The sequence below is a fragment of the Streptomyces sp. NPDC007856 genome (assembly GCF_042868225.1).
GTDB lineage: Bacteria > Actinomycetota > Actinomycetes > Streptomycetales > Streptomycetaceae > Streptomyces.
On record NZ_JBIAEC010000012.1, the window covers coordinates 223056 to 276957 of the forward strand.

Annotated in this window: 54 protein-coding genes and 5 pseudogenes (2 of these 59 only partly in view); 18 read left to right on the top strand and 41 right to left on the bottom strand. The window is 71.1% G+C overall.

What is annotated here, in order from left to right; translation table 11 throughout:
- The 7 genes from ACFYOH_RS27710 to ACFYOH_RS27740 form a co-directional block, all read right to left on the bottom strand.
- On the bottom strand, nucleotides 1-261 hold the 5' portion of the coding sequence (locus ACFYOH_RS27710) for a DoxX family membrane protein (protein ID WP_388630730.1). 1455 nt of this gene lie to the left of the window's left edge; the window shows 261 of its 1716 coding nt (coding positions 1-261); it begins with the start codon at nucleotides 259-261; its stop codon lies beyond the left edge, outside the window.
- 153 nt (nucleotides 262-414) lie between these two features.
- Nucleotides 415-1356 carry a 23S rRNA (guanosine(2251)-2'-O)-methyltransferase RlmB gene (rlmB, locus tag ACFYOH_RS27715; protein ID WP_388630733.1) on the bottom strand — a complete coding sequence of 314 codons (942 nt, stop codon included), beginning with the start codon at nucleotides 1354-1356 and terminating at the stop codon, nucleotides 415-417.
- Nucleotides 1357-1447: 91 nt separating this feature from the next.
- A complete protein-coding gene (gene cysS / locus ACFYOH_RS27720; RefSeq protein ID WP_388630736.1) occupies nucleotides 1448-2848 on the bottom strand; it encodes a cysteine--tRNA ligase in 1401 nt (466 codons plus the stop codon).
- A 45-nt stretch (nucleotides 2849-2893) separates the two neighbouring features.
- On the bottom strand, nucleotides 2894-3298 hold the full coding sequence (locus ACFYOH_RS27725; RefSeq protein ID WP_388630739.1) for a PPOX class F420-dependent oxidoreductase: 405 nt from the start codon (nucleotides 3296-3298) through the stop codon (nucleotides 2894-2896).
- 77 nt (nucleotides 3299-3375) lie between these two features.
- Nucleotides 3376-3894 (bottom strand): 2-C-methyl-D-erythritol 2,4-cyclodiphosphate synthase, encoded by a 519-nt coding sequence (gene ispF, locus ACFYOH_RS27730; protein ID WP_388630742.1) that lies wholly within the window; start codon nucleotides 3892-3894, stop codon nucleotides 3376-3378.
- A complete protein-coding gene (ispD, locus tag ACFYOH_RS27735; RefSeq protein ID WP_388630745.1) occupies nucleotides 3884-4636 on the bottom strand; it encodes a 2-C-methyl-D-erythritol 4-phosphate cytidylyltransferase in 753 nt (250 codons plus the stop codon). The genes ispF and ispD overlap by 11 nt, the downstream gene beginning before the upstream one ends.
- A gap of 325 nt (nucleotides 4637-4961) precedes the next feature.
- The gene (locus ACFYOH_RS27740) at nucleotides 4962-5444 is read right to left on the bottom strand and encodes a CarD family transcriptional regulator (RefSeq protein WP_003953493.1); all 483 of its coding nucleotides are present in this window, start codon (nucleotides 5442-5444) and stop codon (nucleotides 4962-4964) included.
- A gap of 627 nt (nucleotides 5445-6071) precedes the next feature.
- On the opposite strand from ACFYOH_RS27740, the gene ACFYOH_RS27745 reads away from it, so the two are divergent.
- A complete protein-coding gene (locus tag ACFYOH_RS27745; protein WP_388630748.1) occupies nucleotides 6072-6749 on the top strand; it encodes a DUF461 domain-containing protein in 678 nt (225 codons plus the stop codon).
- 110 nt (nucleotides 6750-6859) lie between these two features.
- Here the strand turns inward: ACFYOH_RS27745 and ACFYOH_RS27750 are convergent, their stop codons facing one another.
- Together ACFYOH_RS27750 and ACFYOH_RS27755 are read right to left on the bottom strand one after the other, a co-directional pair.
- A complete protein-coding gene (locus ACFYOH_RS27750) occupies nucleotides 6860-7540 on the bottom strand; it encodes a response regulator transcription factor (protein WP_362114769.1) in 681 nt (226 codons plus the stop codon).
- Nucleotides 7537-8796, bottom strand: coding sequence for a sensor histidine kinase (locus ACFYOH_RS27755; protein ID WP_388630751.1), 1260 nt, complete (start codon nucleotides 8794-8796; stop codon nucleotides 7537-7539). Before ACFYOH_RS27755 ends, ACFYOH_RS27750 begins: the two co-directional genes overlap by 4 nt.
- A 180-nt stretch (nucleotides 8797-8976) precedes the next feature.
- On the opposite strand from ACFYOH_RS27755, the gene phoU reads away from it, so the two are divergent.
- Complete coding sequence (gene phoU / locus ACFYOH_RS27760; protein ID WP_388630754.1) at nucleotides 8977-9666, top strand: phosphate signaling complex protein PhoU; 690 nt, start codon at nucleotides 8977-8979, stop codon at nucleotides 9664-9666.
- 1175 nt (nucleotides 9667-10841) lie between these two features.
- Here phoU and ACFYOH_RS27765 read toward each other — a convergent pair.
- The 4 genes from ACFYOH_RS27765 to ACFYOH_RS27780 form a co-directional block, all read right to left on the bottom strand.
- Entirely contained in the window at nucleotides 10842-11195 is a 354-nt protein-coding gene (locus ACFYOH_RS27765; protein ID WP_388630756.1) for a GAF domain-containing protein, read from the bottom strand.
- A complete protein-coding gene (locus ACFYOH_RS27770; protein WP_388630759.1) occupies nucleotides 11192-11941 on the bottom strand; it encodes a GAF domain-containing protein in 750 nt (249 codons plus the stop codon). The genes ACFYOH_RS27765 and ACFYOH_RS27770 overlap by 4 nt, the downstream gene beginning before the upstream one ends.
- The gene (locus tag ACFYOH_RS27775) at nucleotides 11941-12801 is read right to left on the bottom strand and encodes a GAF and ANTAR domain-containing protein (protein ID WP_388630762.1); all 861 of its coding nucleotides are present in this window, start codon (nucleotides 12799-12801) and stop codon (nucleotides 11941-11943) included. The genes ACFYOH_RS27770 and ACFYOH_RS27775 overlap by 1 nt, the downstream gene beginning before the upstream one ends.
- Before the next feature lie 354 nt (nucleotides 12802-13155).
- Nucleotides 13156-14685, bottom strand: a complete 1530-nt coding sequence (locus tag ACFYOH_RS27780; RefSeq protein WP_388630765.1) for a hypothetical protein — start codon at nucleotides 14683-14685, stop codon at nucleotides 13156-13158.
- Nucleotides 14686-15022: 337 nt separating this feature from the next.
- Here ACFYOH_RS27780 and ACFYOH_RS27785 point away from each other — a divergent pair, with 337 nt between their 5' ends.
- A complete protein-coding gene (locus tag ACFYOH_RS27785) occupies nucleotides 15023-15457 on the top strand; it encodes a hypothetical protein (protein WP_388630767.1) in 435 nt (144 codons plus the stop codon).
- On the opposite strand, the pseudogene ACFYOH_RS27790 reads toward ACFYOH_RS27785, so the two are convergent.
- The 3 genes and pseudogenes from ACFYOH_RS27790 to ACFYOH_RS27800 form a co-directional block, all read right to left on the bottom strand.
- Nucleotides 15432-15843, bottom strand: a pseudogene (locus ACFYOH_RS27790) (hypothetical protein). The gene ACFYOH_RS27785 and the pseudogene ACFYOH_RS27790 overlap by 26 nt on opposite strands.
- A 396-nt stretch (nucleotides 15844-16239) precedes the next feature.
- Nucleotides 16240-16779: pseudogene (locus ACFYOH_RS27795) on the bottom strand (transcriptional regulator); the annotation flags it as partial.
- 573 nt (nucleotides 16780-17352) lie between these two features.
- The gene (locus ACFYOH_RS27800) at nucleotides 17353-17643 is read right to left on the bottom strand and encodes a hypothetical protein (protein ID WP_388630770.1); all 291 of its coding nucleotides are present in this window, start codon (nucleotides 17641-17643) and stop codon (nucleotides 17353-17355) included.
- Between the two features lie 246 nt (nucleotides 17644-17889).
- Here ACFYOH_RS27800 and ACFYOH_RS27805 point away from each other — a divergent pair.
- Nucleotides 17890-19265: pseudogene (locus tag ACFYOH_RS27805) on the top strand (IS1380 family transposase).
- A 166-nt stretch (nucleotides 19266-19431) separates the two neighbouring features.
- Nucleotides 19432-20022: pseudogene (locus tag ACFYOH_RS27810) on the top strand (tyrosine-type recombinase/integrase); the annotation flags it as partial.
- A gap of 78 nt (nucleotides 20023-20100) precedes the next feature.
- On the opposite strand, the gene ACFYOH_RS27815 reads toward ACFYOH_RS27810, so the two are convergent.
- Nucleotides 20101-20862 carry a phosphoglyceromutase gene (locus ACFYOH_RS27815; protein ID WP_388630773.1) on the bottom strand — a complete coding sequence of 254 codons (762 nt, stop codon included), beginning with the start codon at nucleotides 20860-20862 and terminating at the stop codon, nucleotides 20101-20103.
- Between the two features lie 200 nt (nucleotides 20863-21062).
- On the opposite strand from ACFYOH_RS27815, the gene ACFYOH_RS27820 reads away from it, so the two are divergent.
- Nucleotides 21063-22319 (top strand): MDR family MFS transporter, encoded by a 1257-nt coding sequence (locus ACFYOH_RS27820; protein WP_388630776.1) that lies wholly within the window; start codon nucleotides 21063-21065, stop codon nucleotides 22317-22319.
- A gap of 89 nt (nucleotides 22320-22408) precedes the next feature.
- Here the strand turns inward: ACFYOH_RS27820 and ACFYOH_RS27825 are convergent, their stop codons facing one another.
- Nucleotides 22409-22618: a hypothetical protein gene (locus ACFYOH_RS27825; RefSeq protein WP_388630779.1), complete on the bottom strand. Its 210-nt coding sequence runs from the start codon at nucleotides 22616-22618 to the stop codon at nucleotides 22409-22411.
- A 504-nt stretch (nucleotides 22619-23122) separates the two neighbouring features.
- Between ACFYOH_RS27825 and ACFYOH_RS27830 the strand changes: the two genes are divergently transcribed.
- Complete coding sequence (locus ACFYOH_RS27830) at nucleotides 23123-23602, top strand: carboxymuconolactone decarboxylase family protein (RefSeq protein ID WP_388630782.1); 480 nt, start codon at nucleotides 23123-23125, stop codon at nucleotides 23600-23602.
- Nucleotides 23603-23611: 9 nt separating this feature from the next.
- Here ACFYOH_RS27830 and ACFYOH_RS27835 read toward each other — a convergent pair whose 3' ends face one another.
- Complete coding sequence (locus ACFYOH_RS27835) at nucleotides 23612-24088, bottom strand: DUF2000 family protein (RefSeq protein WP_388630785.1); 477 nt, start codon at nucleotides 24086-24088, stop codon at nucleotides 23612-23614.
- On the opposite strand from ACFYOH_RS27835, the gene ACFYOH_RS27840 reads away from it, so the two are divergent.
- Together ACFYOH_RS27840 and ACFYOH_RS27845 are read left to right on the top strand one after the other, a co-directional pair.
- Nucleotides 24087-24887 (top strand): AraC family transcriptional regulator, encoded by an 801-nt coding sequence (locus ACFYOH_RS27840; protein WP_388630788.1) that lies wholly within the window; start codon nucleotides 24087-24089, stop codon nucleotides 24885-24887. The two genes, ACFYOH_RS27835 and ACFYOH_RS27840, sit on opposite strands and share 2 nt — an antisense overlap.
- 18 nt (nucleotides 24888-24905) lie before the next feature.
- A complete protein-coding gene (locus tag ACFYOH_RS27845; RefSeq protein ID WP_388630791.1) occupies nucleotides 24906-25550 on the top strand; it encodes a methyltransferase domain-containing protein in 645 nt (214 codons plus the stop codon).
- 1 nt (nucleotide 25551) lies between these two features.
- Here ACFYOH_RS27845 and ACFYOH_RS27850 read toward each other — a convergent pair.
- The 3 genes and pseudogenes from ACFYOH_RS27850 to mshA all read right to left on the bottom strand — a co-directional run.
- Nucleotides 25552-25823, bottom strand: a pseudogene (locus ACFYOH_RS27850) (hypothetical protein); the annotation flags it as partial.
- A 132-nt stretch (nucleotides 25824-25955) separates the two neighbouring features.
- Entirely contained in the window at nucleotides 25956-26459 is a 504-nt protein-coding gene (locus tag ACFYOH_RS27855; protein ID WP_388630793.1) for a YbjN domain-containing protein, read from the bottom strand.
- Entirely contained in the window at nucleotides 26452-27789 is a 1338-nt protein-coding gene (gene mshA / locus ACFYOH_RS27860; RefSeq protein WP_388630795.1) for a D-inositol-3-phosphate glycosyltransferase, read from the bottom strand. The genes ACFYOH_RS27855 and mshA overlap by 8 nt, the downstream gene beginning before the upstream one ends.
- A 163-nt stretch (nucleotides 27790-27952) precedes the next feature.
- On the opposite strand from mshA, the gene ACFYOH_RS27865 reads away from it, so the two are divergent.
- From ACFYOH_RS27865 to ACFYOH_RS27875, 3 genes are all read left to right on the top strand, one after another.
- Nucleotides 27953-28801: a class I SAM-dependent methyltransferase gene (locus ACFYOH_RS27865; RefSeq protein ID WP_388630798.1), complete on the top strand. Its 849-nt coding sequence runs from the start codon at nucleotides 27953-27955 to the stop codon at nucleotides 28799-28801.
- Nucleotides 28802-28999: 198 nt separating this feature from the next.
- Nucleotides 29000-30067, top strand: a complete 1068-nt coding sequence (locus ACFYOH_RS27870; protein WP_388630801.1) for a C40 family peptidase — start codon at nucleotides 29000-29002, stop codon at nucleotides 30065-30067.
- Nucleotides 30068-30346: 279 nt separating this feature from the next.
- Nucleotides 30347-31648: a PP2C family protein-serine/threonine phosphatase gene (locus ACFYOH_RS27875; protein WP_388630803.1), complete on the top strand. Its 1302-nt coding sequence runs from the start codon at nucleotides 30347-30349 to the stop codon at nucleotides 31646-31648.
- A 103-nt stretch (nucleotides 31649-31751) separates the two neighbouring features.
- Here ACFYOH_RS27875 and ACFYOH_RS27880 read toward each other — a convergent pair whose 3' ends face one another.
- From ACFYOH_RS27880 to ACFYOH_RS27900, 5 genes are all read right to left on the bottom strand, one after another.
- Nucleotides 31752-32090 carry a DUF2516 family protein gene (locus tag ACFYOH_RS27880; protein ID WP_388630806.1) on the bottom strand — a complete coding sequence of 113 codons (339 nt, stop codon included), beginning with the start codon at nucleotides 32088-32090 and terminating at the stop codon, nucleotides 31752-31754.
- A gap of 120 nt (nucleotides 32091-32210) precedes the next feature.
- The gene (locus ACFYOH_RS27885; protein ID WP_388630809.1) at nucleotides 32211-32801 is read right to left on the bottom strand and encodes a hypothetical protein; all 591 of its coding nucleotides are present in this window, start codon (nucleotides 32799-32801) and stop codon (nucleotides 32211-32213) included.
- Between the two features lie 76 nt (nucleotides 32802-32877).
- The gene (locus ACFYOH_RS27890) at nucleotides 32878-33354 is read right to left on the bottom strand and encodes a helix-turn-helix domain-containing protein (protein WP_388630812.1); all 477 of its coding nucleotides are present in this window, start codon (nucleotides 33352-33354) and stop codon (nucleotides 32878-32880) included.
- 138 nt (nucleotides 33355-33492) lie between these two features.
- The gene (locus tag ACFYOH_RS27895) at nucleotides 33493-34359 is read right to left on the bottom strand and encodes an RNA polymerase sigma-70 factor (RefSeq protein ID WP_388630815.1); all 867 of its coding nucleotides are present in this window, start codon (nucleotides 34357-34359) and stop codon (nucleotides 33493-33495) included.
- Nucleotides 34356-34922 (bottom strand): carboxymuconolactone decarboxylase family protein, encoded by a 567-nt coding sequence (locus tag ACFYOH_RS27900; protein ID WP_388630818.1) that lies wholly within the window; start codon nucleotides 34920-34922, stop codon nucleotides 34356-34358. Before ACFYOH_RS27900 ends, ACFYOH_RS27895 begins: the two co-directional genes overlap by 4 nt.
- A gap of 150 nt (nucleotides 34923-35072) precedes the next feature.
- On the opposite strand from ACFYOH_RS27900, the gene ACFYOH_RS27905 reads away from it, so the two are divergent.
- Nucleotides 35073-37442, top strand: a complete 2370-nt coding sequence (locus ACFYOH_RS27905) for an ATP-binding cassette domain-containing protein (RefSeq protein WP_388630821.1) — start codon at nucleotides 35073-35075, stop codon at nucleotides 37440-37442.
- Nucleotides 37443-37455: 13 nt separating this feature from the next.
- On the opposite strand, the gene ACFYOH_RS27910 is transcribed toward ACFYOH_RS27905, so the two are convergent.
- The 7 genes from ACFYOH_RS27910 to ACFYOH_RS27940 all read right to left on the bottom strand — a co-directional run bounded on the left by ACFYOH_RS27910 (nucleotide 37456) and on the right by ACFYOH_RS27940 (nucleotide 46373).
- Nucleotides 37456-37938: a hypothetical protein gene (locus tag ACFYOH_RS27910; protein WP_388630824.1), complete on the bottom strand. Its 483-nt coding sequence runs from the start codon at nucleotides 37936-37938 to the stop codon at nucleotides 37456-37458.
- Nucleotides 37939-38212: 274 nt separating this feature from the next.
- The gene (locus ACFYOH_RS27915; protein ID WP_388630827.1) at nucleotides 38213-40243 is read right to left on the bottom strand and encodes a HelD family protein; all 2031 of its coding nucleotides are present in this window, start codon (nucleotides 40241-40243) and stop codon (nucleotides 38213-38215) included.
- 54 nt (nucleotides 40244-40297) lie between these two features.
- Nucleotides 40298-40909, bottom strand: coding sequence for a TetR family transcriptional regulator (locus ACFYOH_RS27920; protein WP_388630829.1), 612 nt, complete (start codon nucleotides 40907-40909; stop codon nucleotides 40298-40300).
- A 9-nt stretch (nucleotides 40910-40918) separates the two neighbouring features.
- Complete coding sequence (locus tag ACFYOH_RS27925) at nucleotides 40919-43210, bottom strand: phosphotransferase (protein WP_388630832.1); 2292 nt, start codon at nucleotides 43208-43210, stop codon at nucleotides 40919-40921.
- Between the two features lie 243 nt (nucleotides 43211-43453).
- Complete coding sequence (locus ACFYOH_RS27930; RefSeq protein WP_388630834.1) at nucleotides 43454-44365, bottom strand: GntR family transcriptional regulator; 912 nt, start codon at nucleotides 44363-44365, stop codon at nucleotides 43454-43456.
- Nucleotides 44366-44733: 368 nt separating this feature from the next.
- Nucleotides 44734-45390: an HAD family hydrolase gene (locus tag ACFYOH_RS27935; RefSeq protein ID WP_388631006.1), complete on the bottom strand. Its 657-nt coding sequence runs from the start codon at nucleotides 45388-45390 to the stop codon at nucleotides 44734-44736.
- 101 nt (nucleotides 45391-45491) lie between these two features.
- Entirely contained in the window at nucleotides 45492-46373 is an 882-nt protein-coding gene (locus tag ACFYOH_RS27940; RefSeq protein ID WP_388630837.1) for a FadR/GntR family transcriptional regulator, read from the bottom strand.
- A 133-nt stretch (nucleotides 46374-46506) separates the two neighbouring features.
- Here ACFYOH_RS27940 and ACFYOH_RS27945 point away from each other — a divergent pair, with 133 nt between their 5' ends.
- Nucleotides 46507-46674: a hypothetical protein gene (locus ACFYOH_RS27945; protein ID WP_388630840.1), complete on the top strand. Its 168-nt coding sequence runs from the start codon at nucleotides 46507-46509 to the stop codon at nucleotides 46672-46674.
- Between the two features lie 13 nt (nucleotides 46675-46687).
- Here ACFYOH_RS27945 and ACFYOH_RS27950 read toward each other — a convergent pair whose 3' ends face one another.
- The 3 genes from ACFYOH_RS27950 to ACFYOH_RS27960 form a co-directional block, all read right to left on the bottom strand.
- The gene (locus ACFYOH_RS27950) at nucleotides 46688-47599 is read right to left on the bottom strand and encodes a GntR family transcriptional regulator (RefSeq protein ID WP_388630843.1); all 912 of its coding nucleotides are present in this window, start codon (nucleotides 47597-47599) and stop codon (nucleotides 46688-46690) included.
- Between the two features lie 318 nt (nucleotides 47600-47917).
- Nucleotides 47918-49156, bottom strand: coding sequence for a GNAT family N-acetyltransferase (locus tag ACFYOH_RS27955; protein WP_388630846.1), 1239 nt, complete (start codon nucleotides 49154-49156; stop codon nucleotides 47918-47920).
- Nucleotides 49157-49241: 85 nt separating this feature from the next.
- Nucleotides 49242-49883 carry an aerial mycelium formation protein gene (locus ACFYOH_RS27960; protein ID WP_388630849.1) on the bottom strand — a complete coding sequence of 214 codons (642 nt, stop codon included), beginning with the start codon at nucleotides 49881-49883 and terminating at the stop codon, nucleotides 49242-49244.
- 159 nt (nucleotides 49884-50042) lie between these two features.
- Between ACFYOH_RS27960 and dtd the strand changes: the two genes are divergently transcribed.
- Together dtd and ACFYOH_RS27970 are read left to right on the top strand one after the other, a co-directional pair.
- Nucleotides 50043-50468, top strand: coding sequence for a D-aminoacyl-tRNA deacylase (gene dtd / locus ACFYOH_RS27965; protein WP_351805233.1), 426 nt, complete (start codon nucleotides 50043-50045; stop codon nucleotides 50466-50468).
- Nucleotides 50469-50539: 71 nt separating this feature from the next.
- Nucleotides 50540-50731 (top strand): hypothetical protein, encoded by a 192-nt coding sequence (locus ACFYOH_RS27970; protein WP_388630852.1) that lies wholly within the window; start codon nucleotides 50540-50542, stop codon nucleotides 50729-50731.
- A gap of 25 nt (nucleotides 50732-50756) precedes the next feature.
- Here ACFYOH_RS27970 and ACFYOH_RS27975 read toward each other — a convergent pair whose 3' ends face one another.
- From ACFYOH_RS27975 to ACFYOH_RS27985, 3 genes are read right to left on the bottom strand one after another with little or no spacing between them, the layout of a single operon-like run.
- Nucleotides 50757-51722 carry a YgfZ/GcvT domain-containing protein gene (locus ACFYOH_RS27975; RefSeq protein ID WP_388630854.1) on the bottom strand — a complete coding sequence of 322 codons (966 nt, stop codon included), beginning with the start codon at nucleotides 51720-51722 and terminating at the stop codon, nucleotides 50757-50759.
- 9 nt (nucleotides 51723-51731) lie between these two features.
- Nucleotides 51732-52169, bottom strand: a complete 438-nt coding sequence (locus ACFYOH_RS27980; RefSeq protein WP_388630857.1) for a Fur family transcriptional regulator — start codon at nucleotides 52167-52169, stop codon at nucleotides 51732-51734.
- A 49-nt stretch (nucleotides 52170-52218) separates the two neighbouring features.
- Nucleotides 52219-52794, bottom strand: coding sequence for an FABP family protein (locus ACFYOH_RS27985; protein WP_388630859.1), 576 nt, complete (start codon nucleotides 52792-52794; stop codon nucleotides 52219-52221).
- Between the two features lie 320 nt (nucleotides 52795-53114).
- Between ACFYOH_RS27985 and ACFYOH_RS27990 the strand changes: the two genes are divergently transcribed.
- Together ACFYOH_RS27990 and ACFYOH_RS27995 are read left to right on the top strand one after the other, a co-directional pair.
- Nucleotides 53115-53243, top strand: coding sequence for a hypothetical protein (locus ACFYOH_RS27990; protein WP_388630862.1), 129 nt, complete (start codon nucleotides 53115-53117; stop codon nucleotides 53241-53243).
- Nucleotides 53244-53349: 106 nt separating this feature from the next.
- Nucleotides 53350-53712: a DsrE family protein gene (locus ACFYOH_RS27995; protein WP_388630865.1), complete on the top strand. Its 363-nt coding sequence runs from the start codon at nucleotides 53350-53352 to the stop codon at nucleotides 53710-53712.
- Between the two features lie 4 nt (nucleotides 53713-53716).
- Here the strand turns inward: ACFYOH_RS27995 and ACFYOH_RS28000 are convergent, their stop codons facing one another.
- On the bottom strand, nucleotides 53717-53902 hold the 3' portion of the coding sequence (locus ACFYOH_RS28000; RefSeq protein WP_388630868.1) for a DUF3099 domain-containing protein. 78 nt of this gene lie beyond the right edge of the window; the window shows 186 of its 264 coding nt (coding positions 79-264); its start codon lies beyond the right edge, outside the window; its stop codon occupies nucleotides 53717-53719.

Below are 53902 nucleotides of genomic sequence, written 5' to 3' on the forward strand. Positions count from 1 at the left end.
GCCCGCCCGGCCCGCGGTGCCCATGACGGGCATCCAGGCGGTGTCCTGGGCGACGCTCGGATGCCGGGCGATCCGCGCGGATTTGCTGCGCTTCGCCGATCCGCCCAGCTGCACGCGGAAGCTGGCGTGATTGACGATGACCTGCGCCGGATCGCTCGGCACCTTCACCATGCTCAGCGCGGGAGCGTCGTCGAGCCCGGACTGGAATCCCGACGAGCGTCCCCCCGTGGGAGTGCGGGGTGTTCTGGTGTCCACACTCATCTAACCGAGTGACGTGGAGTTAGGACACTGCTTTGACCGGGCGGATGTGTCCGGACCCCGTCAAAGCAGCATCGAAGGCCACATGGACCCCAGAATTACCCCGCAAGGGTGAAATTCCGGACGGGTGTTCAGCCCCGTCGGTGTGCCGTCCCGTCAGCTGCGCCTGCGCGCCGCCTCATACAGCACGATGCCCGCCGCCACACCGGCGTTCAGCGACTCCGCGCCGCCCGGCATCGGGATGCGGACCCGGAAGTCGCAGGTCTCGCCGACCAGGCGGGACAGGCCCTTGCCCTCACTGCCGACGACGATGACGACCGGGCCGTCCAGGGCCGCCAGATCGCCGAGTTCGACCTCGCCGTCCGCCGCCAGGCCCACGACCGTGATGCCGGCCTTCTTGTACGCCTCCAGGGCCCGGGTGAGGTTGGTGGCGCGGGCGACCGGGGTACGGGCGGCCGTGCCGGCGGAGGTCTTCCAGGCGCCGGCGGTCATGCCGGCCGAGCGGCGCTCGGGCACGACCACGCCGTGGCCGCCGAAGGCGGAGACGGAGCGCACGACCGCGCCGAGGTTGCGCGGGTCGGTGACGCCGTCCAGGGCGACGATCAGCGGATCCTCGCCCTCGTCGTAGGCGGCTTCGGTGAGGTCCTCGGGGTGCGCGTACTCGTACGGCGGGACCTGCAGGACCAGGCCCTGGTGGTTGAGGCCGTTCGTCATCCGGTCCAGCTCGGGGCGCGGGGCCTCCATCAGGTTGATGCCGCCGCGCTCGGCGGCGAGCTGGAGGGCCTCGCGGACGCGCTCGTCGTTGTCGATGAACTGCTGGACGTAGAGGGTGGAGGCGGGCACGCCCTCGCGCAGCGCCTCGACCACCGGGTTACGGCCCACGACCAGCTCGGAGGCCGACTTGCCGCCGCCCCGGCGCTGCGGCGTGCGGCCCTGGGCACGGCGGGCCTTGGTCGCGGCGGCGCGCTGCTTGGCGTGGCCCTTGCGCATCTCGGCGGGCGGGGTCGGACCCTTGCCCTCCAGGCCCCGGCGCCGCTTGCCGCCGCTGCCGACCTGCGCGCCCTTCTTGCCGGACATGCGGCGGTTGTTCGCGGCCATGACCTACCTGTTCTCTGCGGAAAAGTGTGCGTACGTCTATGCAGTGTGCCGCCCGGGGGGCCGGGCGGCACAATCGATCAAGGGTCGGGGCCTACCGGGACCCGAGGGTCCAGCGCGGGCCCTGGGGGCTGTCCTCGATGACCAGGCCCGACTGGTTCAGCTGGTCGCGGATGGCGTCGGCGGTGGCCCAGTCCTTGCGGGCACGGGCGGACTCGCGCTGGTCGAGGACCAGGCGGACAAGGCTGTCCACCACGCCGTGCAGGTCTTCGCCCCGGTCGGACTCCCCCGCCCACCGCTCGTCGAGCGGGTCGAGGCCGAGGACGCCGAGCATGGCCCGTACCTCGGCGAGGCGGGCGACGGCGGCGTCCTTGTCATCGGCGGCCAGCGCGCTGTTGCCCTGCCGGACCGTGGTGTGCACGACGGCGAGGGCCTGCGGCACGCCCAGGTCGTCGTCCATCGCCTCGGCGAAGGCGGGCGGGACCTCGGCGGCCGGCTCCACGCTCTTCCCGGCGAGCTCGGTCACACGCTGCACGAAACCCTCGATCCGCGCGAACGCCGACTCGGCCTCGCGCAGCGACTCCTCGCTGTACTCGATCATCGAGCGGTAGTGCGGGGTGCCCAGGTAATAGCGGAGCACGACGGGCCGCCACTGCCTGACCATCTCGCTCACCAGCACGCTGTTGCCGAGCGACTTGGACATCTTGTCGCCGGCCATCGTGACCCAGGCGTTGTGCACCCAGTACTGCGCGAAGTCGTCGCCGTATGCCCTGGCCTGGGCGATCTCGTTCTCATGGTGCGGGAAGATCAGGTCGAGGCCGCCGCCGTGGATGTCGAAGGCGGTACCCAGGTACTTGTGCGCCATGGCCGAGCACTCCAGGTGCCAGCCGGGGCGGCCCTCACCCCACGGGGTCGGCCAGGTCGGCTCACCCGGCTTCGCCGCCTTCCACATGGCGAAGTCACGCGCATCCCGCTTGCCGGTCTCCCCCTCGCCGGACGGCTGGAGCAAGTTGTCCAGCTCCTGCCGGGACAGCTCCAGGTACTGCGGGAAGGACCGCACGTCGAAGTACACGTTGCCGTCGGCGGCATAGGCGTGCCCGCGGTCGATGAGGCGCTGCATCATCTCGACCATCTCGGTGATGTGGCCGGTGGCGCGCGGCTCGTAGGTCGGCGGCAGGCAGCCCAGCGCGGTGTAGCCCTCGTCGAAGGCCCGCTCGTTCTCGTACCCGATCGACCACCAGGGCCGGCCCTGCTCACGAGCCTTCGCGATGATCTTGTCGTCGATGTCCGTGACGTTCCTGACGAAGGTCACCTCATAGCCGCGGTAGGTGAACCAACGGCGCATGATGTCGAAGTTGAGGCCCGACCGGATGTGCCCGATGTGCGGTGCCGCCTGCACAGTGGCGCCACACAGGTAGATCGAGACACAGCCCGGCTTGAGCGGGATGAAGTCACGGATCTGCCGGGCGCTGGTGTCGTACAGGCGAATAGTCACCACTCCAGGGTAGTGGGCGCGGGGTGGTGCCCAGTGCCGCATGCCTCAGAACATGCCCACGACCTTCTCCGGCGTGATCCTCACGATCACACGGTCGGCGTCGTCGGCGGAGGCCGGGTTGAACTCCGCGTACTTCTTGCCGGTGTACTTCATGGACAGTTCGTCGATCAGGTCCTTGGCGCCCTGCGTGGTGAGCTCCGCGGTGCCCCGGATCTCGCCGTAGGCGTACGGCATCTCGGGGTCCTGGACGACGACGCTCACCCGGGGGTCGCGGTCGAGGTTCTTCTTCTTGCGGCGGTCGACGGTGGTGGAGAACAGGATCTGGTCACCGTCCCGCTTCACCCACACCGGGGACATCTGGGGGCGGCCGTCCGGCTGGATCGTGCCGACGACGACGAACACGGGACCGTCGAGCAGGGACTTGAGCCGGTCGGGCAGGGTGGCGGGCATGGGTACCTCCCAGGTCAGCGGTGACTCTCCGGGTACCCTCGCACGCTCTGCGCACACGCGCATCACGAGCAACAACTTCAGCCTGTACGGACCACCAGTGCCGTGGCGATCGCCATCAGCCCCTCCTCGCGGCCCGGGAAACCGAGGCCGTCCGTCGTGGCTCCGGAGACGGAGACGGGCGCGCCGGCCGCCTCGGAGAGGATCTTCTGGGCCTCGTCCCGGCGCTTGCCGATCTTCGGGCGGGGGCCGACCACCTGGACGGCGATGTTCCCCACGGCGAAACCGGCCTCGCGGACGATCCGGGCGGCCTCCGTCAGGAGGGTCACGCCCGAGGCGCCGGACCACTCGGGGCGGCCGGTGCCGAAGTGCTGTCCCAGGTCACCGAGGCCGGCGGCGGAGAAGAGGGCGTTGCAGGCGGCATGGGCGACGACGTCCGCGTCCGAGTGCCCGGCGAGGCCCGCCCCCTCGCCCTCCCACTTCAGGCCCGCGCACCACAGCTCGCGGCCCTCCTCGAAGGCGTGGATGTCGGTGCCGATGCCGACCTGCGGCAAGACGCCACCGGGCGGCAGCCGGAAATCCGGTGCTTCAGAAGCCATCGTTCAGCCTCCTGCGGGCCAGGACCGCCTCGGCGAGGACCAGATCGAGGGGCCGGGTGACCTTGAAGGCCTCCTCGTGCCCGGGGACGGCGACGACCGTCAGGCCCAGCTGCTCGACCATGCTCGCGTCGTCGGTGACGTTGTCGGTGACCGTCTCGTGGGCGTGGATCAGGGTCGCCCGGTCGAAGCCCTGGGGCGTTTGGACGGCGCGCAGGCGGGCGCGCTCCGGCGTGGCGACGACGGGCTCCGGCTCGCCGGCCTCGGTGGCGGGCTCGACCTCCTTGACGGTGTCGGCCAGCGGGAGCGCGGGGACGACGGCGGGGGCGCCCGCGCGTACCGCCTCGATGACGCCGTCGACCGTGTCGACCGGGACGAGCGGGCGGGCCGCGTCGTGGACGAGGACGATGCCGTACTCGGGGGGAAGCGCGTCGAGGCCGAGCCTGACCGATTCCTGGCGGGTGTCGCCGCCGGGGACGACCAGGAAGTCGGTGCGGTCGGGCAGGGCGTGCGCGTCGAGCAGGGACTTGACCTCGGCGGCGCCGTCCGGCGGGGCCACGACGATCACCAGAGAGACGTGGCGGGAGGCGGCGAGCGCGCGGACCGCGTGGATGAGCATGGGCGTGCCGTTCAGCGCGCGGAGCGCCTTGGGGGCGCCCGGGCCGAGGCGTACGCCCCGGCCGGCGGCGGGAATCACGGCGGCGACGGGGGTCTGCGCGGGCGAAGGGCGCGATTCGTCAGACATCGGTTCCTGTCAAGGTTTGTGTGCTCGACCTAGGTGGGTATGGCCTGGAGGAGTGCCGGGCGCGACGCCTTGACCGGACCCTTTCCGTGACCCTGGTCGAGCCATCTGCCCGGGCCCGGCACATCAAGTATCGGGGGCATTCCCTGAGGTGTACGGCGGGCGTTTCGACGCCCCGTTTCCGGCTGCCGAAGCCGCGCTGAAGGTTCGCGGCATTTTCCGGGGACGAACATGCCGCAGCGCCCGGCGACATGGTCAGTGTCATCGGGCACCGCGGCATTTCACTGTGCTGAGCGTGGCGGAAGCGAAGGTTCGCCGCCGTGGCGCGTCAGGAGGCGAGTACCTCGTCGAGCAGGGCCTCGGCCTTGTCCTCGTTCGTGTTCTCCGCGAGAGCCAGCTCGCTCACCAGGATCTGGCGGGCCTTGGCGAGCATGCGCTTCTCACCGGCGGAGAGCCCTCGCTCGCGCTCACGACGCCACAGGTCACGCACGACTTCCGCGACCTTGATGACATCGCCGGAGGCGAGCTTCTCCAGGTTTGCCTTGTAACGACGCGACCAGTTCGTGGGCTCCTCGGCGTACGGCGCGCGCAGCACCTCGAAGACCCGGTCCAGCCCGTCCTGACCGACCACATCACGCACGCCCACGAACTCAGCATTGTCCGCTGGCACACGTACCGTCAGGTCACCCTGGGCGACCTTCAGCACCAAGTAGGTCTTGTCCACGCCTTTGATCTGGCGAGTTTCGATGGCCTCGATCAGCGCGGCCCCGTGATGGGGATAGACCACGGTGTCGCCAACCTTGAACGTCATGTGACAGGTACCCCTTCCGTGGCTATCCAGGGTAACACGGATACGGCGTCTTCTGAATGGCGTTTTCGCAGGTCAGGGCATATCTCGGGGCTTGACAACTGCGACAGGAACGTGCTGCGAGGGGCCTCGCGGAGCGGGAATTCGCAGGTCGGAGGGGCTCTTCGGGCGAGGTGAAACGCGTACGTTACACACTTCGGGAGCCGTCTCCAAGTGGATGAACGTCCCGGTTTGTCCGCTTCCAAGCGTACGACTTCCGCTACTCCGTTCGGTGCCCGTGGGCCGATCCGGGCCGATTCCGGAATTGATCAACGGCTGTCCGGGCGGTGCCGCGTGATCAATATCGAGACAGTCGTCGAAGGGGTGGCCGAGGGCGAGCACGCATTCCTTCACGGAAATTTTGCGAGCGGTTATGTGAATGGCGGACGAGCGCCCGGCAAAGTGACGGGAGAGTCGCCTGTGACCACAGTGACGAGGGTTCGCGGTACCCCCAGCCGGAGGCAAGCACACTGCTTGGGGAGGGTCGGGTGCGGCGGCTCCGGAACGGCTCGGTAACCTAAGGCCGCTGACAGACACTTAGGGTGGCTTTATAAGGGGAGCCGCCCGCGCGTTCAAGGAGTTGCCGCCGCCGTGAGCAGCAGCCTTCGACGCGGCGCCCTCGCCGCCTCCGCCATCGCCTTCTCGATCGCCTCGCTCGCCGCGTGTGGTGCCGGCAACGACTCCCAGACCCTCGGGATCAAGCCGGACAACGCGGCCACCACGGTCGGCAACATCAAGGTCCAGAACGCGACGGTCATCACCCAGCCCGACCTGAAGTCGACGGGCCCGGCCGTGGTCTCCGCGACCCTGTTCAACCAGGGCAGCACGGACGAGACCCTGCAGTCGATCGCCGTCGCGGGCAGCACCGAGACCGTGAAGCTGACCCCGGCCAAGGGCGGCAGCCTGACCGTCCCGGCGCACGGCTCCCTGATCCTCGGCGGCCCGGGCAACGCCTCCGCCGAGCTGCCCAGCGGCCGCGCCGCGGTCCAGGACGGCAACGCCCAGACGATCACCTTCACCTTCAGCACGACCGGTGCCGTGAGCCTGCGCGCCTTCGTGGTGCCGGCCGCCGGCTACTTCGACAAGTGGGGTCCGAGCCAGATCCCGTCCGCCTCGGCGACGGTCTCCGGGGCGCCGGGCGCCACGGCCTCCGGCAGCGCGAAGCCGGGCAAGCACGGCAAGGGCAAGGCCACCGCGTCGGCGACCGCGAGCGGCGGCGCGACCACGGCCCCGAGCGACTCCGCCTCGCAGTCGGCCACCGGCCAGTGAGCAACCACTGAGCAGCCGTACGCACGAGGGCGGCACCCCACAGCGGGGTGCCGCCCTTCGTCGTGGAGCCGGTGCGGCCGACGTACCCGGCACACGGCTCGTACCGCGGTTTACGGCTCGAACTTGTAGCCCAGGCCCCGGACCGTCACCAGGTAACGCGGCGCACCCGGGTCCGGTTCGATCTTGGCGCGCAGGCGCTTGACGTGGACGTCGAGCGTCTTGGTGTCGCCCACGTAGTCGGCGCCCCAGACGCGGTCGATGAGCTGCATGCGGGTGAGCACACGGCCTGCGTTGCGCAGGAGCATCTCCAGCAGGTCGAACTCCTTCAGCGGGAGGTCGACCTTGGAGCCGGCGACCGTCACCACGTGGCGGTCGACGTCCATGCGGACCGGGCCCGCCTCCAGCGCGGCCGGGGCGACCTCCTCCGGCTCGCCGCGGCGGCGCAGGACGGCACGGATGCGGGCGACCAGCTCGCGCGAGGAGAAGGGCTTGGTGACGTAGTCGTCGGCTCCTATTTCCAGGCCGACGACCTTGTCGATCTCGCTGTCCTTGGCCGTCACCATGATCACGGGGACGTTGGAGCGGCCGCGCAGCTGGCGGCACACCTCCGTGCCGGGCAGCCCCGGCAGCATCAGGTCGAGGAGGACGAGGTCGGCGCCGTTGCGCTCGAACTCGTCGAGTCCGTCGGGGCCGGTGGCCGCGATGGCGACCTCGAAGCCCTCCTTGCGGAGCATGTACGACAGGGCGTCGGAGAAGGACTCCTCGTCCTCGACGACGAGCACTCGGGTCACGGAAGGACCTCCGGGGCGGGAAGCGGTTCGTACGGGGATGAGTCGGGGGCGCCGCCGTCCTCGTCTTCTTCGTCGAGGTCGGGGTGCTGTTGTGCACGGTCGCGGGCCGCACCCGCCTCCGGCAGCCTGAGGGTGAATGTGGAGCCCTGGCCTTCGGCGCTCCACACCGTGACCTCCCCGCCGTGCGAGGCGACCACGTGCTTGACGATCGCGAGACCCAGACCGGTGCCTCCGGTGGCCCGCGAGCGGGCCGGGTCGACGCGGTAGAAGCGCTCGAAGATGCGCTCCTTGTCCTTGTCCGAGATGCCGATGCCCTGGTCCGTCACGGCGAGCTCGATCATGTCGCCGCCGGGTGCGCTGACCCGGCGGGCGGCTATGCCGACGCGGGTGCGGGCCGGGGAGTAGTTCACGGCGTTCTCGACGAGGTTGCCCAGGGCGGCGGCCAGCTGGCCGCGGTTGCCCCAGACGTGCAGGTCGGCGGTGCCTCCCGCGGCCATGGTGATCTGCTTGGTGCCGGCCTGGTGGCGGCAGCGGTCGATCGCCTCGGCGACCAGCTCGTCCACGCGGACGGGCTCGGCGTCCTCCAGCGGGTCGTCGTTCTGCACCCGGGAGAGGTCGATCAGCTCCTGGACCAGGTTGGTCAGGCGGGTCGCCTCGATCTGCATACGGCCCGCGAAGCGCTGTACGGCCTCGGGGTCGTCCGAGGCGTCCATGACCGCCTCGGACAGGAGGGAGAGGGCGCCGACGGGCGTCTTCAGCTCATGGCTCACATTGGCCACGAAGTCGCGCCGTACGGCCTCGATCCTCCGGGCCTCGGTCAGGTCCTCGACCAGCAGCAGGACCAGTCGGGAGCCGAGCGGGGCCACGCGCGCGGAGACGGCGAGGGCCTCGCCGCGTCCGGTGCCGCGCCGGGGCAGGTCCAGCTCGACCTGCCGTATCTCGCCGTCGCGTCTCGTGTCCCTGGTCATCTGGAGCATGGGTTCCACGGCGAGCTTGCCGCCGCGGACCAGCCCGAGGGCGTAGGCGGCGGAGCTTGCCTTGACCACGGCGTCGGCCTCGTCGAGGACGACGGCCGAGGAGCGGAGCACGGACAGCACGGTGTCCACGCCGGGCGGGAGTACGGGATCGGTGTGCAAAGAAGTCCTGGTCGGTCGCTTCTGGTCGCGTTCGCTCCAGCGGAACGCCAGCATGGCGATGACGCCGGTGAGCACTCCGGCGATCGCTGCCGCTGCGGCGACCGCCGCGTTCACGTCCATGCATCCAGGTTAAGCAGGCCCTACGACATGACTACAGCCGTCGAGGTGCGACCTCGGACACTCGTCGCCCAGAGTTCACCTTGGGGCCAGGATTGGTTCATTTGGGGTGGCGGAAACGGACGCGTGCGGGTCAGAACGTGGGAGCGTGGGGACCAAGCACACCTATGAGAGGGAACCCTGATGCGGGACGCGTACCACGAGGAACTTGACTCGATCGGCGACGGTCTGGTGGAGATGGCCCGGCTGGTCGGGTCGGCGATCGGGCGCGCCACGACCGCCATCCTCGACTCCGACCTGAAGCTGGCCGAGAGCGTGATCGAGGCCGACCAGAAGGTCGACGAGCTCCAGCACGACCTGGAGGCCCGGGCCATAGCCCTGCTCGCCCGGCAGCAGCCGGTGGCCACCGACCTGCGGATCGTCGTCACCTCGCTGCGCATGTCCGCCGACCTGGAGCGGTCCGGCGACCTCGCGCAGCACGTGGCGAAGCTGGCCCGGCTGCGCTTCCCCGAGCGCGCGGTGCCGCAGGACCTGCACGCCACGATCCTGGAGATGGGCCAGCTCGCGCAGCGCCTGATGGCGAAGGCGGCCGAGGTGATCATCACCAAGGACGTCGACCTGGCGCTGCAACTGGAGCATGACGACGACGAGATGGACCTGCTGCACCGCACCCTGTTCCAGCACCTGATCGACGAGCGCTGGAAGCACGGCATCGAGACGGCGGTGGACGTCACCCTCCTCGGCCGTTACTACGAGCGCTACGCCGACCACGCCGTGGCCGTCGCCAAGCGCGTCGTCTACCTGGTCACGGGCGAACACGCGGACGAACTCCAGCCGGACATCCAGCCGGTCACGGGGGTCGAGGGCGCGTAGCCCCTCCGGGGGTTCGGCCGGCGTTGGGCGAGCTCTGCTGGGCTACGGCCCGGGGCGGGGGCTCGCGGGGGTTCTGTGGGTCGGGGGCTCGCGGGGCCGCAGCCGGGCCGGGGAGCGTCGCCGAGCCTCGACTTCCGGGGCTGCCCCGGCACTGGTGCCGGGCGGGATCGGGGCGCTCGACGCCCTTCGGCCCCGGGCGGACAGAGCCTGGAAGGGCTTGCGACCCGAGGCTGCGGCCTGGGGCGGGGAGCGTCACGGAGCCTCGACTTCCGGGGCTGCCCCGGCACTGGTGCCGAGCGGGATCGGGGCGCTCGACGCCCTTCGGCCCCGGGCGGACGGGGCCTCGGAGGTCTTCCGGCCCGAGGCTGCGGCCTGGAGCGGGGAGATTCGCGGGGCTACGGCTGCCGAGGGCTGCTCCAACACCGACGCCGGGCGGGACCGGGCGCTCGCCGACGCTCGTGGAGTGGAACCGGGTCCTCCGGCGACACCTGCCGGGCGGGGCCGGGTCCCTCGACGGCGCCCACCGGGAGCGGAGAGCTTCGCGGGACTGCAGCCCAGGGCCGGGAGATTCGCGGGGCTACGGCTGCCGAGGCTGCTCCGACGCCGACGCCGGGCGGGATCGAGCACTCGCCGACGCTCGCCGGGTGGGGGCCGGATCGCTCGCCGTCGCTCAACGGGTGGGGACCGGACCGCTCGCCGACGCTCGCCGGGTGGGGACCCGGTCCCTCGCCCGACGCTCAGCGGGTGGGGACCGGACCGCTCGCCGGTACCCGGCCGGTGAGGATCGGATCACTCTGCCGGCGCCAGCCGGGTGCGGGCCAGGGTGTTCGGTGCTGCTTGGTGAAGGGGGTTGGAGCGCTGGGGCGCCTCTGTGCGCCGTTGATGCGCCTGGAGGAGCGGGCATGGAATAGGCGAGGGCATCCCTGCCCCAGCTTCTAGGAGGGACCCATGGCCGAATCCCCCAGCACCACGCCCGACCCCACGCAGGAGCGCGAGACCGACCAGCCCGCCGAGACCAGGAACCTTGCGCTGATCGGCGCGTGCGGTTGCGGCTCGGGTTGCGGTTGCGGGTGCCAGTCCGGCGGCCCCTGCCAGTGCGGCTGAGGGCGGTACGACGTCGTAGGGCCGGTGTGCGCCCGATTCGCACCGGCCCTTCCCATGAGCCTTACTGAGCCTTAATCAGTCTCATCGCCCTGCGCCCGCCGGTCCAGATCCTCCAGCGCGGCCCGGAGCGTGGTCGTCCGGTACCAGTCCAGCCACGCCCCCGCCTCCCGGGCGACCCGGTCCAGCGCACCGAGTTCGGCCCCGGTGTACGCGTGCCCGGGCTGATCGTGGTGGGTGGAGAACATGCCCTGCGGCCGCCCGGCCAGGCCCGGGATAGGGGTGCACTGCAGCGAACAGCTGTGGGCGGCTAGCAGCACGGCCCGGGAGGTCTCGTCGAAGTCCGGCGCGGTGGCGACGTCCTCGACGACGACCCGTTCGCGTTTGCGCGCGGCGTGCCCGCACGCGGTGGTGGTGTCGTCGATCACCCTGTCCCGGCGGCGAGGACGGCGTCCGGGGACAGGGCCCGCCGGACCAGGGCGTGCGCGGTGTCCACCAGGCGGCGGCGGTGGCCGTCGGCGTAGCCGCGCAGGGCCGCGCGAGCCTCGGCCAGGGAGAGTTCACCGGTCTCGGCGAGCATCCCGGTGGCCATGTCGACGGCGGCCTTGGCGGCGAGGGCGGCCTGGACGCGGTTGCTGACGTCGGTCGGCCGCAGCCGCTCCGGGCGCCAGTTGACCAGCGCGACGGCCGTGACGTCGGCGAGCGCCTGGGCCAGCTCCAGGTCCAGCGCGGGCAGCCCGCCCGGCCGGCGCAGCAGGAGGTTGACGGCGCCGACGGTCTGCCGGTGCACGCGCAGGGGCAGTGCGTGCAGGGAGTGGTACCCGCGCCGTACGGCGAAGGCGGCGACCTGCGGCCAGCGGTCGTCGCTGTGCTCCAGGTCCGGGACGTCGATACGGCGGTCCTCGCGGAAGCTCTCCAGACAAGGGCCCTCGTCGGCCTGGAGCTGGAAGAACTCCAGCGCGCCCGCGTCTTCCTCGGTGACCGCCAGGGTGCGCAGATCACCGCGGCCGGAGACGACCATGATGCCGACCGCGTCCGCTCCGGTGATGTCGACTCCGGTGATGTCGACGCAGTTGCGTGCCAGGCGCTCGACCAGCACCACCGGGTCGATGTCGTCGGCCAGGGAGTCGGCCAGCCCGACGAGCGCCTCGGCGAGCTGCCGTTCACGGCCCATCACCGTTCACCGTCCCTTCCGTCGTCCCCGCCGTCACGCCCGTCCTCGCCGGCGTAGTGCCTGCGGTCACCGCCGTCGTCCGGCTCCTTGCGGAAGCGGAGCCGGCGGGCCAGGACCTCGCGGGCCAGCTGGCTGACCGTACGGCCCTCGACGTACGCGCGGGCCCGCAGCCGGTCCAGGGCCTGCTCGGGGTCCAGGTCCAGCTGCACCATCACCATGCCGACCGCCTGGTAGACCTCGGTGTGGTCGGCCTCGGAGGCCGCCACCCAGGACGCTGCCTCGTCCTCCGTGTCTTCCTCGGTGCTGTCGTGCCCGGCCGCCTGGAGGCTCATCAGCGCGTAGGTGACGGCGTCGCGGACCCACAGCGCGGTCCGCATGTCCTGTCCGGTGAGCCCGCCGGCGCTGTCGCTGTACAGGTCGAGGGTGCCGATCGCGGCGCCGCTGACACCGAGTGGCAGCGAGAAGACGGCGCGGACACCGAGGGCCATGGCCTCGTGCGCGAAGATCGGCCAGCGGCGGGCGTCGGGGCCGCCGGCAAGGTCGGCGGCGACGACGGGGGCGCCCTGTTCGAGCGCGGTCTGGCAGGGCCCGTCCCCCACGGTGTACTGCAGCTCGGCGAGCCGCGCGGCAACCCGGTCGCTGGCGCACCAGGTGACGCGTACGCCCTTGCCGCCGGAGATCGACACCGAGGAACCGCTGACGGGCAGCAGCCGTACGCACGCCTGGCACAGCGCGCCCGGTACCGCCTGCGGGTGGTCGGCGCCCCTCGCTGCGGCGGCCAACGTCTCACTGACCCGCAGCCGTGCCTGTCCCTCCGGCGGCACCCAGCCGGTCGGCTCTCCAGGCTGCCCGGGCGGCATGGTCATCACCCCCGTCGCGCGGCGCACCGTCAGCAGACATGATCCACCAGTATTCCGTCCGACACCCCCGGACCGACCACTCCCCGCCCGAGTTCCCAGCCTGAGGAAACTAACGTGGCGTTTCGCCGTCCGGGCGGCCGTGCCCGAGTGGACCGAGAACGGCACCCGGGCCCCGGCGGCCCGCCCGGGATCCCTCGGGCGGACCGCCAGTGTCTCGACGGCGGGTGCGGTGGCCGTCTCCACGGCGGTCCGGCGGCCGTCCGAACGGCGGCTCCGGCGGCCGTCCGAACGGCGGCTCCGGTGGCCGTCCGAACGGCGGCTCCGGTGGCCGTCCGAACGGCGGCTCCGGTGGCCTCAGCTCACGGCGTACGCGTTGTACACCGTCGTCGTCGAGCTGTCGCCGTGGGTGTCGGTGACCGTCGAGCGCAGGCCGACGCGGCCGGAGGCCGGGTTGTGGACGGCGATGGTCCACTTGCCGCCGGACAGCTTCGCGGCGGTGGCGTGCCAGGTGGCGCCGTCGTCGTTGGTGTACCAGGCCTTGACCGACTGCACGCTGTCCGACAGCTGCTGCACCGTGCTGTCGTCCGTGCCGTTGCGCTGCATGCCCAGCACGACGGTCGTGGTCGACCCGGGGGCCGCCTGGTTCCTGGAGTTCAGCGCATCGGGCCAGAACCGGGTGATGTAGTCCCGGATCTGCTGGTTCTTGCTGGGGTCCGCGTAGAAGTGCAGGCTGAGGCCGACGGTGGTCGACAGCGAACCCGACGGCAGGTTGCGCCGGCCGGTTTCGGTGAGCGTGTACCAGCCGGCACCAGGGATCTTCGGGTGCGCGTCGATCTCGCCCGACGGGGTGAAGTTGTGCGAGTAGAGCGTCTTGCCCGCGTGGGTCAGCTTCACCGAGCCGCTGGCCAGCGTCCCGCCCTCGGGCAGGGTCGGGTCGGCGAACAGGTTGATGGACCCGAAGTACAGCTGGTGGTACCAGGTGTTCGGCAGCCGCCCGCTGGGTCCCCAGACGGCGTGGCCGAGGGTCAGTGCGGTCGTCTTGCCGGCCGCGTAGCCGTGGAACCCGTCGAAGATGAGGTCGTTGGCCTGCTGGCCCACCTGCCATTGGCCGGCCGGGAGGTGGGCGGTGAAGGAGTTGGGCAGGTCACGCTGGAACTGGAGCGAGTTCGGGCCCCACGAGCAGGAGTCGCCGCTCGACGACGAGTAGTTGAACGAGAAGAACGCCGTTCCGCTGTCGGGGCCCGAACGGGCGGACACCTTGAGGGCGGTCAGCGCGGACTGCTTCAGCGTCGCGGAGACCCCGGACGGCACGCCGCCCGCGTGCCTGGCGGACGCCACCCAGAAGTCCCCGCCGGTCGCCGACCGCGGCTGGTACGTGGTGCCGTAGGCCAGCTCGTACGCCTTGCTGCTCGACGGGAGCACATACAGGTCACCCGCGTCCGCGGACGCGCCCATGGTGGCGGGTCCGTTGTCGGAGGTGCAGACGTACGCGCTGACCGTGTGGTCGTATCCGCTGCCCGGGTTCGGGCTGAGCGAGACGTTGACCGCGCGGCCCTGCCGGGCGTCGAACGTGGTCTTGGTGGACCCGGAGACCGTCACACTGTGACCGCCGACGGTGGCGCGCTCGTCACCGGCGTCCGCGATGGACGTGGCGAGCTCGTAGCTGCCGTTGGGCAGCGACGTCGCCTTGTTGCTGTCGATGTAACGGAAGTCGTTCGTCTTGGTGTTGTAGACCGCCACCTGGGCGTGAACCGGCTTGCCGCTCCGGTCCAACGTCGTGACGGTGAGTGTCCCATTGCCTGCGGCCGACGCCATTGAGGTGCCGGCCAGGAGAAGCGGGACGAGCACGGTGACGACACTCGCCGCTGCTGCGGTTCGCCGCATCAAACCCCCCTAGGTTCGCGACAAAAGCGAGCCACGGTAGCGCACGGGGGCCACGCCTCCACCACCGGCCCCGCACAGAGCCCTGCACGGGGATCCGCGCCCACCTGAGCTGATAATCGTCCGAAACGGGAGGGGCACGGGGATGGCGGGCAAGTACTACACATTGATCTGCGACGACGTACCGAACGACGTGCTACTCGTCGACCCGGGCGCCAGTCCACTCGGCGTGGCGGCGGCTCGCCTCGTGCACCGGGGCCGCACACGGGTGCTGGTTGTCGCCGCCGTCCGCTGTCGTTGATGTCACTCGTGGATGTCAGAACGGTGCAACCAGAGTGCGTTGGGCGCCAAGGTCAGCTACGGGACACAGCCCGACGCCATCGCGGCGCTTCTGGGTCTTTTCGGCGATGCCGCCATGACTCTGTCGTACGACGAGGACCGGGCGTTTGCTGCGCTGAGTTTGAGTCGCTTCGGCTCTATGGGATCAACTCGGCTGTACTGGCGTGGTGCTGAAGTCCTTCAGAGCTCTCCCGCGTTCGACGGTGGGGAGCTGCGGAAGCTGCTGCGTGAGCTGGCCGGCCCGGATGAACTGGCAGTTGTGTTCTGGGGCAACCTCGGTGTGCCCTCGATCGCCCTGGAGGCCGGTCTTGCGGCAGTGCATGCCGACGCGGTAGTGGCATGTTGCCTTGAGTGCTGGGTCTACCTCGTCGACAGTGCGGTGTTGATCGAGTTCCAGGACGGTGAGGGGTTCACCGTTGGGCGAGTGCCATGTTGACGTCACGTACTGGATTCGTCAGCCGTCGGTAGGGCTTGGAGGCGTATACACACGGCGGGGCCTGGCGGTACGCACAGGAAGAGCACCGGTCGGATCGTCCACGTGATCCGTGTACTGGCGTGGGTCACCGACACCGTGCATGGCTGTGCCCGCAGCGGGGCTCGTCGTGTCTCGATGCGACCCTCGTACAGCCACTCCCACGCCTCGTCCGAAGCGTGCGCGTCCAGAGCTGGCGAGACCGTGCGGAGTATGACTGCTACCCACCGGTCCGCCTGGGGTGCCGAGTAGGCGTCAAACGATGCCAGCAGTGCCGGTTGCCACTGCTCGGTCAGATCCTCGGTCCAGCACTCGCACCAGTAGCCGCATCGTGCTGCCTTCGTCGGCATGGGTGGCCGTCCAGCCGAAGCGGTCCTTCGCATCGTCGAGATGCCGGCGGGCGGGGTGTTGCTCTCCGGGCCATGAGTCACCGGGCGGCCGCCTCTCCGGCCCGGCAGCTCGGGCACTCGCACGGTGGGAAGGCAGACGTGAACGGTGGCGACCCTTTGATGGGCAGGACACTCACCGTGCCGCACTTCTGGGTTACGGTGCCGTCTCGGTTCACCCGGTACACCCTGATCGTCATCTTGGCGGCTGTCGGATCGCCTGGGGAGGGGCATGCGGGGCATGTAGCGTTCGTCATGTCGACGCTCCTTCGCAGCGTTGGCCGGCCCCGGGGTCGTTCGCGCGGCCGCTGGGGCGCACCTCGCCTCGTCGCCTTCACACTGTGAGCGCTGAGAGCGCGTCTACAGGCCCACCCACGCCGCCATGCGGTTGAGCGTCTCCGGCGTGCGACGGGACAGGTGCACCAGGCCGGTGATCGTCTCCCGGGCGGCGGGGTGGTAGCGGGTCTGCTCGGGGGCCAGGCGGCGGGCTTCGACGAGCGACTTCAGTGCGGCGTCGGTGTGCCCGGTCTCCATCTGGGTGCGGGCCTGGTCGACCAGGAAGTGGGCGCGGCGGGACGTGGGCAGCTGAGAAGGCAGTTTGATGTTCCGGGCCTGCTTCAGAGCGTCGTCGTACCGGCACATCTCGACAGCGGCGGACATTTTGTGCAGAGCGACATTGGTCGGTCCGAAGCTGAGCCAGTGCACATCGGAGGCGTCCCCGATGCGCTGTGCGATCCGGTGAGCCTCGCCGATGTGCTCTTCGACGGCTGACTTCTCCTCGGCGCGTGCGGCGATGACGGAGCCGTCGAGGTGCAGCTGTCCGGCGACGGCGAGCGCTTCTCGTGACTGATCGACCTGCGCGATCACGTCGTGTCCAGCAGCGACGAGGCGTTGACCGATCTCGAGGCCGATGGCCACGCAGCACCAAGCCCCCTACTCACGGAAGAAACCGCGGGCAGGGGGCTTACTCGTGGGCGATTACTTCTTCTTGCCCTGGGTTTCGACCGCCCCGGTTTTGGGGCTGGTCGGCGGGGTGGTCATCTCAACTGACCTGCGGTCGGGCGGTCGTTGATGGTCGTTGTCTGTCGTTGGTGGCTGACCTCGGAGGTTCCAGACAGATCCCCGACTCCAGGGTCCCTCATGGCCTCTAGCACTAGAGGCCGGACCCTCTACCGCTAGAGGTCTCGCTAGCGGCCTGCACCGTCTCTGACCAGGACGCTAGCCTCGGGCTTTCACGAGGTGGGCCGCCCGAGGCATGATCACAGACGCGAGAAGTGCTCCTGACCTGCAACGATAGGACTTACTGAGGGTCCTGTTGGCTGCGAGGAGAGAAGCACTTTCCAGATGAAGAAGCGTATCGGGTCCCACCCGCGTGTCGGCATCGAGGGCGGCGGCACTTCGGTGGTCTCCCAGGCCGGGGCCGTGCTGCTGGTGGAGGCCAGCGTCGGGCGGTTCACGGCGAGCAGGCGGGGCCTACCCCACGTACACGCTGTATCCGTAGTAGTCGGGGGCGCTCGTGCCGGGCGTCAGAGTCTGAATCACGAACCCCGTGCAATTGTTGGTGCTGAAGATGTACGCGATGCTAGTGCTGTGATTCTGCACCTGAGTCGGAAGGCTCCCCACCAGGTAGCAGCCGCTGGGGTTGTTGTACGTCGTGCTGCCGATGATCAGCTGTCCTTGCGCTGCCGACGCGGACTGTGTGACGCCGAGCGCAAGCACGGCACCGACACCGACCGCCCCAAGGGTCCGGGCAATGGATGGCATGTCATTCTCCCCTGCTCAAGCGGAAGCCGCCACTCGACTCCCAGCGCCTATCACTTTATGCATGCAGATGACTCCATACAGTCACGCTGGCGAGGGGAGTGACGCCCTCCGCTCTTTCGGCCTAACCTCGCGCTTTCACGCGGCAGGGCGTCCAGTAGTTGATCAGAAACGCGGAGAGTGCTCCTGACCTGCAACGATGGGACTTGTCTAGGGTCCAGGTCGTCGCGTGAAAGAAGCACTCTCCAGGTGAAGAAGCGTATCGGGTCCTACCCGCATGTCCGTACCGAAGGCGGTGGTCGCGGGGTGGTCTCGCAGGCCGGCGGTGTGCTGCTGGTTGAGACGGTTCGCAAGACCGGCCTGGATCAGGCGATATCTGCGGCGTTGGCGCCGTGGCGCAAGCCGCGGGCGGTGCATGATCCGGGCAAGATCCTGCTGGATGTGGCGCTCGCCGTGGCGCTGGGAGGGGACTGCCTGGCCGATGTGGGCATGTTGCGGGCCGAGCCGGCCGTGTTCGGTCCGGTGGCCTCCGACCCCACGGTCTCCCGGCTGATCAGCACGCTGGCGTCGGGCGGACAGCGGGTCCTGACCGCGTTGCGTTCCACCCGTGCTGAAGTGCGCCAACACGTATGGCGGTTGGCCGGCCAGGCGGCGCCGGACGCGGGCGGTCAGGTGATCGTGGATATCGACGGGGTCCTCGTCCTGGCGCACTCCGAGAAGCAGGGCGCCGCCGCGACCTGGAAGAAGACATTCGGACACCACCCGCTGATTGGGTTCGTCGACCATGGCCGGGGCGGAACGGGCGAGCCGGTCCTGGGCCTGCTGCGGCCCGGCAATGCGGGCTCCAACACCGCAGCCGACCACATCGAGGCCACCAAGCTGGCCCTGGCCCAGCTGCCGAAACGGCTACGACGGGGCGGCAGACGCTGATCCGTACCGACTCCGGCGGTGGCACCCACGAGTTCGTCGCCTGGCTGGCCCAGCGGGGAAGGTGGCTGTCGTACTCGGTCGGCATGACCATCACCGATGCCATCCACCAGGCCGTCCTGAAGGTCCCGGCCGCGGCATGGACACCCGCCGTGGAAGCCGACGGCGAGATCCGCGACGGCGCCTGGGTCGCCGAACTCGCCGGTGACTGCCTGTCGGGCCGGCCGAAGGGACTACGGCTGATCGTGCGCAAGGAACGGCCGCACGCCGGTGCCCAGTTGCGCTTCACCGACGCCGACGGCATGCGCCTTACCTGCTTCGCCACCAACACGGCCGGCGAGACGATCGCCACCCTCGAACTGCGCCACCGCCAGCGGGCCCGCGCCGAGGACCGCATCCGCGCCGCCCGCGCCACCGGCCTGCGCAACCTCCCCCTCCACGAGGCCGCGCAGAACCAGATCTGGCTGGAGATCGTCCAGACCGCCCTCGACCTGCTGGCCTGGATGCCCCTGCTCGCCCTGACCAGCAAGGCCCGCCTGTGGGAGCCCCACCGCCTGCGGCTTCGACTGTTCTCCACCGCCGCCCAGCTCATCACCACCGGCCGCCGCCGCATCCTCCGCCTGGCCAAGCACTGGCCCTGGACAGACGTGATCACTGAAGCGCTGGAACGACTCCACGCCCTCCCGGACCTCGGCTGACCAGCGTCTTCCCGCCCCTGCGAGCAGCACCACCCCGACCGGAGCAGTGGAACCCGGCGCCCACCCGACGCGACAACCGGGCCATCAGCCTGCTCACACTCCGAAAACCCCGACCAACACCCACCACGAAGGGTCCGTCAGCAAGCTGACGGACCCTCATGCAAGATCGAGGCTAAGGCAAGGCGAAATCCTCGGGCTGTCTGTCGATGACATCGACTTCGAGACCGGCACCCTGCACGTGGTGCAGCAACTCAAGCTGAGCCTGAGCAAAGCCGTGTTCGCTCCCCCGAAGGGCGGCAAGCTCCGTGACGTACCGCTGCCCGAACCGGTGGCCGACGCGCTCAAAGAGCACATCAAGCGGTTCCCGCCCGTGGAGATCAAACTCCCGTGGATGCGAGCGAACGGCCAGCCGGTTGCCCGGCGGCTCATCTTCACGGGGCCAACGGCGGGCACGTCTGGCGTACGTCGCTAAATGAAGACCGCTGGAAGCCCTCGCTCGCCAAGGCGGGCGTCATCCCGAAGGCCAAGAGCCGCGAGCACGCCGCTGCCCGCGAGCACGGCATGCACGCCCTGAGGCACTTCTACGCGTCCGTGCTCCTGGATGCCGGGGAGAGCATCAAAGCCCTAGCGGAGTACCGCGGGGCACTCGGACCCAGGCCTGACGGTCAAGGTGTACGCGCACCTCATGCCGAGCAGTCAGGAACGGGCCCGGAAGGCTCTCGGCAGGGCGCTCCGGCCCCAAGATCCCAAGGGGTGAGGTTCCAGAGAGGTTCCGAAGCGTGAAAACGCCCCTGATCTGCGCTTCCCGCGCAGGTCAGGGGCATGATCACCAAACCTACTTCTTCTTGCCCTGGTTCTTGACCGCCTCGATCGCCGCCGCGGCCGCCTCGGGGTCGAGGTACCTGCCGCCGGGGGTGAGTGGCTTGAAGTCGGAGTCGAGTTCGTAGACGAGGGGGATGCCCGTCGGGATGTTCAGGCCCGCGATGTCGGCGTCGGAGATGCCGTCCAGGTGCTTGACCAGGGCGCGCAGCGAGTTGCCGTGGGCCGCGACCAGGACCGTGCGGCCGGTCAGGAGGTCGGGGACGATGTCGTCGAACCAGTACGGAAGCATCCGGTGGACGACGTCCTTCAGGCACTCCGTCTTCGGGCGCAGCTCCGGCGGGAGCGTGGCGTAGCGCGGGTCGTCGAACTGGGAGAACTCCGAGTCGTCCGCGAGCGGCGGCGGCGGGGTGTCGTAGGAGCGGCGCCAGAGCATGAACTGTTCCTCGCCGAACTCGGCCAGCGTGGCCGCCTTGTCCTTGCCCTGCAGGGCGCCGTAGTGGCGCTCGTTCAAGCGCCAGCTGCGGTGGACCGGGATCCAGTGGCGGTCCGCGGCCTCGAGGGCCAGCTGGGCCGTGCGGATCGCGCGCTTCTGGAGGGACGTGTGGACCACGTCGGGCAGGAGGTCGGCGTCCTTCAGGAGCTCGCCACCGCGGACTGCCTCCTTCTCGCCCTTCTCGTTCAGGTTGACGTCCACCCAGCCGGTGAACAGGTTCTTCGCGTTCCACTCGCTCTCGCCGTGGCGGAGGAGGATCAGCTTGTACGGTGCGTCGGCCATGGGACAGAGCGTAATCCACCGCTTCGCGCACATGCCCGGCCCGGTCAGTGGGTGGACTGTTGACGGCATCCGTTAATCGAGTGGCTCACGACAGAGCCCTTATGTAAGTTGTGCCTACCGCTTAAGCCGCTTACCGCTGCGCCCAGTACCGCTTGCCGCGCCCCCACCGGGGCGTCCTTCGATCCGTGGGGGGTCTTGTCATGTCCGCCGCCCGTTTCCGGCGTGCCGCCCGGGAGTCCGTCTCCGGGCTCCCTCGTGAGTTCTGGTGGCTGTGGACCAGCACCCTCGTCAACCGGCTCGGCGCGTTCGTGGCCACCTTCATGGCCCTCTACCTCACCCTCGACCGCGGCTACTCCGCCTCCTACGCCGGTCTCGTCGCCTCTCTGCACGGGCTGGGCGGGGTCGTCTCCTCACTGGGGGGCGGGGTCATGGCCGACCGGCTCGGCAGGCGGCCGACGCTGCTCATCGCCCAGTCGGCCACGGCCGTCTCCGTCGCGGTGCTCGGCTTCATGACGGGTCCCGTCGCCATCGCCGGCGTCGCCTTCCTCGTCGGCATGGCCTCCAACGCCTCCCGGCCCGCCGTACAGGCGATGATGGCCGACATCGTCCGGCCCGAGGACCGGGTGCGGGCCTTCTCCCTCAACTACTGGGCGATCAACCTCGGGTTCGCCGTCTCCTCCATGGCCGCCGGGTTCATCGCCGAGTTCAGCTATCTCGCGGGCTTCCTCATCGAGGCGGGGATGACCCTGGCCTGCGCGCTCGTCGTCTTCCTCAAGGTGCCCGAGTCCCGGCCGACGGCACAGGTGAAGGAGAAGGACGGCGCCGTCAGCCTCGGGACCGTGCTGCGGGACGGGCGGTACATGGCCGTCGTAGGGCTGTCCTTCCTGGTCGCCCTCATCTTCCAGCAAGGGTCGGTGGGGCTGCCGGTGGCCATGGGGCGGGCCGGGTTCTCGCCCGCCGACTACGGCGTCGCCATCGCCGTCAACGGCATCCTGATCGTCGCCCTGCAGATCCCGGTCACCCGGTTCATCGAGCACCGCGATCCGCGCACCCTGCTGATCGTCTCGTCGCTGCTCGCCGGTTACGGCTTCGGGCTCACCGCGTTCGCCGGCTCGGTCGGCGTCTTCATGGTCACCGTGTGCGTCTGGACCCTCGCGGAGATCGTCAACGCGCCGACCCAGACCGGACTCGTGGTCCGGCTGTCCCCGGTGCACGGGCGCGGCCGCTACCAGGGCGTGTACACGCTGTCCTGGTCGGTCGCCGCGCTGGTCGCCCCGCTGATGTCCGGCGCGGTCATCGACCGGCTGGGCGCGGAGTGGCTGTGGGGCATGTGCGCGGCGGTGGGGACGGTCGCCGGGCTGGGGTACGGGGTGCTCATGCGGGGACTGCCGAAGGAGAGCCCGGCGGTGGCGGCCCCGAGGACGGACGACGCCGAGCCGGAGGTCAGCGCCGCCTGAGGGACGGAACGTCCCGCGCACGACCGGGCCCCTTGCCGGGAAGTTCTCCGGCAGGGGGCCCGGTGCGGCGATGGGAGCGATCGGCGATCTCAGATGGTGAGGTTGACGCCGATCTGGTGGGGCTGGGAGAGGGCGCCCAGCACCTCGCCCTGGACGGCGCCGAGCTGGGACAGCGCGGCGGCGCTGTTCAGGGTCGTGGAGTCGGCGGTGAAGCTGGCCTCGGGGGCCAGGCCACCGGAGACGGTGTCGAGGTCGGCGTCGGAGATCTCGACGGTCTGGATCTGGTGAGCGGCGTTCATGATGAAACTGCCCTTCGCATGGATGGTCCACATGGTCCAAGGGGGAAGCGGCCCGCTGGGGACTGGCATCGGGCCGCGACCGCAGGCGTACGCCGTCCCTTTCAGGACACCTGGCGCAATCCGGCGGTGCGAGCGATCAAACCACGGAGCGTGCCGGGCAGCCAGTCAACCGGCGCCCGCACCGGGTCAGTTGAGCACCCTGGATGACGCATCCGTGCGGGCGCGGTCACGTGTTGGGGCCAGTTCCTCCACATGTCGCGCCGCACAGGCGGGCCACAGCTCTTGCCACGGCCGCGCCGAGCGGGACAACTCCACACCAACGGAACCCACTCGGCCCGCGGATGCGTACGCACTGTGCAGATTCCGTTCACGGATGAATGCGCGCCCCGGACGAGCCCATCCCCGGACCGGTCGGTGACGCAGGTCACACTCGACCCCGTCACATCTCCCCGGAGGGATCCGTCATGGAGGTGTAGCCGACGAAAGACCACACGGGAGGACATCATGGACGCTCGCCTGAACCTCTTCACCAACGCTGTCACCGCCAAGCTCTTCAAGTACGTCAACTCGGCGGGGAAGGTGGTCACGGACTCCACCCTGCCGGCCGCCACGCAGGAACTGGTGAAGATCCGGGCCAGCCAGATCAACGGCTGCGGGATGTGCCTCGACATGCACACCAAGGACGCGACGGCCGCCGGCGAGACGGCGCAGCGGCTGAACCTGGTCGCGACCTGGCGGGAGGCCAAGGTGTTCAGCGAGGCCGAGCGGGCCGCGCTGGAGCTGACGGAGCAGGGCACCCGTATCGCCGACGCGGCCGGCGGCGTCCCGGACGAGGTCTGGGCGAACGCCGCCAAGCACTACGACGAGGACCAGCTCGCCGCGCTCGTCGCGCTGATCGCCCTGATCAACGCCTACAACCGCGTCAACGTCATCGTCCAGCAGCCCGCCGGCGACTACCAGCCCGGCATGTTCGACCGACCGTGACCAGGAGCCTCACGGGTGCATCCGTGCTCCCTTGAGGACCTTGTCCACGCCGCTCCGGGGGCCGTACACCGCCAGCCCCACCAGGTCCAGCTCCGCCGTCGGCACGGCGCGGACCGCCGCCCGGTTGTCGCGGTCGTTGCCCGTGGCGAACAGGTCCGAGGTGAAGACGGCACGGGGCAGGGCACGGCTCAGCGCCCTGCCGTGGGCCGACTTCAGGGTCTCCTTCGAGCCCTCGAAGACCAGCACCGGCTGACGGAACATGGGCAGGTACGCCACCCCGTCCGCGTCCTCGTACGGCTCGCCGATCACCTCGGGGACCGTCGCGCCCAGGCCGCTGACCAGGAACGCGGTGACGTTGAGCCGCTGCCAGGGCTCCAGGTCCTCGCGCAGCAGCACGGCGATCTTCGTGTCGAAACGGATGGGTTCAGTGCTCATGGAATGAGACTGCCGACCGCCTTGCGGTGCGGTCTTGTACGTTCTTTGCATGGCCGCCCGCCAGGAAGTCAGCGCGTGGCGCCCCAGCGTCCCGGGCGTCACCGAGGTCTTCCACGCCCACTTCACCGAGTACGCCTATCCGATGCACGTCCACGACGCCTGGACGCTGCTCATCGTGGACGACGGCGCCGTACGGTACGACCTGGACCGGCACGAGCACGGCACCCCGCACGACACCGTCACGCTGCTCCCGCCGCACGTGCCGCACAACGGCTCCCCGGCCACCCCGGACGGCTTCCGCAAGCGGGTCGTCTACCTCGACAGCAGCCGGCTCGGCGAGGATCTCATCGGGCGTGCCGTCGACACGCCCGATCTGCGGGATCCGGTGCTGCGGCGGCGCGTCGGCCAGTTGCACTCCGCTCTCGCCCGGCCCGGCGACGAGCTGGAGGCCGAGAGCCGGCTGACCTTCGTCGGCGAGCGGCTGCGCGCGCATCTACGGCCGTCGGCGGCGCCGGCGCCCCCGCGCCCCGACCCCGCGCTCGCCCGCCGCCTGCGCGAACTCCTCGACGAGCACGTGGTGGACGGCCTCACCCTCGACCAGGCGGCGCGCCTCGTGCACGCCCATCCCGCCCACCTGGTACGGGCGTTCAGCACCGCCTACGGCATCGCACCGCACCAGTACCTCAACTCCCGCCGCATCGACCGCGCCCGCCGCCTCCTCCTCGACGGCCGCTCGCCGGGCGAGGTGGCCTCGGCGACCGGGTTCTTCGACCAGTCCCATCTGACGTGGCACTTCCGGAAGTTGGTGGGAGTGACGCCGGGACGGTTTTCCCGGACGGCCCGGGGGTGATCGCCGTACGCTCCGCGTATGGACTGGCATGCGTGGCACGACACGTACGACAGGGCGGACTCCCCCTTCGTCCAGCGGCTGGCGACCGTCCAGGACCGTATCCGTGACGTCCTCGACCACGCGCCCGCGGGCCCGCTCACCGCGCTGAGCGTCTGCGCCGGGCAGGGACGCGACCTGATCGGCGCGCTCACCGGGCACCCGCGGGGGCACGACGTGCGGGCGCGGCTGGTGGAGCTGGACGAGCGGAACGCCGCGGCGGCCCGGCGCGCGGCCGAGGCCGCCGGGCTCCCGGGGGTCGAGGTCGTCGTGGGCGATGCCGCGTCGACCGACCACTACCTGGACGTGGCGCCCGCCGACCTCGTGCTGTTCTGCGGTGTCCTCGGCAACATCACGGACGCCGACGTGGAACGCACCCTCGACCATGCCACGCGCCTGTGCCGGACGGGCGGCACGGTGGTGTGGACCCGCAACCGCAGGGCTCCCGACCTCGTCCCGCGGGTGTGCGGCTGGCTGGAGGAGCGCGGGTTCGAGCGGCTGTGGGTGTCCGAACCCCGTCTCGTCCAGGCCGTCGGCGCCCATCGGTTCACCGGCGTGCCCCGCCAACTGCCCCGAGGCGAGCGCATGTTCACGTTCGTCGGCTACGACGCCCTGCGCCGCGCCTGAGTCACAGGTCCCGTTGCGCCTCGTACAGGTTGCGGGGCCGGACCGCGTCCGTCGTGGGGTACAACCCCAGGCGCGCGTGCAGATCACCGGTCGATCTGGTCGAACTCGGTGACCTCGTCGACGCCGACCGTCGCGGAGTAGGTCTCCGCCGTGCCGGCCGTTGCTGTTCACCGTGATGTCCGTGCGGACGTTGGCGAAAGGGCAGGCCCCGGTGGCTGTCGAAGGTGGCCCCATCCGCATCCGGCCGCGCGACCAGACGTTGCAGGAGGAGAGCCGGCGTCCCGATTGCGGTCGCGCCGAGCGCCACGGCCGTGGCACCGGCCGGCACGGTCCGTCGCGTGAGGTGCGTGCTGCTCATGTCCACCCGCCCTTCACATTCACCTATATGAAGGGGTCGTACGGAAGTCAGTCCGCCGGGCGTTCGATCAGATGCCTGAACGCGTCCAGGTTGCGCGTGGACTCGCCCCGGGACACCCGCCAGGCGTACTCCTTGCGGATGGAGGAGGCGAAGCCCAGCTCCAGCAGGGTGTTGAAGGCGCCGTCGGCCGCTTCCAGGATCTGGCCGAGGAGGCGGTCGATCTCGTCGGGGGTGACGGAGGCGAGGGGCAGGCGCGCGGTGACGTAGATGTCGCCGAGGCGGTCGACGGCGTAACTCACGCCGTACAGCTTGAGATTGCGCTCCAGGAGCCAGCGGTGGACGCCCGCCTCGTTCTCGTCCGGGTGGCGGACGACGAAGGCGTTCAGGGAGAGGGAGTGGCGGCCCACGAGGAAGGAGACCGTCGTGGAGAGCTTGCGGGTGCCGGGGAGCTTGACCACGTAGTTCCCGGGCTCGGGGCTCTCCCACTCCAGTTCGGCGTCCTTCAGGACGCCTTCCAGGACCTGCCCGGCCGCCTTCTGACCATCACCCATGGCTGGAGCGTACGCGACGGCGGTGGGACTGGGTCGCGGCCGTGTAGACGTCCGCGGTCTCGGCGGCCGCGCGGTCCCAGCCGAAGCACTCGGCGTGCCGGGCGGCGGCCGCGCCCATGCTCGCCGGGAGGGACGGCTCGTCGACGAAACGGCCCAGCACGCGCGCGTAGTCGGCGGGATGGTGGCCGCTCACGAGGAAGCCGGTCTCGCCGTCGCGCACGGCCACCGGCAGTCCGCCGACCGAGGCCGCGAGCACCGGTGTGCCGGCCGCCTGGGCCTCGATGGCGACCAGCCCGAAGGACTCGCTGTAGGACGGCATGACCAGCACGGACGCGGCCCGGAACCAGTCCGCGAGCTGTTCCTGCCCGACCGGCGGACGGAAGCGCACCACATCGGCGATACCGAGCCGGGCGGCGAGTTTCTGCAGCCCCTCCGGCTTGGCGAGCCCGCTGCCGCTCGGGCCGCCGACGACCGGGACGAGGATCCGGGAGCGGAGCTCCGGGCGCTCGTCCAGCAGCACCGCCACCGCGCGCAGCAGGACGTCCGGGGCCTTCAGGGGCTGTATGCGGCCGGCGAAGAGCGGGATCAGGGCGTCCTGCGGGAGACCGAGCCGGGCCCGGGCGGCGGCGCGACCGTCGGCGGGGCGGAAGCGGTCGAGGTTGACGCCCGGGTGGACGACGGCGACCTTCGCGGGATCGGCGGCGTAGTGCCGTACCAGCTCGTCGGCCTCCTCGGCCGTGTTGGCGATGAGCCGGTCGGCGGCGGCCACGATCTGGGTCTCGCCGATCACGCGGGCGGCGGGCTCGGGCGTGTCGCCGTCCGCCAGGTTGGCGTTCTTGACCTTGGCCATGGTGTGCATGGCGTGCACCAGGGGCACGCCCCAGCGCTGGGCGGCGAGCCAGCCGACGTGGCCGGAGAGCCAGTAGTGGGAGTGGACGAGGTCGTAGTGGCCGGGGCGGTGACCGGCCCAGGCCTGCATCACGCCGTGCGTGAAGGCGCACAGCTGGGCCGGGAGGTCCTCCTTGGCGAGGCCCTCGTAGGGGCCGGCGTCGACGTGCCGGACGAGGACGCCGGGCGCCAGCTCGACCGTGGGCGCGAGGCCGCCCGCCGTGGCCCGGGTGAAGATCTCGACCTCGATGCCCTGGGCGGCGAGCCGCTGGGCCAGCTCCACGATGTAGACGTTCATGCCGCCGGCGTCGCCGGTGCCGGGCTGGTGGAGCGGGGAGGTGTGCACGGAGAGCATGGCGACGCGGCGGGGTCTGCGGTGCAGTCGTAGCCGTGACGCGGCCGACGGGGAGCGTCGCCCGAGCCTGCTGACGTACTGGCTCACCTGGCGGTCCTCTCCTTGCTGCGGGCATGCCGGACGGAGGACCGACCTCGCCCTCCAAGGAGGTGCAACGTCCGCCGGGTGCCGTGCCATTTCCCCGCCCAGCGGCTTTACTCAATCATTGCCATCGGGGTTGGGCGTCACCGGCCCGCTTACCCTCGTATGCATGACAGCCCGCGCAGCGACCCTCCCCAACTCTCGGCTTCGTTCGAGCGGGGGGACCCCCGTCGTGGGAACGGTGACGCGCGGGACCACCAATCCCAACCGGCTCCGCCGCATGGACCGCTGGATAGCCGCCACGCACGGGTCCGATCTGCGCCGCGCCGCAGAGCCCCTGGCCATCGACCTCGGCTACGGCGCCGCCCCCTGGACCGCCGTGGAACTGCTCGGCCGGCTGCGCACCGCAGCGCCCCGCACGCGGGTGATCGGCGTCGAGATCGAACCGGAACGGGTCGCGGCCGCGCGGCCGTACGAGCGCGAGGGGCTGACCTTCCGGCACGGCGGCTTCGAGGTGCCCGTGCCCGGGCGGCCGATGCTCATCCGGGCCGCCAATGTGCTGCGCCAGTACGACGAGGCCGAGGTCGCCGCCGTCTGGGAGCGGCTGTGCGCGCGGCTCGCCCCGGCCGGCGGCCGCTCGCGCGGCGGACTGCTGGTCGAGGGCACGTGCGACGAGATCGGGCGGCGGCACGTCTGGGTGGCGCTCGGCCCGGAGGGGCCGCGGACCGTCACCTTCGCCACCCGGCTGGCCTCGCTGGAGCGGCCCTCCGACCTCGCCGAGCGGCTGCCGAAGGCGCTGATCCACCGGAACGTACCCGGCGAGCCGGTACACGCCTTCCTGCGCGACTTCGACCGCGCCTGGGCCGCCGCCGCTCCCTACGCCTCCTACGGCGCCCGGCAGCGCTGGCTGCGCGCGGTGCGGGACCTGACGGCCGACTGGCCGGTGACGGACGGCCCGGTGCGCTGGCGGCAGGGTGAAGTGACGGTGGCGTGGGGGGCGTTGGCACCCCGGAGCTGACATCACCCGTACGGGGGCGGCGACACGGAACGATCCTCGTGCGCCGTACGTCACACCGGCGGGGAGATGGTCATGGTGGGGCGGGTGCGGGGAACAGTTCACTCTGTCGCCGACCTCTGTCGTTCTGTGTCGCAACGTGACACCATCCCCCCGGCATCGTAAGTTACTGACGGTAAATCAGCTTGGGGAGATTATGTGATGGGCTGGGGCAAGCGCAGCATCCTCTCGGCCGCCGTGACCGTGGTCTGTGCGGTGACCGTGCTGGCGGCGCCCGGCACGGCCTTCGCCGCGCCGGCGCCCACTCCGAGCACGTCCCCGACTCCCCCGCCGAGCAAGGATCTGGAGAAGGTCCGCGAGAAGCTCGACCAGCTCTATCACGACGCGGCCGTGGCCACCGACGCCTACAACGCGGCCGAGGAGAAGGCGAAGCAGCAGTCCGCCCAGATCGTCGCGCTGGCCAAGAAGATCGACGAAGGACAGCGGAGGCTCGCGCAGCTCAAGGACCAGGCGGGCGCCGCCGCCCGCGCCCAGTACCGCACCGGCGGCATCCCGCCCACCGCCCAGTTCCTGCTCAGCGACGACCCCGGGCAGGTCCTGGACGGGGCCGGGCTGGTGCTCCAGGGCCAGCGGGCGACGAAGTCGCTGATGACCGAACTGACGACCACGCAGAAGCAGTTGCAGGAGTACGCCGACGACGCGTCCGCGCAGTGGCGGAAGCTGGACGGCGAACGCAAGGCCAAGGCCACCGCCAAGAAGAAGATCCAGCAGCAGATCGACGCCGCCGAGAAGCTGGAGTCGGCCCTGGAGAAGAAGGACCGCGAGCGGCTCGCCCAACTGGAGGACCAGGCCGCGCTGAAGGCGCAGACGCAGTGGCTGGACACCGGCATCCTCAAGAAGATCCACGGCATGGCGTCCGCGCAGGGCGAGAAGGCCGTCGCGTTCGCCGCCGCCCAGCTCGGCAAGCCGTATGTGTGGGGCGCCGAGGGCCCGAAGTCCTACGACTGCTCCGGCCTGACCTCCCAGGCCTGGGCGGCGGCCGGCCACCCCATCCCGCGCACCTCGCAGGAGCAGTGGCAGCAGCTCAAGCGCGTCGGCATCCAGGACATGCGCCCCGGCGACCTCATCATCTACTTCGACGACGCCAGTCACGTCGCCATCTACGTCGGCGACGGCGCGGTCATCCAGGCCCCGCGCCCCGGGCGGACGGTGACGGTCGCGGGCGCCGGCTCGATGCCGATCCTCGGAGTCGTACGACCGGACGCGTGAGCCAGGTCATCTCCGGCCAGGCGCCCGTGATGTGCGTCATGTGACCCACTCCACCACCAATCTCCGCTCAAACCCCGGACGGACGTGAGCTTCGTCATCCCCCGTGCCGAGGCGCCCTGTCCAACTGTCGTACGGAAAGCGGCATATGACAGCGTCCTGCGCGCGAGCGACGCGGCTCACACCATTCCATCGAGGCGGGAGCACCCGCTATGGTCCCCGTCGGTGGCATCGAGACCCTCGGCGCCACCATGCCCTCGGGGGGAGGGAAGGAACCAAGAGATGCCCGTACCCGTACCGCGGCAGAGAGCGATCCCGGCCGTGGAGAGTGGTCAGGCGCAGGCTGCCACCGCAGGCGGCGGCCCCCTCAAGGAAGAGGCCCACCGCGACGCCGTGGCCACGAGCGGCACCGGCGCCACTCTCACCCTGCTGCTGATCGAGGACGATCCGGCCGGTTCGCCGATCGTGCCCGACCTGCTGGACTCGGCCGGCAAGCCGATCCGCGTCCGCACCGCCCGGAACCTCACCGAGGCCGAGCGGCTGCTCACCGACGACGTCCACTGCATCCTGCTGGACCTCGCGCTGCCCGCGCCCGGCCGCAGCGACGCCGACGACGAGCTGGCCGTGCTCAAGCACGTGCTCCGGCTCGCGCCCCGGCATGCCGTGCTCGCGCTGACCGCCTCCGGCGACGCCGAGCGCGGCGCCGAGGCCGTGCGCGTGGGCGCGCAGGACTACCTCTTCCGGGACGAGCTGGACGGCCGGCTGCTCAGCCGCGCCATTCGCTACGCGGTGGAGCGGAAACGTTCCGACTCGGCCGAGCGACGGCTGGCCGAGGGCCGGCTGCGCGCGCAGGAGAACCGGCGCCTGGAGCGCGGGCTGCTGCCCACGCCCCTGCTGGACGGCTCCGCGCTGCGCTTCGCCGCCCGCTACCGCCCCGGCCGCTCCCGCGCGCTGCTCGGCGGTGACTTCTACGACGCCGTCCGCACCCCCGACGGCACCGTGCACGCCATGATCGGCGACGTCTGCGGTCACGGCCCGGACGAGGCCGCGCTCGGCGTGGAGCTGCGCATCGCCTGGCGGGCGCTGACGCTGGCGGGCCTGTGCGGCGACGAGCTGCTCGGCACCCTCCAGCAGGTGCTGGAGCACGAGCGGGCCGACGAGGAGATCTTCGCGACCCTGTGCACGGTGGACATCGCGCCCGACGGCCGCCGCGCGGGTCTGTGCCTGGCCGGTCATCCGGCCCCGCTGCTGGCCCGCCCCGGCCGGCAGGCCCGGCTGCTGCCGTACGACAACAACGGCCCCGCCCTCGGCCTGCTGCCCGGCGCCCGCTGGCCGCGGATGCAGGTGGAGCTGGGTTCCGAGTGGAGCCTGATGCTCTACACCGACGGCCTGATCGAGGGCCGGGTCGGCGAGGACGGCGAGCGGCTGGGCCAGGACGGCATGGTGTCGATGATCCGCCGCCAGCTCTCCGAGGGTTTGCGGGGGGAAGAGCTGCTGCGGGCGGCGGTCAGTGAGGTGCGGGAGCTCAATGGTGGGGAGCTGACCGACGATGTGGCTGTGGTGCTGCTGGATCGGGCGCCGTAGGGGTCTCGCCTAGGAGGTTGCGCGCCATCGCCGGGTGCGGGTGCGTTGTGGCTGGTCGCGCAGTTCCCCGCGCCCTCGGGTTGGTATCCGCGCCCGGAATCGGCTAGCGGCCGCCGTTCCAAGGGCCGTAAGGACCGTCGCTGCTGCTTCCGCGTCCGCGGCGGCGGAAGCCCTTGCCGCCCGAGACCTGCTGGAGCGCGGGCCGTACGTCCACGAAGAAGACGATCGAGGCGACCAGGCCCGCGAGCTGCAGGAACAGCATGGGCACGAAGAGGTTCACGGCGACCGCGATGCCGAGGATGATCAGCCAGAAGCCCTTGTTCTGCTTGTCCGCGGCGCGGTACGCGTCATCGCGGAAGATCGCCGCCATCACGAACGCCACGATGGCGAGCGCCAGCATGGCGGTGAAGATCAGCCACATCACTCCGCCGACTGCCGTCATCAGCACAATGCCCACCACCCGAGTCGAGTCGTCCGTACAGCCACCGTACCCGTACAACGGGCCGGACACCCCCAAGGTGCCCGGCCCGCTGTCATCTCGGTGTGATCCCGCCGCTGCCGGTCACTTGGCCGGCGGCGTCGTCTTCTTCGCGGTGGTGGTCTTGCGGGGCGCCGGCGCCTTCTTCGCCACCGGCTTGCTGTCCGCGGCGGGCTCGGCCACGACCGGCTTCGGCTCGCCCTGAGCCTCGGCCGGCTCCGGCCTGCCCTCGACGGCGATCGCGAAGTCCTCGATCTCCTCGGCGGCCTCGCCGCGCCAGCTCTTCACGGCCTGCTCGCCGTGCTCGGCGACCTTCTCGTAGGTCTCGCGGGCCTTGACGGCGTACTCGGCGGCGACGCCAACGCCGCGCAGGGCGAGGTCCTGAGCCTGCTCGCCGAGCTTCTTCAGGTCGACGTCGAGGGTGCCGAGGAAGTCGTTGACCTTGGTCTGGAGGGTCTCCTGCGCCTCCTTGGCCCGGGCGGCGGCCTTCTCCTGCACGGCCTTCGGGTCGGTGTTGCGCACGGCCTCGATGCGGGCCGGGGCCTCCGCGCGCAGCTGCTCGACCAGGGCGGGCACCTTCTTGGCCTGCTGGAAGGCGAGGTCGGCGGTGCCGGCGGCGAAGTAGAGCGGAGTCGGGTCGCTGAGGGTCTTGCGCAGGTCGTCGGTGATGGCCATGGTGATCAGGTCCTCCCGGATTCGCGTTCGGCTGAGGTTGGTGTGGTCCGCGGTGGTAGCCGGCGCCCTGGTCCGGTTACCCGGCCGTCCGCCGCGGGCCTGCATCGGCATCGTGTCCGCCGGCACTGCCGGTGCCGGGCACGGTGGTGCCGGCGGTGTCCGCTTCCTGAGCGCTGTCCTCGTCGCCGGCGGACTCGCCGATCCCGAATCCGTTCTCTTTCCGGAAGGACTCGTAGATCTGGAGCAGCACCTGCTTCTGCCGCTCGTTGAGCGAGGGATCGGCGAGGATGACCGCCCTGGTCTCCACTTCATCCCGGTCCCGCTCGGCGTCGAGGATTCCGGCGCGGACGTACAGCGTCTCGGCGGAGATGCGCAGGGCCTTGGCGACCTGCTGGAGCACCTCCGCGCTGGGCTTGCGCAGCCCGCGCTCGATCTGGCTCAGGTACGGATTGGACACCCCGGCGGCATCGGCGAGTTGCCGCAGCGACAGCTGTGCGTTCCGCCGCTGTTCGCGCAGGTACTCACCGAGATTGCCGACGTTCAGCGATGCCATGCCTCCACCTTGCCCCACCATCGCTAACAATTGCAAGCACCCGCTTGCAATTGTGTGTCGGGGGCGGGGACCCGTTGGAAACCGATGAAGAGTCCGTTCTCACCGTTGAGCCCCGCGGTGTGATCGCGACCAAGGGCTCTACCGGGCGAGTTCGGCCGGCTCGTGCAGGTGGGTCAGCTTGTGCGGGTTGCGCACCACGTGGATCCGGGTGATCCGGCCGTCCTCCACCGTGAGGCTCACCGCACTCGGCTCACCGTCGAAGTCGACACGGCCGGCCGGGGCGCCGTTGAGCCACACGGCCGTCGTCTCCAGCGAGTCCACCCGCCGGTGTGCGCGGGCGAGGACGTCCGCGACCACGGCGGTCCCGTGGAACGGCGTCATGGCCGCGGCCACCACCCCGCCCCCGTCGGTGACCATGACCACGTCCGGGGCCATGATCTCCAGCAGCTCCCCGAGCTGCCCGGTGCGCAGCGCGGCAAGGAAGCGGTCCACCACGGCCTGCTGCTCGGCGCGGCTCACCCGCACCCGGGGCCGCCGGGCCGCCACGTGCTCACGGGCGCGCCGCGCGATCTGCCGTACCGCGGCCGCCGTCTTCCCGACGGCCTCGGCGATCTCGTCGTAGGGCAGCTCGAAGACCTCGCGGAGCACGAACACCGCCCGCTCGGCCGGCCCGAGGGTTTCCAGGACCGTCAGCATCGCGATCGACACGCTCTCCGCGAGTTCGACGTCCTCGGCGACATCGGGGCTGGTCAGCAGCGGTTCCGGCAGCCACTCGCCGACGTACTCCTCGCGGCTGCGGGACAGGGTGCGCAGCCGGTTGAGCGCCTGCCGGGTGACGATCCGGACCAGGTAGGCCCGCAGGTCGCGCACGCCGGCCTGCTCGACGCCGGCCCACCGCAGCCAGGACTCCTGCAGCACGTCCTCCGCGTCGGCCGCCGAGCCGAGCATCTCGTAGGCGACCGTGAAGAGCAGGCTGCGGTGGGTGACGAAGGGATCCTCGGTCATGAGGCCGGCTGCTCCGGACGCGCGGCCAGCGGGATCTCGCAGGCGTCCGAGAAGCCCTGGGACTTGACCCCGAGAGCCGTGTTGTTCCTGGTCGCGAAGTTGGCGAAGGCGATCGCCGCGGTGATCTCGACCAGCGCCGCCGCCCCGAGCCGGTCCAGCAGGCGCGCGGACAGCTCGTCGGTGACGGTCGGCGGCGTGGCCGACATCGCCTCGGCGTACTCCAGCACGTCCCGCTCCAGCGGGGTGAAGACGTCGGACTCCCGCCAGCGCGGCACCTGGCTGGCCTTGGCCAGGTCCAGGTTCTTGTTCTGCACCTGGAAGTAGTTGACGTCGAGGCACCAGCTGCAGCCGACCAGTGCGGCGACGGCCATGTGCGCGTACGACTTCAGGTTCTCGTCGGCCACGTCCCACGCGTTCACCCGGGCCCCCATCTCCTGGGCCGCCTGGGCGACCTCGGGGTTGTGCCAGGTGGCCTGGAGGGGTTCGGGCACGGTGCCGAACTGTTCGAGCAGGGCTTCGGCCATCTCGCGGCCGAGCTCGGCCTTCGGGACGCGGAGCGTCATGGTGTCCTCCTCATACGACTCATGTGCTGACCGGTTCGCCATGAAGACACCGCCGGGCTCCCGGGCGTGACACCCGGCTCGTCGGGTCGTCGGGATTGTGGTCAGGATTCGAGAAGCGCCGGGCGCTCCCGCCCCGCTACCGTGACCGCCATGGACGACGCCACCGCACCGCACACAGCCGACAGCCACGACCTGATCCGTGTGCACGGCGCCCGGGAGAACAACCTCAAGGACGTCAGCGTGGAGCTGCCCAAGCGCCGGCTGACCGTGTTCACCGGTGTGTCCGGCTCCGGCAAGAGCTCGCTGGTGTTCGACACGATCGCCGCGGAGTCGCAGCGGCTGATCAACGAGACGTACAGCGCGTTCGTGCAGGGCTTCATGCCGACGCTCGCGCGCCCCGAGGTCGACGTCCTCGACGGGCTCACCACCGCGATCATCGTCGACCAGCAGCGGATGGGCGCCGACCCCCGCTCCACCGTCGGCACCGCCACCGACGCCAACGCGATGCTGCGCATCCTGTTCAGCCGGCTCGGCAAGCCGCACATCGGCTCGCCCAAGGCGTACTCCTTCAACGTCGCCTCCATCAGCGGTGCCGGTGCGGTCACCGTGGAGCGCGGCGGACAGCAGGTGAAGGAGCGGCGCAGCTTCAGCATCACCGGCGGCATGTGCCCGCGCTGCGAGGGCCGGGGCACGGTCACCGACCTCGACCTCACCCAGCTCTACGACGACTCCCTGTCCCTCAACGAGGGCGCGCTCAGCATCCCCGGCTACAAGACGGGCGGCTGGAACTACCGCCTCTACACCGAGTCCGGCCTGTACGACCCGGACAAGCCGATCCGCAAGTTCACCAAGCGGGAGCTGCACGACTTCCTCCACCGCGAGCCGACCCGGATGAAGATCGCGGGCATCAACATGACCTACGAGGGTCTGATCCCGCGGATCCAGAAGTCGATGCTCGCCAAGGACAAAGAGGGCATGCAGCCGCACATCCGGGCGTTTGTGGACCGTGCGGTCACCTTCACCGTCTGCCCCGACTGCGAGGGCACCCGGCTCACCGCGGCGGCCCGGTCCTCGAAGATCGACGGCGTCAGCATCGCCGACGCGTGCGCGATGCAGATCAGCGACCTGGCGGAGTGGGTGCGCGGGCTCGCCGAGCCGTCGGTGGCACCCCTGCTGGCCTCCCTGCGGCACTCCCTCGACTCGTTCGTGGAGATCGGCCTCGGCTATCTCTCGCTGGACCGGCCGGCGGGCACGCTGTCCGGCGGCGAGGCCCAGCGCGTGAAGATGATCCGCCACCTCGGCTCCTCCCTCACCGACGTGACGTACGTCTTCGACGAGCCGACCATCGGCCTGCACCCGCACGACATCCAGCGGATGAACGAGCTGCTGCTGCGCCTGCGCGACAAGGGCAACACCGTGCTGGTCGTGGAGCACAAGCCGGAGGCGATCGCGATCGCCGACCATGTCGTCGACCTCGGTCCCGGCGCCGGTACGGCGGGCGGCACCGTCTGCTTCGAGGGCACGCTGGAGGGGCTGCGGGCCAGCGGCACGCTCACCGGCCGGCATCTGGACGACCGGGCGGCGGTCAAGGACACGGTGCGCAAGCCGACGGGCGCGCTGGAGATCAGGGGCGCGACGACGCACAACCTGCGGAACGTGGACGTCGACATCCCGCTGGGCGTGCTCTGCGTCGTCACGGGTGTGGCCGGCTCCGGCAAGAGCTCGCTGGTGCACGGTTCGATGCCGTCGGGCGCGGACGTCGTGTCGATCGACCAGACCCCGATCCGCGGCTCGCGGCGCAGCAACCCGGCGACGTACACCGGGCTGCTGGAGCCGATCCGCAAGGCGTTCGCCAAGGCCAACGGCGTGAAGCCGGCGCTGTTCAGCGCCAACTCCGAGGGCGCCTGCCCCACCTGCAACGGCGCCGGTGTCGTCTACACCGACCTGGCGATGATGGCGGGGGTCGCCACGACGTGCGAGGAGTGCGAGGGCAAACGGTTCCAGGCCTCGGTCCTGGAGTACGCCTTCGGCGGGCGGGACATCGCGGAGGTGCTGGCGATGTCGGTGACCGAGGCGGAGGAGTTCTTCGCCGCGGGCGAGGCGCACATCCCGGCGGCCCACAAGATCCTCGACCGCATGTCCGACGTCGGCCTCGGCTACCTCACCCTCGGCCAGCCGCTCACCACCCTCTCCGGCGGCGAGCGCCAGCGCCTGAAGCTGGCCACACACATGGCCGACAAGGGCGGGATCTACGTCCTCGACGAGCCGACGACGGGCCTCCACCTGGCCGACGTGGAACAGCTCCTCGCCCTCCTGGACCGCCTGGTCGACTCCGGCAAGTCGGTGATCGTGGTCGAACACCACCAGGCGGTCATGGCCCACGCCGACTGGATCATCGACCTCGGCCCCGGCGCGGGCCACGACGGCGGCCGCGTCGTCTTCGAGGGCACCCCGGCGGACCTGGTCGCCGCGCGCTCGACGCTGACGGGGGAGCACCTGGCCGAGTACGTGGGGGCGTGAAAGGCCCCAGGTGTCAGTTGCCGGCCTCCCGCAGCCAGTCCTCCAGGATCCCGAAGTCGCTCTCCGTCAGGCCGTGCCGGTGGTCGACCCGGTGGAGGAGGGCGAGGCCGGGATGGTTGGCGGCGGTCCAGGCGCGGTCGGCCTCCGTGATCTCGTCGTCCACCCAGACGAACGGCCGGCCCGACGCCCAGGCGACCAGCGGCCGGGTCTTCCAGTGCAGCGGCTCCGGCGGCCCGACCGTCTCGGGCCACTGCACGACGGGCAGCGGGGGCAGGCCCAGCCAGGGCGCGAGGCAGGCGTTGGCGTCGTCCATCCAGGTCGTGGCCCACACCAGCTCGCAGCCCAGCCCGACCAGCCGGGGTCCGAGCGCCGGATCGACACGGGCCAGTAGCGGATGGCCGTCGGCGGGCACCCACGGGCCGTCGTACACCGGGTAGCCGCGGTCCGCCGCCCCGAACGGGATGAGCGGACCGTCGACGTCGAGGAAGAGCAACATGACCCTCAGGATCAGCCCCCGAAGCCCTGCACCGCCAGAATCTCGCCGCTGCGGAAGCGGTGGGCCTGGGCCCTGTCGTCGAACTCCCTCCCCCAGCCTTCGGCCGGGCGGTGCCCCCAGCCCCCGCGACGCCATGCACGGTCCCCCCATAGGGGCACCCCCACTCGCCGCACCGGGCCCGGGCCCAAGTACATCCAGTACGAGGGCCAGGGCCGGCACTCCCCCAGCCTTCAGCCGGGGGACCCCCAGACCGGCGGGAGTTCGACGACAGGGCCTAGAACGGCAGTGGGCGGGTGTGGACCACGTCCAGGCGGGAGACCGCACGGGTCAGGACCACGTACAGCCGGTGCGCGCCGCGCTCCTCCGCCTCCGCCACCGCCGCCGGTTCCACGGCCACGACATGGTCGTACTCCAGGCCCTTCGCCAGGGTCGCCGGCACGAGTGTCACGCGGGCGCCCAGCGCGTCCGGGCCGGCCGGGTCCAGGTCCGCCGCGGTGAGGGCCGACCGTACGGCGTCCAGGTCCGCGTCGGCCGCCACGACGCCCACCGAGCCCTCGTGGGCCAGCGCCTCGCGCACCGCGGTCACGGTCGTGCCCGGCACGTCGTCGGTCGGGCGCAGCCTCAACTCGCCGTCCGCGCGCAGGGAGTGGGCCGGGGGCACCGACACGTCCAGGCGGGGCAGCAGGCGGTTGGCCAGCTCCACGACGGCCGCCGGCACCCGGAAGCCGGTGGTCAGCGGGACCACGGCCGCATCCGGCCGGCCGAGGTGGCGCAGCTGGACGGACCAGTCGCGGGCGGCCCACGGGGTGGTGCCCTGGGCGAGGTCGCCGAGGACGGTCAGCGAGCCGAAGGCGGCGCGGCGGGCGATGGCCCGGCACTCCATGGGCGAGAGGTCCTGCGCCTCGTCGACGACGAGGTGGCCGTAGCCCTCCGGATGCTCGATCAGCCCGGACAGTTCGTCCAGCAGGACCAGGTCGGCGGCCGACCAGCGGGCCGACCTGTACGAGCGGGGCGGGCGGGGCCACCGGAGCGCCGTCTGCTCGTCCGGGTCCAGGAGGCCGTCGGCCGACCGTGACAACACCGCTGGATCGGTGAGGAGTTGGGCCAGCACCTCCTCGGGGCGGACCTTCGGCCAGACCAGGTCGAGGTGCTCGGTGAGCGGCCGGGCCCGTTCCATGCGGCGCACCCAGGAGGCCGGCAGCACCCCGGCGCGCCGTTCGGCCCGCTCGCGCAGCAGCCGTACCACCCGGGCGCGCACCCGCTCGCGGCCGATGGCGTACGGCGGCTCCTCGGTGCGCACCGCCTCGACGATGGCGGCCAGTTCCGCTGCGCGCACCCGCCACCAGCCGGAGCCGTCCTTCACGGCGAGGTCTCGCACGCCGTCCGTGGTGACCCTGCCGTACAGCGCCCGGTGCAGCACCTCGGCCATGCGGGCGTCGTGCTTGAGCACTGCCGTGGCCGCCGGGTCGGTGCCGGTGACCGGGTGCCGGGCGATCTCGCCCAGCAGGGTGGACTGGCGTACGCCGGTCTCGCCGAGCGAGGGCAGCACCTCGGCGATGTAGTGCAGGAAGGTGCGGTTGGGGCCGAGGATCAGCAGTCCGGCGCGCTGCAGCCGCTTGGGATGGGTGTAGAGAAGGTACGCGGCGCGGTGCAGGCCCACCGCCGTCTTGCCTGTGCCGGGCGCGCCCTGGACGCACACCGAGTCGGAGAGGGCGGCGCGGACGAGGTCGTCCTGTTCGGGCTGGATGGTGGCGGCGATGTCCCGCATGGGCCCGACGCGCGGCCGTTCGATCTCGCGGGCCACGATGTCGCTGGTCCGGGACTCGCCCCGGCCGAGGTGCTCGTCCTCCAGCCCGGTGAGGTCGGCGGACTCGCCCCGGCTGCCCGGCGCCCAGCCGAACCGGCGCCGTACCTCGACGCCGCGCGGGTCGCGGGCGCTCGCCTGGTAGAAGACGCGGGAGACGGGGGCCCGCCAGTCGACCACGAGGGGCGGGGCGGCCGGGTCCTCGGTGATCCGCAGGCGGCCGACGTGGTAGTGCTGCCCGCCGTGCCCGGGGTCGCCGTCGGTGAAGTCCAGGCGCCCGAAGAACAGCGGGCCGGGCGGCAGTTCGCGCAGTGCCTTGGCCTGGCTGCGCAGGCGGTGGCCGAGGACCTCGGCGTCGGCTCCGGAGGCGGAGACGTCCTCGCCGACGACGACCTGTTCGGCGGCGCCCTCGACCATCGCGGCGAGGGCGGCACGGCAGGTGTCGTGGTAGGCGCGCTCGGTGTGCAGGGTGTCCGTGAGGGCGGGGTCGAGTGACGTCATGGCGACCAGCGTACCGCCATAGCGTTACCGGGTTACATTTTTAACTGAGTCTCATTATGCTCGCTTCAGCTCCGGCAGCCCCTCCCCCAGCCGCCGGAACGCCCGCTCGGCCGCCCGTACGGCGTCCGGCGCCACCTCCTCGACCCGCTCCCCCGCCGCGACCCGCCGCCAGTTCTCCTGGGCGAGGATGCGCTGTACGGCGATGATCTGCCCGGCGGCCAGCCGCGCGTCCAGACCGCCCCCGAGCGCCTCGGCGAGCGCCGCCTCCGACCGCTCCAGATGGGAGTGCGCCCGCGCGACCAGGGCCGGGGTGCCGTAGAGCAGGGTGTGGAAGGCGAGCACCTGGGGGTGGTCGTTCAGGCCGGTGACCGGGTCGCGCCGGTCGAGACCGGCCAGGAAGTGCCGGCGCAGCACGTCCACCGGATCGGCCGCCCCGGCGACCACCCGCGCGGCCTCCGTCTCGTGGTCCGCGATCCGGTGCAGGACCAGGTCCTCCTTGGCCGGGAAGTACCGGAAGAGCGTCGGCTTGGAGATCCCGGCCGCCGCCGCGACCTCGGCCACGGACACCGCGTCGAAGCCCCGCTCCAGGAACAGCCGTACGGCGATGTCGGACACGTCTTGGTACATCTGCCGCTTCTTGCGCTCACGCAGGCCCATCTCACCCATGGGGCGAGCCTACGCAGCGCCGCCCGGGCGGGTGGGCCAGGCCAGGGCGCGGGTGAGGTACGGGTTGGTCCGGCGCCGCGAGGACAGCCCCAGGGAGGCGGTGGCCGCCGCCAGGGTCATCGCGTACGAGTCCACCGCGCGGCGGACGTTGGGGGCGTCCAGGCTCGCGCCCGTGACCAGGCGGTCGAGGTCGACGTAGGCGGAACGGACGATCTCGATCCACCGGTACACCCGCCAGTCCTCCTGCCAGTTCTTCGTGAACCGGACCGGCAGCCGGCTCTCCCAGCGGCGGAACATGCGGTCGCGGATCTCCGGCCGGGTCGGGGTGAGGTGCATGTGCCGGACCAGCTCGTACAGCGGGTCGCCGACCACGGCCAGCTCCCAGTCGATGAGGGTCAGCGCGAGGTCGTCACCGCGGCGCACCAGGTTCCAGGGGTTGAGGTCACCGTGCAGCAGCGCGGCGGCCCGGTCGGTGACCTGGTGCCGGGCGAGGATCTCGCGCAGCCGGGCCGCGTCGGGCAGGCCGAGGAAGCGGGCCAGCTGCTGCGACTCCTTGGGCAGCCGGGCCACCAGCGCCACCAGCTGGTCGCTGAGCCAGATGTAGAAGCCGGGCCGGCCGGCCAGCGGGTCGACCAGGGTGTAGTCGACCTCGGTCAGCGCGGCCAGCTGGTCGACGAGGGCGTCCGCCTCGTGCGGGCGCAGCCCGTGCACCGGGTGCTCGGGCCGCCGGTCCACGTCGGGCGGTCCCTCGTAGGTGTGGACGGCGAACCGGTCACCGGAGTAGGTGCGGATGCCGGAACGGTCCCTGGAGTGGCTCTCGCCCAGCGCCAGCACCCGGGGGGCCGCCACCGCCGCCCCGGACCGCTCGATGGCCTGGAGCACGGCGTGCTCGCTGAGGAAACTGCGCTCGCGCCGGGTGACGTCCGCGACCTTGCGGCGGACGACGACCGGGAACGGCGTGCCGGGGACCCGAAGCACCGTGTTGAGGTGCGCGGTGCCCTTGAACACCCGGTGGGCCGGGGCCGCGCCCTCCAGGACCAGGGCGTCGGCGACCGCGGCGTGCGGGAAGCCGGGGTGTGCCGGCACACGCCGGTCCGGCTTCCAGTCGATCGCCCGGGCGACCGGGCCCCGCCACGGCCCGCCGCCGGCCGGCGTCGCGGTACCGGTGCCCGTCGCGGCACCGGGCCGTACGGACGCCCGCCAGCGGAACAGGATCCGCTCGATCTCCTCCCGCCCCGGCACCCGGCCCAGCCGCAGTGGCTCCGCCGCCGCCTGCACGGCCTGGTGCACCCATGCCGTCGCCTCGTCCAGGCTCTTCTGGTCGAAGGACTCCTCCAGCGACTTCGCGGCCCGCATCACATCGGGGTACACCGACTGCGCCCGTTCGAAGGCCACGTAGTGCCGCAGATCCCGGGTGACGCCGTTGACCGCCGCCGGCCGCACCCGGCCCATGGCGCGCGCCCACGCCTCGACGACCTCGTCCCACTGGTGGTCCGGATACTGCATCCGGACCAGATGGACGGCGAGGTCGTGCAGCGGGTCGCCGTAGGTGGCGAGCTCCCAGTCGACCCAGATCAGGGGCGGATCACCGCCGTACGACATGATCACGTTGTCGCGGTGCAGGTCGGCGTGGAGCAGCCCGTAGGGGCGGCGGGACATGGCGGGGACCCGTTCGGCCAGCCGGGCCAGGGCGTCCTCGGGGATGCCGAGAGCGGCGAACAGGCCGCCGAAACGGGCCCAGTTGGGCTTGCGGATCTGCAGGTCGGCCAGCCGGGCCAGGGTCTGCAGGAAACCCTGGCTGTCGGTGTGGTTCCGGGGCCACAGGGGCGGCAGCGGCGGCAGCGCGGGCCCCCGCACCTGGGCCGCCTGGGCGAGCAGGTCCGCCAGGGCCCCGACCAGCAGGCGGTCGACCGGTTTGCCGGCCCGGCAGACGCTGGAGAGCGGCACGCCTTCCACATAGCTGTGGACGGCGAAGCCGTCGCCCTCGACCAGGCACTCGGGCACGTTGGGCAGCACGCCCTTGACGGCCCGCAGGATCCCCGCCTCGCTGCGCCAGGTCCGGATCACCACGGGAAGGGCGTCGGCGCGCGGCAGCCGTACGGTCACGAGGGTGCCCGGCTTCCGGCCCAGCAGCCGGGCCATGGGCTCGGGCAGCGGCAGCACGTGGTTGTCGTTGTGGAAACCGCCGCTGGTGCGCCCCCGCGCGGCGGCCTCCGCCACGAAGGACCGCCATACGGCGTCGGTCCGGGCCCGGCCGGAGCGCGGCCCCGCCGTGTCGCGGGGGACGGGTGGTGCGCCCACTGGTCGCTCCGGGTTTCGATCGCGCTGCGCTGGAGGGGGACGAGACGGGTCGGGGGAAAACGCTAACTCCCCGGACGACGGACAACACAACCTGCGACCCGGTCGAGCAGCCAGGCGGGTGGTGTGCCACTCGTCCGCGCCGAGCCGGCAGAGGCTGGCTCGTCGCCATCCCTCACGCGAGAACCCGAGCGGTCGCTCGGACGGTAGGCGGATGCTATCCCATACCCGACGGTGTTCCGGGCCTCACACTTGCGCCGCCGTCCCGGCCGCCGACTTCGCGGCCTCGTCCGTCAGCAGCTCCCACGTGGCCTCGAACCACGCCTTCATGCCGTCCACGAAGGTCGACCCCGGTGAGTCGGCACGGGCGTCGCGGACGTGGTGGGTGAGCGTCGCGCCGAGCCCGAGGACGTCCACGGCCCGGACCTCCTCACCGGTTTCGAACATCACCGGGCGGACGATCGGTATGTACGGGCCGTGCAGCACCTCGGAGCGGTTGATGACGTAGAGCTTGAACGTGGGCGCGAAGGGGGCGTGACGGAATTCGTACTCCACCCTGGGGACGAGCTGCTCGGCGCTCAGCTCGCCGAGGACCTTGTGCAGCGAGGCGGTGTGGGCCTCGGTGATGCCCCGCAGCCGTTCCCGCAGCCGTTCGTCGTGCCCCGGCTCCACCCCGCGCGGATAGGGCAGCGCGTCGATCGCGGACGGCAGGATCAGGCGCAGGGCGATCCGCCGGGGCGCGATGATGCCGGCGCGGATCCGCTCCGCCTGCAGATGGATGTGGGTGTCCAGGCTCTCTGAGGTCAACGTGTAGATGTCCAGCGTGACTTCGGGCTGCTCGAACGCCTCGGCGATCAGCGGCCCCAGGGTCAGCTGGCGCCGGGACCTGCTCGCCCGGGGCGTCGAGGACTGGATGCGCTGGTTGCGCACCACCCGCGAGCCCTTGCCCTGGCGGGACTCGATCCACCCCTCACCGCGCAGGACGCGCAAGGCCCGCTGCACGGTGTCCCGGGAGATCCCGAACTCCCCGGCCAGCGTGGCCTGGGAGGGCAGATAGGTCTCCACCGGATAGAAGCCGTCGGCCATCCGGGCCCGCAGCTCCTCCGTGACCCGGTGAAACTCGTGGCCGCCGGTCTCGTCCTTCCGCTCCGTCGTCACACGCGGTACGTACCTCCCGCGCACCGTCGGCAAACCCATGACCGTCAGGCAACCAGTCAAGTCAACTGTGCGGTTACTGGATCTAGTTGGCCGGGCATGCTGCCACAAGCAGTCAACTTCGTCAGTCAACAGCGCGGACTTGAGGGGTTGACCGGTTGCCGGGGGCCCGGAAGGGGTGCAAGCCGTGACGATCCATGTGCTCGGATTCGACGTGCAGATCGACGACCTGACCCAGCTGGTCCTCTGGGGCGTGGGGGTCCTGGCGTCGCTGCGGGCCTGGGCCCGTAAGCGGCGGGGCCGGCCGGAGGCCGGGATCCCGGAGACCGACGCCCCGGAGGCCGGGATCCCGGCGGCCGCACGGCCCGCCGTCACCAGCCCCGCAGCACCCGCAGCAACGGCTCCAGCGACGCGACGACGCGCCCGGCCCCGGCATCCCGCAGAAGCTTCCCCTTCCGATCGTTACGCGCGTAGCCGAGAAAGGGCACGCCTGCGTCGTTCGCGGCGGCGAGGTCGGACGGCGAATCGCCGATCATCAGGGCCGCCGAAGGGGCGGAGCCCGTCGCGGCCAGCGCCCGGTTGAGGCAGTGCGGGTCGGGCTTGAGGAGGTGCAGCTCGGTCGTACGGCCGTAGATGTGGGGGGCGAAGCAGCCGGTGAGGCCGCGGTCGTTCAGATAGGTGCGGACCACCTTCGGGGAGTTGTTGGTGGTGATGGCCAGCCGGGCGCCCACCGCGGTCCAGGTGCGTATCAGGGGATCGGCGTAGGCGGTGGGCAGCGCGGATCCGGCGGCCCGCAGCTCCTCCTGGGTGAGACGTTCCTCCAGCTCGGTCACGAGGTCGCTGCCGGGGTGCCGCAGGTCCACCGCGCGCAGCACCTCGTGCGGGTCGAGCGAGTCCCGCTCGGAGTCGCTGAGCAGGTTGTTCAGCCCGCGCCCGGCCAGCCAGTCCACCAGCTCGGTCGCCACCCGTTCGGCCTTGTGCCGCGCGAACAGACGGCAGATCGGCCCGTCGAAGTCCCACAGGACCACCCGGGCACCCTCGATCAGACCCCGGAGCTCGTCGATCTCGTCCGCGGTCCGCGTCGTGTCGGTCTGCGTCGCATCGGTCTGCGTCGTCGCATCAGAAGTCACTAGGAGAGTGTCAGGTCCGTGGTGATGGTTTCCCAGAGGGCGTCGAACCACTTCTGCGATTGCTCCACGAACGCCGCGTCCCGCTGCCCGGCCCGCTGCTCGAAGGAGAACAGCAGGGACTCCGAGCCGAGCGTGTCGTACATCTCCAGCGTCCCGCTGTCGGTGGGCTCCGCGCGGCGCGTGACCATGTAGTGCGCGAACAGCGCCTCGACCCCGTTGAGCAGGTACAGCTTGACCGGCGGGGTGAACGGCAGCGCCCGGAAGGTGACATGGACGTCGATGTCGTGGGTGCCGCGCAGCGCCTGCAGGTTGTACTGCAGGACCTGGCCCTGGGCGTTGCGCATGGCCAGCCAGCGCCGGTGCACGGCGTGGTCCTCCTCGCTCCCGGCGTCGACCGACACCGGGAATGCGAGGCTGATGTCGCGGGACGGCAGCAGGATGCGGGCGTCGATCCGCTCGGGGCGCAGCCGGCCCTCGTGGATCAGGCGCAGCGGCTCGCCGAGCGCGGGGATCAGGCTCTGGGCGGTCAGGCAGAGGGCGTCGATGCGCACGTGCGGCGCCGAGAAGGCCTCGGTCAGCCGGGGCGCGAGCGCCACCATGGTCGGCTGCGGCTCCCCCCGCTGGGGCTGCGGCTCGGCGACCCGCGGCGGGCTGCCCTTGCTGACGTCGGCGAGCAGCCCGTCCTCCTGGAGTGCCCGCAGCGCCTGGCGTACGGCGCCCCGCTCGACGCCGAACTCCCCGGCCAGCTCGGCCTGGGTGGGCAGCCGCTCGCCCGGCTGCAGCCCGCCGGTGCGGATCCGCTCGCGCAGGGTGTCGGCGATCTCCTGGGGCGTGAGCCTCCTGCTGCCGTTCACTGCCACATGCTCCTGGGTCACGACCAAACGCTACAACTTTGATCCATCTATGGGGAGTTGCCGAGAAGTTGTTTATGAACTCGGACCAAGTGGGGACAACTTAGTTGGAGTTGGTTGCCAACTTTTCCGAGTTGGCCAATCTTCTGAAGGGGGAACCGCCGTGCCTGCCCTCGCTCTCCTCGTCGAGCAACTCGTCCAGTGGAAGTACGGCGTCGCCGGCGCCGTCGGACTGCTTCTTATCTCCGTCGGCATCGAGACCAAGAGCCACAAGGCCCTCTCCGCCGGCGCCGTGCTGCTCGCCGTGCTCCTCGCGGGTCCGGCGCTGTAAAGCCTCACCAGTCCTAGGAACTGAGCAGAAGCTCCGAACTGATCGTCTCCCACAGCGCGTCGAACCACAGCCGCGACTGCTCCACGAACGCGGCGTCGCGCTCCCCGGCACGTCGCTCGAAGGCGAACAGCATCGAGCGCGTGCCGTCGGCGTCGTACAGCTCCAGGTGCTCGTGCTCGATCTCCCGCTCGCGGCGCTTGAGCGTGTAGTACGCGAACAGCGCCTCGGAGCCGTTGAGGAGATACAGCTTGACCGGCGGGGTGAACGGCAGGGCCCGGAAGGAGACCCGGACGTCGACGCCGTGCGTGGTGCACAGCGCCAGCAGGTTCTGCCGCAGCACCATGCCCTGGGCGTTGCGCTGGGCCAGCCAGCGCCGGTGCAGCAGACCGTGGTCGTCGGCGGCCACCGGGGCCGGGAAGGCGAGGTCGATGTCACGGCTGGGCAGCAGCACCCGGACGTCGATCTTGGCCGGTTTCAGACGTCCCGCGTGGATCTGCCTCAGCGGCTCGCCGACGGCCAGCGTGAGCGAGACCGAGGTCAGGCAGAGCGCGTCGATCCGCACGTGGGGGGCGGCGAAGGCCTCCGCTATCCGGGGTGCGAGGCCGACCATCGTGGGCTGCGGCGCCGCCGGTCCGGCCGGCATCCGGGCCGGTCCCGGCACCGCCGCCACGGTGGCCGGGCTGCCCTTGGACACGTTGGTGAGCAGACGCTCCGACTGCAGGATGCGCAGGGCCTGGCGCACGGCACCGCGTTCGACGCCGAACTCGACGGCCAGCTCCGCCTGCGTGGGCATGCGCTGACCCGGCCGCAGCAGCCCGGCCCTGATCCGGCTGCGCAGTTCGTCGGCGATGTCGCGGTGGGACGTATGGGGCCGCTGTGACCTCGTCCGTCCACTGGCGGAGGCGTGCTCCGGGTCCACGGACAAACACTACAACTTCCCGCCAAGTTCCGGCAGTTCGTCGATAGCTGGTTATGAGCCGCTTCCTGGCGGACATAAGTACGGTGAAGTTGGCTGCCAACTTGCAGGACATGGTCAAGCTTCCCAGTGGTTGGCCGACCGGGCTCCCTTCCGGAGGGGAGCCGGGAGCCCGGGCAGGGGACGGCCACCGAAGCGCACAGTCACAACTGAACACGACATCGCACAGCCACAACTGAACACCGCCAGCACAGCCACAACTGAACAGCTCGCTACGGATGCACAGTCCAAAGCCGCCGGCAGGAGGGAGCGGTCAGCAGGCAGCGATCAGAAGATGTCCGGGCACCAAGGACGCGCGGACGAGCGGAACAGGGCGTCGGCCTTCCGGGCGGCGCCCTCTCGTTCTTCCCGCACCCGCCCGAGCGCCGCGAGCCGCAGCACCGACTCGCCGCCGAGCCAGACCGAGGCCAACTCGCCGACGCCCAGCGTGAGATCGGCGCCCTCGGTGGCCGCCGGCGCACAGAACGCCCCATCGGGCGAGGCCTCCAGCCGGAACCGGCCCCCGGCCAGCCCGGCGTCGTCCACGACCTCCAGGACCAGCGTGCCCGTCCCCTCGTACGTCCGCGCCTGGAGGGCCCGTACGACGTCCAGGATCCGCACCCACAGCCAGTCCGCGTGCCCGGTGATCCGGGCGGCGCGCGGATCGGGGAGGTAGCACGGCAGCAGGTCGTCGGGGCTGCGGAAGCCGGTCTTGACCTTGGTGATCCAGTCGATGGAACACAGGTAGTGCCACAGGGCGCGCTCGGCCGCCGGGGTGGTGGCGGTGAGCTTGAGCACGGAGGCGGTCTGGTCCGGCTGCTTGCCGTTCCAGGTGTCGTCGGACTTGTACGCCACCAGGCCCTGGACCTCGCCGTCGGCCGCGCGGTGGACGGCGTAGAACGGCTCGGTCCAGTCGGCGCGGTAACGGACGGCCCCGGTGTGCATCTGCCACCACAGCTCGTCCCGGCTGACCGCACCGGGCTGGGCGCGCCGGAACCGCTCGTGGAGCTCCGGGCCGAGCTTGCGGACCTCCGCCCCGTCCACCAGGTCGATGCGGCCCCCGTCGTCGGGGCCCGACCAGCGCGGATCGAGGCCGGCCCGGGGCACCTCCACGGTCCACTGGGTCGACCAGGTGGCCGGGCCGAAGCCGTAGCGGCCGTAGATCGGGTACTCGGCGGCGATCAGCGTGGCGACCACGTCGCCGCGCTCCTTCGCCGCCGCGAGGTCCTGGTTCATCATCCGGGTCAGCAGGCCACGGCGACGGTGGGTGGGGCTGACGGTGACGTTGCTGATCGCGTCCGCCGGGACCAGGCCGCCGCCCACCGCGGTGAGCTCCTGCGCGAAGGAACGGAAGGTGGCGACGCACCGGCCGCCGTCGAAGGCACCGAGCAGCCGGCCCGGCACGAACTGCAGGCGCCGGGCGTCGAGTTCCTCGGGCGTCAGGGCGGGTGGCTCCAGGAACCCGGTGGCCAGCGCGCGCTGCCAGTCCTCGAAGTCGGCCTCGGTGACTATCCGGACGTCGCTCATGGGGCCACGGTAGGCGGGCGCCGCGCCACCTGTCGCCTGGATTTCCACGCCTCCCGCACTCGCGGGCGCCGCCGCCCGCCCGACGTCATGTCAGCAGGTCGTCGACCTGTGCCTCGCCCACCCGGTACCGCCGCGCGATCTCCCCGCTGCAGTCGTCGGTCGTCCGCTGCAACCGCTGGCGACGCCGGGACACCTCCTGCTCGTACCGCACCAGGCGCCCCATCGCGCTGGCCAGTTCCGGGTCGGTCCGCGCCTGCAGGTCCGACAGCTCGACCTCGGCGAGCATCTCCGCGGCCAGCTGCCGGTACTCCTCGTTGTGCGGGGTGCCGAGCGTGACATGGCGGGCCGAGGAGCGGTGCCGGGCCGGGGCGTCCTTGAGGATCTCCGGGAGCCGGTCGACCATGGAACCGTCCGCGGGTGCCGGCACGGACGCGCGGCCCCGCCGGCACAGCTCCGCGCGCAGGATGTCGATCCGCCCCTGCAGCAGCCGCCGCACATAGCTGAGGTCCGCCTCGTCGCGCTGGGCGTCGCGGCGCAGCGTGCGCAGTTCGGGCAGGCTCAGCCGGGCGAGGTCGAGCGGATGGGGGTCCGCCCAGCTCGAAGAGTCCGGGGGATGCTCCGCGGGCAGCGCGGGGCCCGCCGGGCTCGCCGGCGCGTCGGCGCGCTGGGCGGGCGGCCGGTACGTCCCCTGCGCCCCCAGCCACCCGCTGGTACTCGGTGTGTTCATGTGCTTGTGACCGTCCCCTCGACCGGCGTGTGAAAGCATCGTGCCACCCCAACTGGCCGCTATGTGACCGAGTGCCCCCGAACGGCCCCAGATGGGGGGTAAGGGATCGATATTGGACCCCCTGTGACCGCGTACCGGGCACCCGGCATCATGGTCCGCATGCGTGCGGTGGTGCAGAGAGTGGACGGCGCGAGCGTCGTCGTGGACGGCGAGACGGTCGGCGCGATCGAGGGCGAGGGGCTGTGCGTCCTGGTCGGGGTGACCCATGAGGACACCAAGGAGAAGGCGGCGCAGCTGGCCCGCAAGCTCTGGTCGATCCGCATGCTGCAGGACGAGAAGTCGTGCAGCGACATCGACGCACCCCTGCTGGTCATCAGCCAGTTCACGCTCTACGGCGACGCCCGCAAGGGCCGCAGGCCCACCTGGAACGCCGCCGCCCCCGGCGATGTCGCCGAGCCGCTGGTGGACGAGGTGGTGTCCCGGCTGCGGGCGCTGGGCGCCACGGTGGCGACGGGGCGGTTCGGCGCGCGGATGCGGGTGTCGCTGACGAACGACGGACCCTTCACGGTGCTGATCGAGGTCTGAAACGGCACCGGATCGGCCGGTTTGTCCGACGGATCGAGGGCCGCCTGCGCACCCCGGGCACGGACGACATCGTGGTGACCGCCGACGCCGACGGCGCCGGCATCCGGTTCGCCGCCCCCGAGGACCCCGCCACCATCGAGAGCGACGCGGCCACCCGCGTCCTGCTGCTGTGGGGGCGGCGCCCGGCCGACCCGTCGCGCTGGCACAGCGCGGCCGGTCCGGAGGCGCTGCGGCGCGTACGGACTCTCCTGAGCGGCTACTGACGCAGTCGCGGTCCCCGTCGCACGACTACGGCTCGACCACGACCTCCTGCGCGGCGGCCGTCTCTCCGGCCAGGAGCCGCGCGTCCACGGGCACGTTCCGCTTCACCAGCGCCAGCGCCACCGGGCCCAGCTCGTGGTGCCGTGCCGACGTCGTCACAAAGCCGATCCTGCGGCCCTCCGGGCCCTCGTCGGCGAGCCGGATCTCCGTGCCCGGCACCGGCAGATGCACCTCGCTGCCGTCCAGGTGGAGGAAGACCAGGCGCCGGGGCGGCTTGCCGAGGTTCTGCACCCGGGCGACGGTCTCCTGCCCCCGGTAACAGCCCTTCTGCAGATGCACCGCCGTGCCGATCCAGCCCAGCTCGTGCGGGATGGTCCGGTGGTCGGTCTCGAAGCCGAGCCGGGGCCGGTGCTGCTCGACGCGGAGCGCCTCGTGGGCGAGGAGGCCGGCGGCGGGCCCGTGCGCGGCCGCGAAGGACTCCAGGTCCTCGCGCGGCAGGAAGAGATCACGGCCGTACGGCGTCTCGCGTACGACGACGCCCTGCGGCACCTCGGCGATGGACCCGGCGGGCAGGTGGACCACCGCGAAGTCGGCCGTCCGGTCGGCGACCTCCACGCGGTAGAAGAACTTCATCGACTCCAGGTACGCGAGCAGCGCGTCCTGCGTACCGGGCTCGACGTGCGCCCAGACGGTCGTGCCGTCGTCCACCAGGTACAGCGCGTGCTCGATGTGCCCGTGCGCGGAGAGGATCAGCGCCTCGGTGGCCTCACCGGCCGGCAGCTCGCTGACGTGCTGGGTGAGCAGCAGGTGCAGCCAGCTCAGCCGGTCCGCACCGCTGACGGTGATGACACCGCGATGGGACAGGTCGACGAAACCGGTGCCGTCGGCGAGGGCGCGCTGCTCGCGGAACAGGTCGCCGTAGTGGGCGGCGACACCTTCGTCCACACCCTCGGCGGGAACGGCGCCGGGCAGGGACAGCAGAGGGCTCTTCATACCGTCAGCCTACGACGTGGTAGTTGACCTCTTCAGCGAACAGTCCTTGCACCGGCCGAAGATCGCGAAGTGCTTCAGGTCGGTGTCGAACCCGAACTGCCGCCGCAGCTTGGCGGTGAACTCGGCGGCCACGTCCACGTCGGCCTCGATCACGCTCTCGCAGTCGCGGCAGACCAGGTGCAGATGGTGGTGGCGGTCGGCGAGGTGGTACGTCGGCGCACCGTGCCCGAGGTGGGCGTGGCTGACCAGGCCCAGCTCCTCCAGCAGCTCCAGCGTCCGGTAGACCGTGGAGATGTTGACCCCCGACGCCGTCTTCCGCACTTCGCCGAGGATGTCGTCGGGGGTCGCGTGCTCAAGGGTGTCCACGGCTTCGAGGACAAGCTGCCGCTGCGGCGTCAGCCGGTAGCCGCGCTGCCTGAGGTCGCTCTTCCAGTCGGTGCTCACCACACCCACGAGTCTAGGACCACTCGGTGTGGCCCACTTGGGGAAGACGGGCCTACTTGAAGAAGGCGATGCCGTCGTCCGGGAGGTCGTCCGGGAGGGCCTTGGCCCAGCGCTCGACGTCCTCGGGGGTGACGACCTTCTTCAGGTGGGCGGACATGTAGGGGCGCAGCTCGACCTCGGGGGTCTGCTTCTCGCCGACCCACATGAGGTCGCTCTTGACGTAGCCGTACAGGCGCTTGCCGCCGCTGTAGGGCTGGGAGGCGGCCGTGCGGGCGACGGCGTCCGTGACGAGGTCGATCTGCGGCTTCTGGTGGGCCATCTCGCCGTACCAGATCTCGATGACGCCGTCGTCGCGGGTCATCGTCACCTCGACCTTGCGGTCGGCGTCGATCCGCCAGTAGCCGGACTCCGACTCCAGCGGGCGGACCTTGTTGCCGTCGTTGTCGAGCACCCAGGTGTGCGAGTGGTACTCCAGGAAGTCCCGGCCGTCGTGGGTGAAGCTGACCTCCTGCCCGAAGTTGCACTTCTCCGAGCCGGGGAAGTCGTGCACGCCCGCCCCGGCCCAGTTGCCGAGCAGGAAGGCGAGCGGGACCAGGTCCTTGTGCAGGTCGGACGGGATCTCGATCATGAGGGAAGCTTCCTAGAGGTGGTTCAGCGCTGGCCCTGGTACAGCTTCTTCACGGTCAGACCGGCGAAGGCGAGCACGCCGACGCAGACCAGGACCAGCAGGGTTTCGAAGAAGATCTCCACGGGTGCTCCTTGGGCGAGGGTGGGCATACGACAGAGCCGGGCCCCAGCTTACGCGGCCGGGAGCCCGCTCTCTTTGCGAGGTCGTCCGTAGCGGCGTCACCCTTCGGGCCCCAGTCGAGCAGCCGCTGCTGCAGGACCACCGTCTGCTGGAACGGGATCTCCTTCGCACCGCCCGCGCGGGACTGCACCACGAGTGCGATGACGTCGCCGGAGGCCGCCGAGGGGTACGAGTCGTCCATCGTGCTGGAAGGAGCCCCGCGCAGGGCGAGCGTCGGATCGTCGTGGCCGCGGAACTCGTCGTCCTTCGCGGAGCCGGCCCGGCAGTGACGGCGCCCGCGGGATCGGTCGACGGCGCCACCGTCAGCGGCGTACTCACCGCCCTGTGAATGGCCACGCTGATCGGGACGATCGTCCTCACGGCTACGCTTCCCGTATGACCAACAAGCTCGTGATCAAGGTGACGGCCGGGGCCGATGCCCCTGAGCGCTGCTCGCAGGCGTTCACCGTGGCCGCGGTGGCCGTGGCCAGCGGGGTCGAGGTGTCGCTGTGGCTGACCGGGGAGTCGTCCTGGTTCGCGCTGCCGGGGCGGGCCGCCGCGTTCGAGCTGCCGCACGCGGCGCCGCTCCCGGATCTGATCGAGTCGATCCTGGCCGCCGGGCGCATCACGCTCTGCACGCAGTGCGCGGCCCGGCGCGAGATCACCGAGAAGGACGTCATCGAGGGCGTACGGATCGCCGGTGCGCAGGTCTTCGTACAGGAGGCGCTCGCCGACGGCGCCCAGGCGCTCGTGTACTGACGCCTCACGGGCGCGGGCGCTTCTTGCCGTCCAGCTCGTCCCACCACTCGTCCGACTGGGGATCGCCGGAGGGGTCGTCCCACCAGCGGTCCTCGGGGCCGCGCCGGTTCGCGATCATCGCGGCGACCGGCGGGATGATCATGGCCACGATGCACATGCCGACGGCCGCCGGCACCGACCAGATGCGCAC

What these genes read in the sequence shown, in the direction of transcription:
- rlmB (WP_388630733.1), bottom strand. Translation starts at nt 1,356, where the DNA reads ATGGCCGCGAACAACCGCCGCATGTCCGGCAAGAAGGGCGCGCAGGTC.
- ACFYOH_RS27725 (WP_388630739.1), bottom strand. Translation starts at nt 3,298, where the DNA reads ATGCCCGCCACCCTGCCCGACCGGCTCAAGTCCCTGCTCGACGGTCCC.
- ispF (WP_388630742.1), bottom strand. Translation starts at nt 3,894, where the DNA reads ATGGCTTCTGAAGCACCGGATTTCCGGCTGCCGCCCGGTGGCGTCTTG.
- ispD (WP_388630745.1), bottom strand. Translation starts at nt 4,636, where the DNA reads ATGTCTGACGAATCGCGCCCTTCGCCCGCGCAGACCCCCGTCGCCGCC.
- ACFYOH_RS27740 (WP_003953493.1), bottom strand. Translation starts at nt 5,444, where the DNA reads ATGACGTTCAAGGTTGGCGACACCGTGGTCTATCCCCATCACGGGGCC.
- ACFYOH_RS27755 (WP_388630751.1), bottom strand. Translation starts at nt 8,796, where the DNA reads ATGGACGTGAACGCGGCGGTCGCCGCAGCGGCAGCGATCGCCGGAGTG.
- phoU (WP_388630754.1), top strand. Translation starts at nt 8,977, where the DNA reads ATGCGGGACGCGTACCACGAGGAACTTGACTCGATCGGCGACGGTCTG.
- ACFYOH_RS27770 (WP_388630759.1), bottom strand. Translation starts at nt 11,941, where the DNA reads ATGGGCCGTGAACGGCAGCTCGCCGAGGCGCTCGTCGGGCTGGCCGAC.
- ACFYOH_RS27775 (WP_388630762.1), bottom strand. Translation starts at nt 12,801, where the DNA reads ATGCCGCCCGGGCAGCCTGGAGAGCCGACCGGCTGGGTGCCGCCGGAG.
- ACFYOH_RS27780 (WP_388630765.1), bottom strand. Translation starts at nt 14,685, where the DNA reads ATGCGGCGAACCGCAGCAGCGGCGAGTGTCGTCACCGTGCTCGTCCCG.
- ACFYOH_RS27800 (WP_388630770.1), bottom strand. Translation starts at nt 17,643, where the DNA reads ATGCCATCCATTGCCCGGACCCTTGGGGCGGTCGGTGTCGGTGCCGTG.
- ACFYOH_RS27815 (WP_388630773.1), bottom strand. Translation starts at nt 20,862, where the DNA reads ATGGCCGACGCACCGTACAAGCTGATCCTCCTCCGCCACGGCGAGAGC.
- ACFYOH_RS27820 (WP_388630776.1), top strand. Translation starts at nt 21,063, where the DNA reads ATGTCCGCCGCCCGTTTCCGGCGTGCCGCCCGGGAGTCCGTCTCCGGG.
- ACFYOH_RS27825 (WP_388630779.1), bottom strand. Translation starts at nt 22,618, where the DNA reads ATGAACGCCGCTCACCAGATCCAGACCGTCGAGATCTCCGACGCCGAC.
- ACFYOH_RS27830 (WP_388630782.1), top strand. Translation starts at nt 23,123, where the DNA reads ATGGACGCTCGCCTGAACCTCTTCACCAACGCTGTCACCGCCAAGCTC.
- ACFYOH_RS27840 (WP_388630788.1), top strand. Translation starts at nt 24,087, where the DNA reads ATGGCCGCCCGCCAGGAAGTCAGCGCGTGGCGCCCCAGCGTCCCGGGC.
- ACFYOH_RS27835 (WP_388630785.1), bottom strand. Translation starts at nt 24,088, where the DNA reads ATGCAAAGAACGTACAAGACCGCACCGCAAGGCGGTCGGCAGTCTCAT.
- ACFYOH_RS27845 (WP_388630791.1), top strand. Translation starts at nt 24,906, where the DNA reads ATGGACTGGCATGCGTGGCACGACACGTACGACAGGGCGGACTCCCCC.
- ACFYOH_RS27855 (WP_388630793.1), bottom strand. Translation starts at nt 26,459, where the DNA reads ATGGGTGATGGTCAGAAGGCGGCCGGGCAGGTCCTGGAAGGCGTCCTG.
- ACFYOH_RS27865 (WP_388630798.1), top strand. Translation starts at nt 27,953, where the DNA reads ATGACAGCCCGCGCAGCGACCCTCCCCAACTCTCGGCTTCGTTCGAGC.
- ACFYOH_RS27870 (WP_388630801.1), top strand. Translation starts at nt 29,000, where the DNA reads ATGGGCTGGGGCAAGCGCAGCATCCTCTCGGCCGCCGTGACCGTGGTC.
- ACFYOH_RS27875 (WP_388630803.1), top strand. Translation starts at nt 30,347, where the DNA reads ATGCCCGTACCCGTACCGCGGCAGAGAGCGATCCCGGCCGTGGAGAGT.
- ACFYOH_RS27880 (WP_388630806.1), bottom strand. Translation starts at nt 32,090, where the DNA reads ATGACGGCAGTCGGCGGAGTGATGTGGCTGATCTTCACCGCCATGCTG.
- ACFYOH_RS27885 (WP_388630809.1), bottom strand. Translation starts at nt 32,801, where the DNA reads ATGGCCATCACCGACGACCTGCGCAAGACCCTCAGCGACCCGACTCCG.
- ACFYOH_RS27890 (WP_388630812.1), bottom strand. Translation starts at nt 33,354, where the DNA reads ATGGCATCGCTGAACGTCGGCAATCTCGGTGAGTACCTGCGCGAACAG.
- ACFYOH_RS27895 (WP_388630815.1), bottom strand. Translation starts at nt 34,359, where the DNA reads ATGACCGAGGATCCCTTCGTCACCCACCGCAGCCTGCTCTTCACGGTC.
- ACFYOH_RS27900 (WP_388630818.1), bottom strand. Translation starts at nt 34,922, where the DNA reads ATGACGCTCCGCGTCCCGAAGGCCGAGCTCGGCCGCGAGATGGCCGAA.
- ACFYOH_RS27905 (WP_388630821.1), top strand. Translation starts at nt 35,073, where the DNA reads ATGGACGACGCCACCGCACCGCACACAGCCGACAGCCACGACCTGATC.
- ACFYOH_RS27910 (WP_388630824.1), bottom strand. Translation starts at nt 37,938, where the DNA reads ATGTTGCTCTTCCTCGACGTCGACGGTCCGCTCATCCCGTTCGGGGCG.
- ACFYOH_RS27915 (WP_388630827.1), bottom strand. Translation starts at nt 40,243, where the DNA reads ATGACGTCACTCGACCCCGCCCTCACGGACACCCTGCACACCGAGCGC.
- ACFYOH_RS27920 (WP_388630829.1), bottom strand. Translation starts at nt 40,909, where the DNA reads ATGGGTGAGATGGGCCTGCGTGAGCGCAAGAAGCGGCAGATGTACCAA.
- ACFYOH_RS27955 (WP_388630846.1), bottom strand. Translation starts at nt 49,156, where the DNA reads ATGAGCGACGTCCGGATAGTCACCGAGGCCGACTTCGAGGACTGGCAG.
- ACFYOH_RS27960 (WP_388630849.1), bottom strand. Translation starts at nt 49,883, where the DNA reads ATGAACACACCGAGTACCAGCGGGTGGCTGGGGGCGCAGGGGACGTAC.
- dtd (WP_351805233.1), top strand. Translation starts at nt 50,043, where the DNA reads ATGCGTGCGGTGGTGCAGAGAGTGGACGGCGCGAGCGTCGTCGTGGAC.
- ACFYOH_RS27975 (WP_388630854.1), bottom strand. Translation starts at nt 51,722, where the DNA reads ATGAAGAGCCCTCTGCTGTCCCTGCCCGGCGCCGTTCCCGCCGAGGGT.
- ACFYOH_RS27985 (WP_388630859.1), bottom strand. Translation starts at nt 52,794, where the DNA reads ATGATCGAGATCCCGTCCGACCTGCACAAGGACCTGGTCCCGCTCGCC.
- ACFYOH_RS27990 (WP_388630862.1), top strand. Translation starts at nt 53,115, where the DNA reads ATGACGTCGCCGGAGGCCGCCGAGGGGTACGAGTCGTCCATCGTGCTG.
- ACFYOH_RS27995 (WP_388630865.1), top strand. Translation starts at nt 53,350, where the DNA reads ATGACCAACAAGCTCGTGATCAAGGTGACGGCCGGGGCCGATGCCCCT.